This window comes from Streptomyces roseolus, from assembly GCF_014649855.1.
Classification (GTDB): domain Bacteria; phylum Actinomycetota; class Actinomycetes; order Streptomycetales; family Streptomycetaceae; genus Streptomyces; species Streptomyces roseolus.
This window is the reverse complement of sequence record NZ_BMTV01000006.1, coordinates 80,624-138,294: the sequence shown is the minus strand read 5'-3', so window position 1 is coordinate 138,294 and position 57,671 is coordinate 80,624. Positions and strand designations below refer to the sequence as shown.

The 57,671-nt window shown below is 72.6% G+C and carries 40 protein-coding genes, 1 pseudogene and 1 riboswitch (1 of these 42 cut by a window edge); of the genes and pseudogenes, 22 read left to right on the top strand and 19 right to left on the bottom strand.

The window, feature by feature from the left end; genetic code table 11:
• The 3 genes from IE245_RS09085 to IE245_RS09075 form a co-directional block, all read right to left on the bottom strand.
• On the bottom strand, positions 1-1,501 hold the 5' portion of the coding sequence (locus IE245_RS09085; protein ID WP_373305296.1) for a DUF4357 domain-containing protein. The gene continues 356 nt to the left of window position 1, outside the view; 1,501 of the gene's 1,857 nt are visible here — the first part of the coding sequence; it begins with the start codon at positions 1,499-1,501; its stop codon lies off the left edge, out of view.
• 148 nt (positions 1,502-1,649) lie between these two features.
• Positions 1,650-2,243: a DUF4352 domain-containing protein gene (locus tag IE245_RS09080; protein ID WP_229851160.1), complete on the bottom strand. Its 594-nt coding sequence runs from the start codon at positions 2,241-2,243 to the stop codon at positions 1,650-1,652.
• A gap of 68 nt (positions 2,244-2,311) precedes the next feature.
• Complete coding sequence (locus IE245_RS09075; RefSeq protein WP_189946257.1) at positions 2,312-2,749, bottom strand: ATP-binding protein; 438 nt, start codon at positions 2,747-2,749, stop codon at positions 2,312-2,314.
• A 160-nt stretch (positions 2,750-2,909) separates the two neighbouring features.
• Between IE245_RS09075 and IE245_RS09070 the strand changes: the two genes are divergently transcribed.
• Together IE245_RS09070 and IE245_RS09065 are read left to right on the top strand one after the other, a co-directional pair.
• A complete protein-coding gene (locus IE245_RS09070) occupies positions 2,910-3,782 on the top strand; it encodes a helix-turn-helix domain-containing protein (protein WP_189946256.1) in 873 nt (290 codons plus the stop codon).
• Positions 3,779-3,967 carry a DUF397 domain-containing protein gene (locus IE245_RS09065; protein WP_189946255.1) on the top strand — a complete coding sequence of 63 codons (189 nt, stop codon included), beginning with the start codon at positions 3,779-3,781 and terminating at the stop codon, positions 3,965-3,967. Before IE245_RS09070 ends, IE245_RS09065 begins: the two co-directional genes overlap by 4 nt.
• A 79-nt stretch (positions 3,968-4,046) precedes the next feature.
• Here the strand turns inward: IE245_RS09065 and IE245_RS09060 are convergent, their stop codons facing one another.
• The 6 genes from IE245_RS09060 to IE245_RS09035 all read right to left on the bottom strand — a co-directional run bounded on the left by IE245_RS09060 (position 4,047) and on the right by IE245_RS09035 (position 22,476).
• The gene (locus IE245_RS09060) at positions 4,047-6,833 is read right to left on the bottom strand and encodes a competence protein CoiA family protein (RefSeq protein ID WP_189946254.1); all 2,787 of its coding nucleotides are present in this window, start codon (positions 6,831-6,833) and stop codon (positions 4,047-4,049) included.
• Between the two features lie 28 nt (positions 6,834-6,861).
• Positions 6,862-7,605, bottom strand: a complete 744-nt coding sequence (locus tag IE245_RS09055) for a DUF4352 domain-containing protein (protein WP_189946253.1) — start codon at positions 7,603-7,605, stop codon at positions 6,862-6,864.
• Between the two features lie 172 nt (positions 7,606-7,777).
• The gene (locus IE245_RS09050) at positions 7,778-9,037 is read right to left on the bottom strand and encodes a hypothetical protein (protein WP_189946252.1); all 1,260 of its coding nucleotides are present in this window, start codon (positions 9,035-9,037) and stop codon (positions 7,778-7,780) included.
• Between the two features lie 73 nt (positions 9,038-9,110).
• A complete protein-coding gene (locus IE245_RS09045) occupies positions 9,111-13,136 on the bottom strand; it encodes an Eco57I restriction-modification methylase domain-containing protein (RefSeq protein ID WP_189946251.1) in 4,026 nt (1,341 codons plus the stop codon).
• A complete protein-coding gene (locus tag IE245_RS09040; RefSeq protein WP_189946250.1) occupies positions 13,136-16,090 on the bottom strand; it encodes a DUF8741 domain-containing protein in 2,955 nt (984 codons plus the stop codon). Before IE245_RS09040 ends, IE245_RS09045 begins: the two co-directional genes overlap by 1 nt.
• A 32-nt stretch (positions 16,091-16,122) precedes the next feature.
• Positions 16,123-22,476 carry a protein kinase domain-containing protein gene (locus IE245_RS09035; RefSeq protein WP_189946249.1) on the bottom strand — a complete coding sequence of 2,118 codons (6,354 nt, stop codon included), beginning with the start codon at positions 22,474-22,476 and terminating at the stop codon, positions 16,123-16,125.
• Positions 22,477-22,703: 227 nt separating this feature from the next.
• Here IE245_RS09035 and IE245_RS09030 point away from each other — a divergent pair, with 227 nt between their 5' ends.
• The 6 genes from IE245_RS09030 (at position 22,704) to IE245_RS09005 (ending at position 34,793) form a co-directional block, all read left to right on the top strand.
• A complete protein-coding gene (locus IE245_RS09030; protein ID WP_189946248.1) occupies positions 22,704-25,781 on the top strand; it encodes a sigma-70 family RNA polymerase sigma factor in 3,078 nt (1,025 codons plus the stop codon).
• 53 nt (positions 25,782-25,834) lie between these two features.
• Positions 25,835-28,960, top strand: coding sequence for a helicase-related protein (locus tag IE245_RS09025; protein ID WP_189946247.1), 3,126 nt, complete (start codon positions 25,835-25,837; stop codon positions 28,958-28,960).
• The gene (gene drmB, locus IE245_RS09020) at positions 28,957-30,813 is read left to right on the top strand and encodes an MrfA Zn-binding domain-containing protein (protein ID WP_189946246.1); all 1,857 of its coding nucleotides are present in this window, start codon (positions 28,957-28,959) and stop codon (positions 30,811-30,813) included. The genes IE245_RS09025 and drmB overlap by 4 nt, the downstream gene beginning before the upstream one ends.
• 7 nt (positions 30,814-30,820) lie before the next feature.
• Positions 30,821-31,921: a DEAD/DEAH box helicase gene (locus tag IE245_RS09015; RefSeq protein WP_189946245.1), complete on the top strand. Its 1,101-nt coding sequence runs from the start codon at positions 30,821-30,823 to the stop codon at positions 31,919-31,921.
• 59 nt (positions 31,922-31,980) lie between these two features.
• A complete protein-coding gene (locus IE245_RS09010) occupies positions 31,981-32,574 on the top strand; it encodes a TetR/AcrR family transcriptional regulator (protein WP_189946244.1) in 594 nt (197 codons plus the stop codon).
• Positions 32,575-32,717: 143 nt separating this feature from the next.
• A complete protein-coding gene (locus IE245_RS09005) occupies positions 32,718-34,793 on the top strand; it encodes a discoidin domain-containing protein (RefSeq protein WP_189946243.1) in 2,076 nt (691 codons plus the stop codon).
• A 79-nt stretch (positions 34,794-34,872) separates the two neighbouring features.
• Here IE245_RS09005 and IE245_RS09000 read toward each other — a convergent pair whose 3' ends face one another.
• The gene (locus IE245_RS09000; protein ID WP_189946242.1) at positions 34,873-36,186 is read right to left on the bottom strand and encodes a YncE family protein; all 1,314 of its coding nucleotides are present in this window, start codon (positions 36,184-36,186) and stop codon (positions 34,873-34,875) included.
• Positions 36,187-36,477: 291 nt separating this feature from the next.
• On the opposite strand from IE245_RS09000, the gene IE245_RS08995 reads away from it, so the two are divergent.
• Complete coding sequence (locus IE245_RS08995) at positions 36,478-37,074, top strand: CBS domain-containing protein (protein ID WP_189946241.1); 597 nt, start codon at positions 36,478-36,480, stop codon at positions 37,072-37,074.
• A 191-nt stretch (positions 37,075-37,265) separates the two neighbouring features.
• Here IE245_RS08995 and IE245_RS08990 read toward each other — a convergent pair whose 3' ends face one another.
• On the bottom strand, positions 37,266-37,565 hold the full coding sequence (locus IE245_RS08990; RefSeq protein WP_189946240.1) for a DUF1876 domain-containing protein: 300 nt from the start codon (positions 37,563-37,565) through the stop codon (positions 37,266-37,268).
• Positions 37,566-37,772: 207 nt separating this feature from the next.
• On the opposite strand from IE245_RS08990, the gene IE245_RS08985 reads away from it, so the two are divergent.
• Entirely contained in the window at positions 37,773-38,039 is a 267-nt protein-coding gene (locus tag IE245_RS08985) for a hypothetical protein (RefSeq protein ID WP_189946239.1), read from the top strand.
• A 92-nt stretch (positions 38,040-38,131) separates the two neighbouring features.
• Here IE245_RS08985 and IE245_RS08980 read toward each other — a convergent pair whose 3' ends face one another.
• Complete coding sequence (locus IE245_RS08980; protein ID WP_189946238.1) at positions 38,132-38,773, bottom strand: hypothetical protein; 642 nt, start codon at positions 38,771-38,773, stop codon at positions 38,132-38,134.
• 151 nt (positions 38,774-38,924) lie between these two features.
• Between IE245_RS08980 and IE245_RS08975 the strand changes: the two genes are divergently transcribed.
• From IE245_RS08975 to IE245_RS08965, 3 genes are all read left to right on the top strand, one after another.
• The gene (locus tag IE245_RS08975; RefSeq protein WP_189946237.1) at positions 38,925-39,314 is read left to right on the top strand and encodes a TOBE domain-containing protein; all 390 of its coding nucleotides are present in this window, start codon (positions 38,925-38,927) and stop codon (positions 39,312-39,314) included.
• A gap of 99 nt (positions 39,315-39,413) precedes the next feature.
• Positions 39,414-40,196 (top strand): molybdate ABC transporter substrate-binding protein, encoded by a 783-nt coding sequence (modA, locus tag IE245_RS08970; protein WP_189946236.1) that lies wholly within the window; start codon positions 39,414-39,416, stop codon positions 40,194-40,196.
• A gap of 62 nt (positions 40,197-40,258) precedes the next feature.
• Positions 40,259-42,202, top strand: a complete 1,944-nt coding sequence (locus tag IE245_RS08965) for an ABC transporter permease (RefSeq protein WP_189946235.1) — start codon at positions 40,259-40,261, stop codon at positions 42,200-42,202.
• 15 nt (positions 42,203-42,217) lie between these two features.
• On the opposite strand, the gene IE245_RS08960 is transcribed toward IE245_RS08965, so the two are convergent.
• Both IE245_RS08960 and IE245_RS08955 read right to left on the bottom strand, forming a co-directional pair.
• On the bottom strand, positions 42,218-42,631 hold the full coding sequence (locus IE245_RS08960) for a (2Fe-2S) ferredoxin domain-containing protein (protein ID WP_189946234.1): 414 nt from the start codon (positions 42,629-42,631) through the stop codon (positions 42,218-42,220).
• Positions 42,631-44,625: a heavy metal translocating P-type ATPase gene (locus IE245_RS08955; protein ID WP_189946233.1), complete on the bottom strand. Its 1,995-nt coding sequence runs from the start codon at positions 44,623-44,625 to the stop codon at positions 42,631-42,633. The genes IE245_RS08960 and IE245_RS08955 overlap by 1 nt, the downstream gene beginning before the upstream one ends.
• Positions 44,626-44,719: 94 nt before the next feature.
• Here IE245_RS08955 and IE245_RS08950 point away from each other — a divergent pair, with 94 nt between their 5' ends.
• From IE245_RS08950 to kilB, 5 genes and pseudogenes are all read left to right on the top strand, one after another.
• Positions 44,720-45,130, top strand: a complete 411-nt coding sequence (locus IE245_RS08950; RefSeq protein WP_189946232.1) for an ArsR/SmtB family transcription factor — start codon at positions 44,720-44,722, stop codon at positions 45,128-45,130.
• An 87-nt stretch (positions 45,131-45,217) separates the two neighbouring features.
• Positions 45,218-45,340: riboswitch (cobalamin riboswitch) on the top strand.
• 141 nt (positions 45,341-45,481) lie between these two features.
• The gene (locus tag IE245_RS08945) at positions 45,482-46,501 is read left to right on the top strand and encodes an ABC transporter substrate-binding protein (RefSeq protein ID WP_373305295.1); all 1,020 of its coding nucleotides are present in this window, start codon (positions 45,482-45,484) and stop codon (positions 46,499-46,501) included.
• A 23-nt stretch (positions 46,502-46,524) separates the two neighbouring features.
• Positions 46,525-47,559, top strand: a complete 1,035-nt coding sequence (locus IE245_RS08940; RefSeq protein ID WP_229851159.1) for a FecCD family ABC transporter permease — start codon at positions 46,525-46,527, stop codon at positions 47,557-47,559.
• Entirely contained in the window at positions 47,556-48,368 is an 813-nt protein-coding gene (locus tag IE245_RS08935) for an ABC transporter ATP-binding protein (protein WP_189946229.1), read from the top strand. Before IE245_RS08940 ends, IE245_RS08935 begins: the two co-directional genes overlap by 4 nt.
• Before the next feature lie 59 nt (positions 48,369-48,427).
• A pseudogene (gene kilB / locus IE245_RS38270) lies at positions 48,428-48,826 on the top strand (plasmid transfer protein KilB); the annotation flags it as partial.
• A 45-nt stretch (positions 48,827-48,871) separates the two neighbouring features.
• On the opposite strand, the gene IE245_RS08930 reads toward kilB, so the two are convergent.
• The 4 genes from IE245_RS08930 to IE245_RS08915 form a co-directional block, all read right to left on the bottom strand.
• Entirely contained in the window at positions 48,872-50,071 is a 1,200-nt protein-coding gene (locus tag IE245_RS08930) for a PP2C family protein-serine/threonine phosphatase (RefSeq protein ID WP_189946228.1), read from the bottom strand.
• Positions 50,072-50,660: 589 nt separating this feature from the next.
• Positions 50,661-51,062, bottom strand: coding sequence for a gas vesicle protein K (locus IE245_RS08925; RefSeq protein ID WP_189946227.1), 402 nt, complete (start codon positions 51,060-51,062; stop codon positions 50,661-50,663).
• Positions 51,059-51,355 carry a gas vesicle protein gene (locus IE245_RS36810; RefSeq protein WP_229851158.1) on the bottom strand — a complete coding sequence of 99 codons (297 nt, stop codon included), beginning with the start codon at positions 51,353-51,355 and terminating at the stop codon, positions 51,059-51,061. The genes IE245_RS08925 and IE245_RS36810 overlap by 4 nt, the downstream gene beginning before the upstream one ends.
• Positions 51,352-51,648, bottom strand: coding sequence for a GvpL/GvpF family gas vesicle protein (locus tag IE245_RS08915; RefSeq protein ID WP_229851157.1), 297 nt, complete (start codon positions 51,646-51,648; stop codon positions 51,352-51,354). Before IE245_RS08915 ends, IE245_RS36810 begins: the two co-directional genes overlap by 4 nt.
• A 69-nt stretch (positions 51,649-51,717) precedes the next feature.
• Here IE245_RS08915 and IE245_RS08910 point away from each other — a divergent pair, with 69 nt between their 5' ends.
• Together IE245_RS08910 and IE245_RS08905 are read left to right on the top strand one after the other, a co-directional pair.
• The gene (locus IE245_RS08910) at positions 51,718-52,734 is read left to right on the top strand and encodes an SRPBCC family protein (RefSeq protein ID WP_189946226.1); all 1,017 of its coding nucleotides are present in this window, start codon (positions 51,718-51,720) and stop codon (positions 52,732-52,734) included.
• Positions 52,735-52,920: 186 nt separating this feature from the next.
• On the top strand, positions 52,921-53,493 hold the full coding sequence (locus IE245_RS08905; RefSeq protein WP_189946225.1) for an antibiotic biosynthesis monooxygenase: 573 nt from the start codon (positions 52,921-52,923) through the stop codon (positions 53,491-53,493).
• A gap of 67 nt (positions 53,494-53,560) precedes the next feature.
• On the opposite strand, the gene IE245_RS08900 is transcribed toward IE245_RS08905, so the two are convergent.
• Positions 53,561-54,571, bottom strand: a complete 1,011-nt coding sequence (locus tag IE245_RS08900; protein WP_189946224.1) for an aldo/keto reductase — start codon at positions 54,569-54,571, stop codon at positions 53,561-53,563.
• A 283-nt stretch (positions 54,572-54,854) separates the two neighbouring features.
• Here IE245_RS08900 and IE245_RS08895 point away from each other — a divergent pair, with 283 nt between their 5' ends.
• Together IE245_RS08895 and IE245_RS08890 are read left to right on the top strand one after the other, a co-directional pair.
• Positions 54,855-55,946, top strand: coding sequence for an AfsR/SARP family transcriptional regulator (locus tag IE245_RS08895; protein ID WP_189946384.1), 1,092 nt, complete (start codon positions 54,855-54,857; stop codon positions 55,944-55,946).
• Between the two features lie 197 nt (positions 55,947-56,143).
• The coding region (locus IE245_RS08890; protein WP_229851156.1) for a PLL family lectin at positions 56,144-57,671 on the top strand (1,528 nt) is incomplete at its 3' end.

The following is a 57,671-nucleotide window of genomic DNA, read 5'->3' as shown; positions in this document are numbered from 1 at the left end:
GGTCGGCGGTGTTCATGGTGCCGATGACGAAGAGGTTCGGGGGCAGGGCGAAGTCGTCGCCGGAGTAGGTCAGGCGGACCGACTTGTTGCGGTACTCCAGGAGGAAGTACAGCTCGCCGAAGACCTTGGCCAGGTTGGCGCGGTTGATCTCGTCGATGATCAGGAAGTGGGGGACGTGCCGGTTCCCCTCGCGGGAGGCGAGGTCGGCGAGTTCACGCAGGGGGCCGGCCGTGAGCCGGAAGGCGACCTCCCGGGTGTCGGGGTCCTCCCGCGGGCGGAAGCCCTCGAAGAAGTCCTCGTAGGCGTAGGAGGGGTGGAACTGGACGAGTTTGACCTGCTCGGGGCCGCCGCCGAGGAACTCGGCGAGACGCAGGGCGAGGAAGGTCTTGCCGGTTCCGGGAGGGCCGTAGAGGACGAGCTGCCGTTCGTCCCAGAGGAGGTCACGCAGCTCCCTCAGCCATGCCACGTCGTGGACGAGGAGTTCCTCCGCCAGGTCCTTGTCCGGCTCCGGGAGTTCGAGTTCACGCCGGTGCTGGGTGATGGCCTCGATCTCGGCGCTCGTGTCGCCGTCCGCCACCTCGGCCTCCGTGGCCAGTTCCGCGTCTGAGCGTCCGAGGCCGTCCAGCAAGGGCTTGACCAGGGTGAGGTCGACGACGTCGTGTTGGGCCGACAGTTTCTGCTGGAGCTCCTCGGGGAGTTCGTCGTACGGGTAGCCGTGAGCCTGCCACTCGACGGGGCGCCGAAGGTTGGAGCGACCGCCGTCCGAGGCGGTCTGTTCCACGGTTCCGGCGATCTCTCCGACGTACAGCCGCCCACGGGAGATCGTGCACACGGTGTCCCCGGGCTTCATCCGCGACAGGAACGCGTGGAGTTCCTCGACCAGCTGCAGCTTCTGGTTGTACGTGGCGGCCGACTCGTAGTCCTCCTCGACGTGGGAGCGCAGCCGGTCCTTGTTCACTCCCGGCATGACGTTCTGCCGCAGGCGGGCGGCGGGCAGCGAGACGCGCTGCTCGGGCAGCCACATGCGCTGCACCAGGTCGATGCCGGTGACGTTGGAGCCGCGGACGAGCCAGGCCCGGTTGGGGCCCCAGCTGGCATGGTCGACGAAGTCGCCCAGCGGGTGCCCGTCGGCGGTCTTCCACTCCGTCCAGCCGTTGGCACTGCGGCCCACGAGGATCTCGGCGCCGGCCGACGGCGAGTTGCACTCGATGTCGCGTACGGTCTCGAACCACCCCGGCCACGTGGTGGACTCCCGGATCGCCCCTTCCGCGAGGAGCTGTTCCCGGAACCGGTACGAGGAAGGCATCCGCTCGGGGAAGGAGGGTACGACCTCCGGCCGGGCGGGCGAGCCGGCGAGGACGGTGAACTTCTGGCTGCCGTTGGTGCCCTTCTCCGTCAGGAGCCGCCCTCGCGCCCGGGGCCCGCCCCCGGGAAGGCGCAGCAGGAATTCCGGGTACTCCACGGGCTCGGGGCTCTGCCCGTACTGCTCGCTCACGCTCACTCCTCGGCCTCCGTGGTCGGGACGATACCGGCGGAGTCCGACAACGGTCCCACGGGGATGCCGCATATGTCAGGTGAACGAGGCAGGGCCGACTCCCGGGAGGCGGAAGGACCCGACCGAGGCGTGGGCGTCGGCCTCCCCGTGCGGGTCAGCGGGAGGCGGACGTCTCCACCTTGAACAGGGGGTGCTCCAGGGTGTCGTAGAACTCCAGGACGCCCGCCTGGTCGTCGGGCACCTCGAGTACGGTCACGCCGCGGACGAACTCTCCGGGCCGTGGGTCCGGTTCTGTCAGCAGGTCCTCCTCGACGAGACCGAGCGCGGCGCAGTTCCCGCCGGTCTCCGGGTCGACCTTCGTCGTCTCGCCGTCCTCGCCGGTCCAGCGCGCCCTCGTCAGGGGCGCGGTGTCGAATTCCTCCGTGCTCGCGTTCTTGACCTTGAACTCCAGACAGACGAAGGTCTTGCCCCGCTCGGCGACCTCGGGGCTCAGGTGTTCGCCCTGGGGGAGCCGGTCCGCTTGCTTCAGATCCGTGAGGGTCACTTCGGCCGAGCTCGCCGGGATGTCGAAGAGGTCATTGGGCGAGATCGCGACGGTCAGCGTCTGCCCCTTCTTGAGGGTGCGCACGTCGTCCTCCGAGGGACTGGGCGCGGTCCATCCGGACAGCAGGGCGGCGGCGGTGGCCGCCGCCACGCCGATGGTCGCGAGACGTGCGGCCGCATGAGGGCGACGCGGATTTCCTCCCATGGCTGCGGCTCCTTCCGGCCACTCCCCCGCTTCCAGCTTCCTCCCGGGCCGCGCGGACCGCACTCCGGTCAGGTGCCGACGGGGCCGAGAACCGCCCACACGGTCTTGCCGCCGGGCGGGTACGGGACGACTCCCCAGCAGTCGGCGAGCGCGGCGACCAGCCGCAGTCCCCTGCCCCCGCCACCGTCGGCCTCGCCCGTGGGTGCCACGGTGGGCAGCCGGTCCCCGCGCGCGTCGGTGACCTCGACACGGAGGACGCCGGCCGTCGCGTCCAGCGCCAGGCCCAGCCGGAAGTCGCGACCCCGCAGCCCTCCGTGGAGCACGGCGTTCGCGGCGAGCTCGGCCACGATCTGTTCGGCACGCTGCGTGATGTCCGGTGGGACGCCCCAGAAGTGCAGTTCCGTCAGCGTGAGGAGCCGGGCCAGGCGTGCGCCGCTCCGGGTCGACGAGATCAGCTGCCTGAACGTACGCACGGCGGGGATCAGTTGGGGTGAGGTCTGGTTCATGGGGCCACAGTGACGGCCCCGCCCCTCGGCCCGCGAGAGCGGCACCCCGTACGCTTCGTCAGCGTACGGGCACTCAGGGTGGACAGTACGAGCCGCGCGCCGTCACGCTGTGTAGGCCGACCGCGGGAGCTGCCGCGGATGTACGTGGAGGTGGCGGCGTATGAGCATCGTCGAGGCCGAGCCCGAACCCGAGGACGAGGTGGGGGGCGAGGACGGAGAGAGGGAACCCGATCCTTCGGACAGCCTGCGGACGTTCGACGCCGTCGTCCAGGCCCTGCGCGAACACGCCGGGCTCAGCCGGGCCGAGTTCGCGGAGCTGGTCCGGTTCTCCAAACACACGGTGGAGTCCGTGGAGTTGGGGCGGCGGATGCCGGACGAGGCGTTCGTCGACCGGGGCGACGAGGCCCTGGGGAACACCGGGGCGCTGCGGAGGGCCGCCCCGTTCCTGTCCCGGGCCGAGGCGGGACTCGCGGTGTGGTTCCGGCGCTGGGCCCGGCTGGAGAAGACGGCGGTGGGCCTGAACACGTACGAGTGCCGGCTGGTGCCGGGGCTGTTGCAGTCGGAGGCGTACGCGAGGGCGGTGTTCGAGGGCACGATCCCGCTGCTGACCGACCGGAAGCTGGAGATCCAGCTCACCGCCCGGCAGAAGCGTCAGAGGATGTTGTGGGAGCGGCCGACGGTGCCGTTCAGCTTCATCGTGGAGGAACACGTCTTCCGGCGCCGGTTCGGCAGTGCGGAGGAGATGCGGGAGCTGCTGGACCATGTCCTGGAGGCCAGTGCCCCTCGTAACGTGACCCTGCAAGTCGTGCCGCTGGAGGCGGGGTTGCACGCTTGTCTGGACGGGCCGTTGCAACTTCTCGAAACCCCGAACGGGCGGCGCCTCGGCTACTCCGAAGGGCAGCAAAACGGGCGGCTGATCAACGACTCCAAAGAGGTGAGCCTCCTCCACCAGCGCTATGACACACTGCGCTCGCAGGCCCTCAACCCCAAGGATTCCCGGGGCCTGCTGGAGCGACTGCGAGGAGAGCTATGACCGTCACGAAGGAACTCGCCTGGTTCAAGTCCAGCTACAGCGGCAGCCAGGGCGACAGCTGCGTCGAGGTCGCCGTCGCCGGGCAGGCCGTCCACGTCCGGGACTCCAAGGACGTGAGCCGCCCCTCCCTCGCGGTCGGCCGCGAGGGCTGGGGACGGTTCGTGTCGTTCGCCTCGGAGAAGTAGCGGAAACCGCCCGCCGCGCGGTCGGCCGACAGCCTGGCTTTCGTCTGCCCGCGCGGCGGCCGGCACCGTCCATCAGACTTCAGCGATGCTTCCAGAGGCTGTAGAGCCGCAAGACGTCGAGCTGCCACTGCGCGTGGATCTCGTCCTGGGCCTGCGGCTGCCGCCGGTCGAGCGAGAAAGCCACGTGCCGGTACAGGGGGTGCAGCTCTCCGCCGTTGGTCGTGATCAGGGCGGAGAGCAGCGGCTCGTCGGCCGGTGTATCCGCGTCGGCCAGGACCAGCACCTCCCCTTGATCATCCGGGTGCAGATGGGGAAGTCCCGCGCCGAGGCGGTACCGGATGGCCGACCAGGTCGTGGTCGTCCGGTTGCGGGCGGATTCCTGGAGCGCGGAACGCACGACCGCGGCCAGTTCGGTCAGCTGCTCCCGGCTCGGCCGGGACGTGTCTTCCGCGATGGGGGCGGGAGCGGTCGTCCCGGCCCGGGCCAGCCCCTCGGAAAGAGCGTCGGCCTCGGCAACCACACCGTTCTGGACGAGGTCGTCGAGTGGCGACCGGAGTTCGGCCAGAGCGCTCTCGTCCTCACGTTCGCGGACCCAGTCGCTCATCTCCTGAAGGGAGGCGCGGTGCTCTTCCCGCGCCTCGGGCGACAGCTTTGTGCTGTACAACTCGGCCGCCTGCTGCCGGATCTTCTTGGCCTCGGCGAGGTCTCCTGACTTTCGGGCCGCGTCGAATCGCCAGCGCAGTCCGATGAGCTTGCCGATGGCCGCGGTCGCTGAGCCTCCGAGAGGGCGCTCTGTCGAGGTGGGGTCCGGGTGAGGGCCGGGCTTCGAGACGGCGGCGGGCCTGGAGACGGGAACGGGCTTCGAAGCCGACGCGGGCCGTGAGGTCCCGGCCGGCGCGGGCGAAGCGACCTTCCGCTGGTCCGTGTTGCCCGCGTACGCGTCACGAATGCGGTCCGTCTCCAGCCGTCTGGCCCGATGCGCTTCGCTCTGGAGGCCGGGCACCGGACGTCCGTGTCGCCGGAGAAGCGCCGGGAAGTACGGCAGCGGCGTACCCCTGCCGGTCACCACGAGAGCCGCGTACATGAGGTCGTGCTCTTTGAGCGGGTCGTCCACACGGAACAGGAGATGAGCACGGCGTTCACTCGTCAGGGCCCCGAAGTCGAAGCCGGTGGCCTCCGAGAGCTCGCCCCAGGTGGTGTCGGCGGCGCCGTTCTTCGCCCGTGCCCTGAGGTGCTCGCGCAGGGCGAGAACGAGCTGAAGCTCCGGAAGACCGACGGGCGACAGCAACCTGCCCGTGGCGGAAGACGTCCTGGCGGTCTGCTTCGGCGGTGCCGCCGCGGAGGAAGAGTCTCCCTCGGCCTTCTCCTCCGTCCTCACCTCCGCCCTCTTCCGGACCTTCGTCTCGTCCCAGAGCGCGTAGGCGCGTCGCGTCTCCTGCTGATGGATACGGTGGACCTGCTCGGCGAGGAGACCCGGGGCCCACCCCAGGCCGGTGAGAACAGCGGCGAACACTCCTACGGGCCCCACACCGTCGCTCTTGACGAGCGAGGACAGAACCGCCTTGTCCTCAGCGCGGGGGAAGTCGAGTGCGATGAGCAGCTCGGTCTGCCGCTCAGGCGTGAGCTGCCCTGTCATCCCGGCCTCACGGACGAGCGCGGACCATTCGACCCGGGCACAGACGCGCGCGGCGCGTTCGAGTGACTTCCGGAAGGAAGCGACGATCTCGGGATCGCTGAGGCCGGAACCCCGGCTCTTCCCGGTGGGGGCAGGGGCCACCGGCTCCGAGCGGGCCGGCTTGAGCTCGCTCCAGGCGGCGGCTTCCCGAGCTTCGAGACGGCGGATCCCGGCAGCGGTGAGCAGCCACACGGGTGTCTCCGCCCCGGTGGGACCGAGGGGGGACAAGGTCACCCGGTCGCGGAGGAGGTACACCCGCGACGGCTGGGGAGTCGCCGCGCCGGGAGGAAGGACGAGACGAGCCCGGACCACGGCCGACCCCAGGGGTTGCGCATCCACGTCGTACACCCGCCCCGGCGGATCACTCTGCGACCGCAGGCCTGTACCAGGGACCGCCGCGGTGAAGGCCACCGTGTCGTCGGCGAGTGGGAAGGAGACCCGGGTGGGAGAAGTGGTCTCCGTCACCGATCCGCGCGGCACGATGCCCTGGGGCGTGCGCACCAAGCTGGGCGTGACGATGCCGAGAGGAGTCATCGAGCATTCCGACAGCGTGGTCCACTCGATGGTGTTGCCTGGAAGCTGGGTTCCGACGCGGACTTCACGCGTGCCCCCGCTGGTCCGGCAGTCGACCCGGATCGCGTACCCGTGGGAGTCCACCCGGTCGAAGGCCACCATGCTCTCCGGCCCGAAGAGCCACTCGACGCAGTCCGCGTGCCGGGCCAACTCGTCCGCCTCCATCCGCCACGGGTTCAGGCCCATCCGGGCCATCTGAACTCGCAGATGCTGCCGGCCGCCGGAGAGGCGGAAGTCCACCGTGCCTCCCGGCCGGTCACCGACCGTCCGGTAGGAGGCTTTGGCTCGCGGATGATTCTGCCGGGCGAGCCACCGGGTCAGGGCCTGGCCGATGTAGAGGTGGTCCGCGCTGGACTCGCCGTTCGCGGTACGGCGGCAACGGACAGGCGGGCGGTGTGCGAAGTGGCACTTCTTGTCGGTGTAACGCTTGGCCGTGAGCTTCTTCCCGCAGCCTCCGAGAAGCGTCCCGCAGTAGAAGTCGTCACGGGAGCGACCCCGGATGAACAGGTCGTAATCGTCGTGGTCGTAGGGGAGGAAAACGGGGTCTTCGGACTCGGCCCCGCCGATGACGGCGGTCTGGACCTTGCGGGTGTCTCCCTCGTCGGGGATCGGGGTCATGGCGCGGCTCCGGGTGGGTGGCGGGTCGTCAGCTCGACGTGGAGCCGGGGGCGAGCCGTACGGTGGTCAGGTCGCCTTCGGTCATGCCTTGGGAGCCGGAGAACGCCCACTCGGCCGGGCTCGAGTCGGCGGGGATCTTGTAGACGAAGACGGCGTCACGCTTGAACCCGGGCTGTACCTCCTCGCCGCAGGCGTCGGCCTTGTGGTTGGCCTTGACCAGGAACGCCTCTTCGATGAGGTCGAACTTCCGTCCCTCGGCGTCGATGAGGCCCTGCGAGATGCCGCCGCCGCACACGGGGTCGAAGGAGTCGGTGCCGTCGTTCTGGACGGTCGTCTCCACGATCGCGAACTTCGCACCCGTACCGGCCTTGAGGATCTTGTCCGAGTCGAAGTCGTCCAACGTCACCGTCGCGGCCACACCGACCTTCTTGACGACGACCGTCGCACCGCCGCTCTTCGCCTTCTCCCCCACGGCGAAGCTCTTGGGGGTCGGCGTCGGGCTCGGGACCGTCTCCGGCTCCTGAGGAGGATCGGCGGGGTACGTACGGGTGTCCTGCCATATCGACGGGCCGGCCGCCGGCGCGGCGGCGTCCTCGACGTCGCCGCCGCCGTCTCCGACCACGGCGGCGGTGATGCCGGAGGACACGCCGGCGACGAGGACCGTCCAGACGGCCACCAGGACGGCGGCGCGGCGGGACGGACGGGGTCTGGCGGGTGCGGGGGCCGGCGGGGCGGGGAGGGCCGGGTCGCCGGTGGGCCTGGGCGGGATCATGGCAGGAGGCTCCTGGGGTGCGGGCCCGGCCGGAAGGAGTGGGCCGGGCGGGTTCGGGGGTTCATCATCGCGATCGGGTGTGCGGCGGGGGCTGTTTTTCGCCGGACTCCGGCAGCCACCGGCTCGCATGAGGCTGACGGGATGCGCCCGTGGGCCTGCGGTCGCCGCTCGGTCAGGCTTTCTCTTCCTCCCCCTCTTCCCCGTCTCCGTCGCGCCGTCGGCGCGCTCGCTCCGCGATGCCGCTGGAGAGCTTGCCCGTCGCCGACTTCGCCCGGCCGAGGGTCTCGGTGCCGAGGCGGCGGGCGGCGTCGATGTTCTCCGCGCCCTTCTCCAGTGCCTTGTCCCTCACCTCCACGGCCGCTTCCTTCCAGCGCCGCGCCTCCAGCGACTCCTGGTCGCGCTCGATCCCGAGCCGGCCGTGGAAGTCGACGACGGCGACCTCGACGTGGTTGCGCGCGTGGACCACCTCGCGGGACGTGGTCGGGTGCAGCAGCACCTTCGCGTTGGCCGTGCCGGCGGCCGTGTGCATCCTGGCCACCAGGCGCTCGGTGCTCTCCGAGATGAGGTCCATCCGGTTCTTCCGGGCGGCCCGGAGCCCGAGGCGGTGCGCGTCCAGCTCGTGCGGGGTCGTTTCCCGTACCCGGTCGAGTTCGAGTACGGCGAAGGCGTCCTGGAGCTGGAAGCAGTGCGCGAGTACGGCGAGCCACTCGCGCGCCTTGGCCTCGATCTCCTTGGACGCCTTGGCCAGTTCACCGATCTTGCTCTTCTGCTCCGTCTTCTCGGCGAGGGCGTCGAGCCGGCGCAGTGCGTACGCCTGGGTGTCGGCGATCGTCGTGGAGGTGTTCTGCACCTTCGACCACGTGACCTCGGAGACGCGGCCCACCTGCTCCCGGACGGTGAGGGCGTCCTTGAGCACGAAGTCCACCCCGATCATCCGCGCCAGCGCCTGGTCCTCCTGGGCGCGGAGCACGTCGTCGACCTTCTCGTCGATCGTGGCGAGGTAGTCGGCGATCTCGTCCATGGCCTGCTGCATGGCCAGTTGCGCCATGACCGTGGCGACGTTGGCGAGTTGAGCCGGGTTGCCCTTGAGGGACCTCGCCCCCTTCGCGAACTCGACGAAGCCGTCGATCTGGCCCTTCGGCCCCTTCAGCACACCCGTTTCGAGCCCCGTCGTGGCGCTCTTCCGCAGCCCGATCTTGTCGATGCGCTGCGCGGACTCCTTGGTCAGCTTCACCCAGCGACCCGAGTCGGCGGCGAAGCCGGAACCCGTCTGCGCGAGCCCGGCGGCGTCACCGAGGGTCTTCCCGAACCGGCGCGTCCCGGGGCCCTTCGCCGGCAGTCCCTCCGAGACGAGGAAGCGCTCGACCGCCGCCGGGTCTCCGATGACCGCCAGACCGTCACCGTCTCTGAACAACTGGATCTCGTCATCCATGGTCGACCCCTTTCGGGTCACGGCCCGGACCGTGGCTCCCCTCCGGTCCGGGCCGCGTAGGCGTGGTGGGTTTTCAGGCCGCCGGGTGGCGGGGGCCGTGTCCCGGGGGCGGGGTGAGCGTGGAGGTGTAGTTCTCGCCGTCCACGAGGGGGTTGGTCAGGCTGACGCCGGCGGCCGCCATGCGGTCGTACTCGGCGAGGATGAGGTCCTTGGTGCGGTAGGTGCCGTACTTGGCCTCGTCCTTGCGCTTGACGATGGGGAAGGTGTCGAGGATGTAGGCGACGTCGTCCCTGTCGATGCCGTAGAGGTGGAAGAAGAGGGCGTCGAGTTCGGCGCGGATGATGGTGCGGCGGTCTTCGTCCCAGACGAAGGGGGCGCCGGTGTCGCCGAGGTCGCGGGCGAACGGTTCGAGCTCCCGCGTCACGAACGCCAGCTCCAGACCGCGCTTCCTCATGAACTCCTGATGCACAAGAACGGTGGCGAGAAGCGGAACAGGGATTTGCTCGAAATAGTTGAACGACAGGTTCACGCCACCCAGTTTCTGGCGCAAGACATAGTCGCAGACGTAGGAGCTGAGAACCTGCTGCAGAAGGTTCCCTTCGCGGGCCAAAACGAGCGGCGCACTGTGCCCCACCGCAGATTCGGGAATCACCGAACTGATGACCGTGCGCTCATCTGTGTTGCGGCACACGTTGCGGAATGCCAGCAACCAGTGATTTTCCCAGCCTCGCGCGACAAGGCGCTCGCGCACGTTCGTCGCCGGCACCCAGTAACGGGGGGCGATCACCCCGTCTCGTTCCTTCTTCTCCTCCAGCTTCACGTCCCGCGTAGAACCGTCCTCGTCATAGGTCGCCCAGCGGTGGTCGTAGTGGTGAAGCATCTTCGCCTCGTACAACGGAAGCATCCGGGCCCCACCGAGAACGAAGACGTTGCCGTCCAGCCTCCACCCCTCGGCCATCAGATCCTCACGAGCGTGGAAGAGATGCGAGTCGTGCGACATGTCGAACATCCTCAGGAACGACACACTCCACGGGTCGCCTGCCGGGTCGCCCTCCCTCAGCAGAACGGGCACTCGGCGGTACACACCCAAGGTGATCTCCGCGTCGCGACGGGTTCGGAAGACCGGACAGGTGCCCGTGTTGGGATTGAGGAGGGTGATCTCCTCGGGCGTGAGCACGAACGCCTTCTCCGCGTCGTCCAGCTCCGCCGGGTCCTGGAGGAAGAAGGCGAACCGGCCCTCCGCCTCACGCAGGGCTCGGCCCGCCAAGGACAGGATGCTGAACTTCATGCGAGAGTCCACATCCGGGAACAGGCCGGCCCGGTTCTCGAAGTCGTACAGCGCCGCGATCGAGCCGTTCTCCACGAGGTCCTTGAAGAAGTACTGCGTCCGCGCGTCCGTCGCGATGCCCGTCGGGACGATGACGCCGGCCCGGCCCCGCTCGCCCGTCAGGATGCGGTCCGTCTCGGCGAACACCGCGTACAGGTTCAGGTTGCCCTGGCCCGTCAGCGGTACCCGCTCGGACCTGCGCAGGAAGTGGCTCTCCGCGTAGACGGCTCGTTTGGCCGCCGCGTACTCACCGTACAGTTCCAGCGTCTCCGGGGTCTCCTGGAGCTTGGCGATCTGCTTCTTGCGGGCGCTGGCGTTCGAGATGGCGGCGATCTCGGGGGCGCGCTGCGCGAAGAACTCCTGCTCCTTCAGCTCCACGCTGTCCCACGGCGGGTTGCCCAGCACACAGTCGAAGCCGCCCGCCCAGCCCGTCGCCTCGCTGATGCCCGCTCCCGACTCCGGGACGGAGAACACCTCCGGGAACTCCAGGTGCCAGTGGAAGAAGCGGTACTGCTCGCGCAGGCGCACGATCTCGTCGTGGGTGGCCTTGGAGGCGCTGGATGCGTTCGGGTCCTCCAGGGAGCGGAAGACGCCGTGCGTGACGGCCCTCGGGGCCTCGGGGGTCTTGAGCCACATGAAGGCGGCGCACCAGGCGTCGGCCAGGTGGAGGGCGTTGACGTAGTCGGCGGACTTCTCCCACTGCTCGTAGGCCGCCGCCTGGCCGCGTACCTCGCTCAGGTTGCCGGAAGGCGCGTGGGTGATGCGGCGCATGCCGGACGCGAAGGCCGTGTTGGCGACCCTCACTCCCTCGTCCTCCAGGTCGAAGAGGGTGAACTGGCCCTTGCGCTCCTCGGCGTTGAGCTTCTCCAGAGTCTTGGCGTGCTTCTTGTCGTCTCCCTCGGTCGCGATGAACGCGTCGTCCGGGATCCCGTCCCGCAGCAGTTTCGGCGTCGCGCCGATCAGGGCGTTGCCGTGCTTGACGTGGGCGTTCAGGAAGCCGAGGGGGCGGCCGGGTTCCAGGGCTTCCAGCCACAGGGACACCTTGGCCAGTTCGACCGCCATCGGGTTGAGGTCGACGCCGTAGATGCAGCGGGCCACGACCTCGTGGAGCGCGTGGCGGACGGCTTCCAGGGTCGGCTCGGGGTTGCGTTCGCGGACCGCCGCCACGCGCTTGGCGATCCTGCGCGCCGCCGCCACCAGGAAGTGGCCGGAGCCGCAGGCCGGGTCGCAGACCGTGAGGGAGAGGAGTTCGCTGACGATCGCGTCCGACGGGTCCGGCTCGCCCGCCGCCGTCGCCGCCTGCTCGCCGCGCTTCACCGCGTCGTCCAGGACCGGGTCCAGGGAGGAGTCCAGCAGGCATTCGATGAGGGAGGACGGGGTGTAGTACGAGCCCGTCGTCTTCCGCGTGTTGCCGGCCAGTTCGACCAGTTCGAAGGTGCGGTCGACCGCGCTGTGCTGCGGGACCAGTTCGAGCAGGGACTCGTAGATCGAGCCCAGTTCCTCGGCGTCCAAGTGGCGGTAGTCGACCGTGCGCCAGCGGCGGGAGCCCGTGTCGCGGACCTGGGAGAGGTGGCGCACGGCGGTGAGGAGGTGCTCGTTCGCCAGGGACAGGCCCTTCAGCGGGGTGTCCGCGTCCGTCTCGTCGAAGATGCCGCCGAGGCCCGGCAGGCCCAGCTCCGGGCGGCCGTTCTCGTCGCCGAGGGCGTCCAGGACGATGCGGAGGGCCTGGTAGAGGTCGCCGTGGGCGGTGCCGCGGCGCTTCCGGGCGTGGGTGCGGAGGCGGCTCGACGAGAAGTACGTCTCGTACCGCTGACGGGCCTGCTCGTCGGCGTCCGGGGAGAGGAGGGCGTCACGGTCCTCCGCCACGAAGACGAACAGGAGGCGGTAGACCAGCCGCAGGAGTGCCCCGTGCAGGGCCTTGACGTCGGTGTCGTCGCGCAGGGCCGTGTTGGCGGGGTGGCGGAGGAAGCCGGTGCCGAGGGCGGTGATGGCCTCCTGGACGCCCTTGCGGAGCTGTTCCAGGGCGCGGGTGCCGGAGGCGATCGCCTCGGTGCGCCACTTCTCCAGGCGGCAGCCCGACGGCGCCGCCCCGTCCGCCACCTCGAAGCGGGAGACGTGCAGGAGGCGGTAGAGGAGGACGAACTCGCTGAAGAGTTCGCCGTCGAAGACCGCTTCGAGGTCGAACTCGACGTAGGACGCCGTGGCGAGGGCGTTGGAGTCGCGCAGCAGGCGCACCCGGCGGCCGTTGGTGAGGACTCCCCACAGGTGGGTCTCGGTGCGGTTGAGGCATTCCTGGAGCATGGACTGGGGCGGGACCTGGCCGGCGGCGGCGCGCTTGTCGAGGTCCGTGTTCCACGCGGTCTGGTGGATGAGGGCGTGGTGCCAGCGGTGGGAGACCGGGAAGGACTTCTCCGCGTCGGAGTCGGCGGTGATGCCGGCCGGGCCCACGGCCGTCAGGGGGCCGAAGCCGAGTTCGCGCCAGAGGGGGGCCAGCCAGTCGCTGGTGGCGAGGCCCGTGGGGTCGGCGGCGGGGGCGCCCGTGACGGGGTCCTCGGGGAGACGCTTGCGCAGGTCGCGCCAGAGGGGCTTCAGGTACTCCCAGCTCCGCTCGGCCTCGTCGCGTACGGAGCGGGAGGTCGGGAGGCCGTAGTCGGCGGGCTTGGAGCCGGGGACGTCCTTGCCCTCGGAGATCCGGACCAGCATGTCGGCGGGCAGCAGCGCGCCGACCGTCTGGACGGCGGAGAAGACCTGGCTGCGGGTGGTGGCGGACATCAGGCGGCGGCCTCTCCGGAAGCGGCGGGCAGGTAGACGTAGGCGCCGAGGACGTCGGCGGGCCGCTGGGCGGTGACGCGGAGGCCGCGGACGATCTCGTCGGACGCCCTGCGGACGCGGCGGTGGGAGTCGGCGAGGTCGGCCGCGAGGTCGTCGCCGTAGGACTCCAGGTGGCCGGTCACCGTGTCCAGCTGCCCGAGGATGCGGGTCATGGTGCGTTCGCCGAAGTCGGCGGGCGTGTTCTCGGTGGCGGTGGCGTCGAGGAGCGCGACGGCCTCCGCCGGGGACAGCCACTCGGCGTTCTTCGGGGCGCCGCGGAAGGCCAGCAGCCGGGCGTCCTCGGCCACGAGCTGCTTCTCGCCGGTCCGCGAGGGCAGGGTGAGGTGGAAGCGGTAGCGGACGAGGAGCAGGGTCGTACGGGTGGTGACGGCGTCCGTGGTGATGACGCCGCAGCGGCGGGCCGGCCGGACGCCTTCGGCCTCCTTGTCGAGGGCCGCGTTCAGGACGTGTCCGGCGAGGGCGCCGATCACCGGGTCCGTACGGACGAGGGCGGCCTCTCCACGGGCCACCGCGGGGTCGTGGCGGAAGGGGATCGGGCGGTCCTTCTCGATGACCTCCGGGCCGACGGCGGGGGCGAGCGCGTCGCGCAGGCCGGCGGGCGTGCCGCCGACCTGGGCGGTGAAGTCGCCCGGCGTCGAGCCGTCCGTCTCGCGCAGGACGCCTCCGAGCGCGCCCAGGGCCTCCCGTACGAAGGTCTCGACCTCGCCGACGCCGCCCAGGGCCTCACGCACCGAGGCGACCTCGCGGGCGACCTCCTCCGGGTGGATGGAGCGCTGGGCGAAGCGGGAGCGGGACTTCTTCTCGCGCTCGGCGGCGGAGTTCCAGTCCTGCTCCAGGTCGCCGAAGCTCTGCTGGAAGGCGTCGGAGCCGAAGAGGGCCTGCTGTTCGCCCTCGCGGCCGCGCAGGAGCAGCCACTCCACGATCGCGTCCGTGACGCCGGTGGACATCTCGTCCGGCACGGAGACGGAGATGCCGAGGTCCTTCTTGATCTGGCGGTGCTTCTTGATGAGGACTTCGAGGACCTTGCCGTCGATGCCGTTGTCGTCGCCGTACAGGGTGATGACCCGGACCTGGTCCCGCTTCTGGCCGTAGCGGTCGACGCGGCCCTCGCGCTGGTCGTGCCGGGTCGGGTTCCAGGCCAGGTCGTAGTGGACGACGGCGTCGAAGTGGTGCTGGAGGTTGACGCCCTCGGACAGGCAGTCGGTGGCGACGAGGACCCGGCGGGCTGCGGCGTCCTCGCCGGCCTCCGCGGCCAGCTCCTCGATGCGCTCGATGCGCTGCTGCGGGGAGAGGGTGCCGGTGACGGCCTTGACGACGGTCTTCGCGCCGAGGGGGCCGCGCTTCTTCGTCTCCGGGTCGCCGCTCAGCTGCTCGGCGAGGTATTCGGCGGTGGGGATGTAGCGGCAGAAGACGATCGGGTTGTGGCCGTCGGCGAGCAGGGCCTTGAGGTGCTTGACGAGCGCCTTCAGCTTGAGGTCCTGCTCGGGTCCCTCCAGTGCCTCGGCGCGGGCGGCGAGTTCGGCGAGGCGGCTGCCCGCGTTCTCCCCGTTCCCTTCCTCCGTTCCGGCGCCGGGTGCGACGTCCATCCCCTCCAGGGTGTCGCTCTCCGCGGAGTCGCTGGTCAGCGGGGCGCCCAGGCGGTCGGCCTCCTCGGCGGAGGCGGCGACCGCGGCGGCGGAGCGGGTACGGAGGGTCTGGGCGGCGGCCCGGGGCGAGGAGACGAGGGAGCGCAGCAGGGCGATCGCGGACCACCAGGCGATGCGGGCCTCCCGCTTGCCCTGGCCGCCGGCCGCCTCGACGCGGTCGCTCGCGTAGGCGATGGCGTCGTCGAGCAGGGCCCGGTAGGCGGGCGCGAGCTTGTAGGTCTCGTCCTTGAAGTAGCGGTCGGAAGGGAAGGCCGTCCGCTCGGCGAGGCTGTCGTCGCTCAGTCCGTCCCCCTTCGTGAGGTACTGGCGGACGTCGGCGCGCTTGCGGGCGACGAAGTGCCGGGCGAGGAGGGCGCGGCCGGATTCGCTGTCCAGGTCCACCCGGGCCAGTTCCGGCGTGACCAGGCCGAGGAGGTTGCGGAAGGCGGACTCCTTGCCGGAGTGCGGGGTGGCGGTGACGAGGAGCAGGTGACGCTCGGGGTCGGCCGCGACCCGCTTGAGGAGTTCGTACCGCAGCTGGTTCTGCGAGCCGGCCGAGGTGTCGTCGGCGGCGACGCAGGTGTGGGCCTCGTCGACGATCACCAGGTCGGGGCAGTGGCGGACGAAGTCGTCGCGGTGGCGGGTGGACTTGATGAAGTCCGTCGAGACGATGACGTGGGGGTACTTGTCGAAGAGGGACTGTCCGAGGTCCAGGCCTCGCTCCAGCCTGGACACCGTCGAGGAGAGGACGAGTTCGGCGTCGATGCCGAACTTTCCGCGCAGCTCGGCCTGCCACTGCTCGGCCAGGGCCGGCGCGCACAGCACGGCGAGGCCGGTGGCCTCGCCCTGGGCGAGGAGCTCGGAGGCGATGAGGCCGGCCTCGACCGTCTTGCCGATGCCGACGTCGTCGGAGATCAGCATGCGCACGGTCTGCTGGCGCAGGGCCATCAGGAGCGGCACCAGCTGGTAGGCGCGGGGCTCGACGGCGATGCCCGCGAGGGAGCGGAAGGGGCCGGCGCCGGAGCGGAAGCCGATGCGCAGGGCCGTACGCAGCAGGCCGGCGGCGCGCTGGTCACCGAGGTCGGTGGGCGCGGGGGCGGCGAACTCGGCGCCCTTGACGTCCTCGAAGGCGGGGAAGACGGCGGCGACGTCGTCGTCGGATCCGCCGAGGGGGCGCAGGACGAGCATGTCCGGGGCGCTCTCGGGGAGCACCACCCATTCGCGGCCGCGCGCGGTCACCAGGGATCCGGCGGAGTATGTGAGTGCCATGTCGGTGGTCGAGTCCTCGTGGTGGGCGGGCGTCAGCGGGTGGTGCCGAAGATGCGGGGGTGCGCGGCGACGATGGCGTTCCAGTCGGCGTCGTGCGGGAAGCGGACGACGTCCCAGCGGGCGTCGAGGAGCCGCTCCTCGGCGTCCTCGTCCCGCAGGGCCGTCGGTTCCGTGCCGGGCAGGTCGACGAAGACGGCGACGTCGAGGTTGCCGAGGCGGTAGACGTAGTCGGCCTGGGCGTTGGCCTCGGTGATCAGCGTCTCGCCCTCGTCGGGGAGGTGGAGGCCCTTGGCCTTGAGCCAGGTCAGCAGGTTGTCCTGGGCGAGGTCCTCGGCCAGCACCGTCTCGACGGGGGTGAGCGCCGGGCCGACCGGGGCGACTGGCGTGCCGGTCTGCTCCAGGAGGCGGTGGAACTGCTCCGTACGAGACTCGCCGCGCTGCTCGCGTACCGCGGTCGACGAGGCCAGCCGGAGCAGGAGCTCCCTGACGGAGTGGCGGTTGATGTGGGCGTGGTCGCCCTGATTGCCGTAGGTCAGGAGGCAGTCGTAGCAGCCGAGGGCGCAGGGGCGGTCGGAGTCCGGGTGGGCGAGGTCGGTGCCTTCCTTGTCGAAGTGGCAGATCTCCAGGGCTCGTTCGGCGGCGCGGGCGATCCCGCCCGGTTCGGCCTGGAGGCGGCGCAGCACGCCGGCGCCGCCCTCTGCCGCCTCGGTGAAGAGGATGCGGCCGCGCGGGCCGTCGTCGGGCGGGAGGAGTTCGGCGCCGAGTTCGGAGTCCTCCAGCTCGTAGGCGGCCTCGATGCCGCGTTCGAGCGCGTACATCAGGGAGAGCGCGACGGGCTCGTACAGGGGCTCCTCGAGGGTGACGACGAGGATGTTGCGGCGGTCCTCGACGAAGGGCAGGACGCGCTTCTTGCGGCGGCGCTCGTTGCCGTCCGCGTCGACGACGGGCAGCTCGCCGGAATCGCCGGACGCCTCGGCGGCGTCGCGGTCGTTCATCCAGCGGCCGTCGCCCAGGTCGAGCCAGTAACCCGCGGGTTCGTCCTTCTTGGCGCGGACGCGGCCGGTGTTGGTGATCCGGACGGTCGCCGAGTCCCCGTAGGAGACGACGGCGATCGGTCCGCCGGACGAGTCGGAGACGGTGGCGTCCTGGCGGCCCTTGCGGGTGCCGTGGTCCTGGAAGCGGTACGAGGTCTCCAGGCGGAAGCCGGCCCGGCGGCGCTCCTCCTCGTCGGACGAGATGCGCTCGCGGCGGGTGGTGTAGACCGTGTGCAGGTGCAGCAGGCCGTACGTGGCGGCGCCCAGGGGCTCGTGGCACATCTCGCAGCGGTCGGCGCGCTCCTCCGGGTCGTGGTGGTAGCCGCACCCGGCACAGCGGCGCGAGGCGGTCGTGGCGAGGTCGCCGGAGGAGTCCGGCGGGAGCTGGATGCGGGTGACCTGGTAGCGGGCGCCCTCGTGGTAGATGAGCGCGCCGGGGCCGAATTCGCGGATGGCGAGGAAGCGGGGCCGCTGGAGGTAGTCGCCGTCGCCGCGGCGCCGGCCGACGGTGGGGATGTAGGCGGCGAGTGGAAGCCGCGGGAAGGAGTAGCCGGGCAGGAAGCCCTCGGAGGCGAGGTAGCGGTAGGGGTTGAAGTCGGAGAGCACGGACTTGCTGTCGGCGCTCTCGTTCATCAGCAGGTTGAGCTGGGTCTCCGCCTCGCGGCGGCGGCCGTTGGCGCGGTTGCGGTCGCCTTCGGTGAGGGTGTAGTCGAGCCGGCGCTTGTTCTGGATGTACTGGTCGTCGAGGGCGGCCCGGAAGAGGTCGCGCCAGCGGTCGAAGGCGTCGTCGAACCGCTGCGGGACGGTGCGGACCCGGTCCTGGATCCAGTCGTCGTACCACCAGGTCGTCTCCGCGAACTGCGGGATGAGCGGTGCCAGGACGCGCAGGGCCGCGTCGACGGTGCGGCGCTGGGCGTCGGGGTCGAGGGAGGCGTCCCGGATGTCCGGCTGGAGCCGGAGCTCGGGCCGCGGCCGGTCGCCGGTCTCGGAGTAGGAGACGTCGAGCACCTCGGGGATGGACCGGCCCAGTTTGAGGCCGGCCTCGGCGATCCAGACGCCCTGGAGGTGGGAGAGGACCAGGTCCTCGTTGGCGAGATCCAGACGGGGCGGGGCGACGGCTCCGGCGACCATGCGGTCGGAGCGGCGGAAGTAGTACTGGTCGTGGCTGTTGCCGGTGGCGCAGTACGTGGTGACGAGAGCGGGCTGGCCGCTGCGGCCGGCGCGTCCGCTGCGCTGGGCGTAGTTGGCGGGTGTCGGCGGGACGTTGCGCATCATCACCGCGTTGAGCGAGGAGATGTCGACGCCGAGCTCCATCGTCGGCGAGCAGTAGAGCAGCTTCAGTTCCGCCTTGCGGAACGCCTCTTCGCGCTTCTCCCGCTCCTCGGGGGCGACCTGGGCGGTGTGTTCGCGGGCGAACAGGCCGGCCAGCTCGCTCGCCGCGTCCTTGTAGAGGTTCTGGAAGAAGGAGTTGACGCGGGGTCCGTCACCGCTCTGGTAGGTGCGCGTGAGCGGGTCGTGGGCGCCGGTCACGCCCTTTCCGGCCCGCCAGACGAGGGACTGGGCGGCCACCCGGTAGCCGGTGGGGAGGGGGCCGGTGGGGCGGTGGAATCGCCCGGCCCGCTGCGGGACCTCGGCGACCTCCTTCACCAGGCCGGCCTTGGCGAGGACCTTGAACAGGTCACCGATGACGAGCTGGAGGTCGTCCTGGTCGAGCTTCCTGAACCCGGCGTCGGTGCGCTTCAGGTACTTGCCGAACTTGCCGCGGGCGGAGAGGAAGAGGTTCGAGCGGTCCAGGCCGGGACGCGAAGGGTGCGGGTAGGCGGTGGCGACCTTGGGCTTGTCCGCGGCGCTCAGGGTCCACGGGTCGATGAGCCGCTCCTCGCTGGCGCGCTGGAGCGTGTCGAAGTCGTCGCGGAAGTAGGCGACGTCGATGGCGAGGGACCGGCGCATCTCGTCGAGGAGCGCCTTCATGATCTCGGCGCGCAGGGCGGGATCCGCGGTGAGCAGGGCCTTGTGGGTGCCCGTCCAGCGGTCGTCCTTGCGCGCGACCCAGACCAGGTCCTCGTAGTCGATCTCGAGCAGGCCGGTCTGCTCCAGGTTGGGCATGGTGATGCGCCAGCCGCGTTCGAGGTCGAGGTAGAGACGGAAGGCGATCACGTCGCGCAGGGTACGGGCGGCGTTGCGGGCGAGGGCGGGGGGCAGTTCGGCGTCGCCGGTGTAGTCGACGGGGTCGAGGCCGATGACGTTGGCGACGGCGGAGGCGAGGTCCTCGTGGTGCAGGCCGTCCTCGCCCGCGTCGAGAGCCGCCCGGTACAGGGCGCCGCGCAGCTGGGTGATCTGGACGAAGTCGTTGAAGTGGCCTGCCTGGAGCGACGCGTCCTGGCGGTTGTCGACGAAGGTGAGGAGCTTGCGCGCTTCCTTGTCCAGGGCTTCGGCGGGCACCGACTTCAGGGAGCGGACGACGGAGGCGGAGATGAGGGAGGTCGCCGAGGATCGGCCCTCCTGGGAGAGGGTGGCGAGCTTGGCGAAGTCCTTGGCTCGGGTCTGCTCGTAGGAGACTCCGCAGTGCAGGCAGAAGAGGAACGGGGAGGGGATGAACGCGGCGTGCAGCTCTCCCCGGCCCTCGTAGCCGAGCGGGTCGACGGTGATCGCGGTGGGGACCCGGTCGCGGTAGGACTTCTTGACGACCTCCTGGTCCTTGTCGTCGATCTCCAGCCAGGATTCGGGCAGCCGGCGGTCGACGACGGCCTGCTGGGTGCCGGCCGGCCAGCGTCGCTCCTGGTCGATGTAGAGGTAGCCGTCGCCCTGGCGTCCGCCGGTGGCGGCGGTGTCGCGGCGCGCTTCGTAGCGGATGTCGCCGTCCTTCTCGGTGCGCCAGACGGTCACGTACTCCTGGCCGCACTCCCGGCAGAAGGCGAGCGGCATCAAGGGCTTGCCGCCGCTGCCGGGCTGCTCCAGCTGGTACGCCCGGGTCATGTGACGGGTGCTCTTGTCCTCCAGGGTGACGTGGACGGTGTCGCCCTTGGAGAGGAACTGGTGGAGCCGGAAGGCGAAGAGGGGCCGTTCGGTGACCGGGTTCTTGGCCTGGGAGCCGGCCTCCAGGGTGGCACGGATCGCGGCGACGCAGGCGTGTTCGTCGACGCCGGAGAGCTCGGCGAGTTCCTTGGCGGCTTCCTCGATCTTCGCCGGCCGCTGACGGACGAGGCGGCCGCTGTCCTCGTCGGTGGCGAGACCGAAGCGGGTCTCGATCCAGCGGGCGAGCGGGTCGCGGACCAGGTCCGCGTACGCGCGGGGGGCGGCGGGGGTGCGCAGGCGTTCGGCGGGAACCGTCTCGGGTGCCGGGTCGGTCGCGCGGACCAGGGTCTCGCCGATGACGTGCTCGGGCCGGACCCGGGTGCCGAAGAGGGTGGAGGCGACGTCGGCCACGACGGCCTTCTGGTCGTCGAGGGTGCCCTCGGTGGACATGGTGGCGGAGGTGCCGACGCACTGCAGATCGGCGGCCTGGCACGCCTCGCGGACTCGCCGGACGAGCAGGGCGACGTCGGCGCCCTGGCGGCCCCGGTAGGTGTGGAGTTCGTCGAAGACGAGGAACTCCAGGCCGCGGGCCATCTTGATGAGGCTGGCCCGGTCCGCCGGGCGGGTCAGCATCAGTTCGAGCATGACGTAGTTGGTGAGCAGGATGTCGGGCGGGTTGTCGCGGATCTCCCTGCGGCGCTCGTCGTCCTCCTGGCCGGTGTAGCGGGCGAAGGTGACGGGTTCGCGCCCCTCGCCGTAGCCGTCGCGGAGGTACTTCTCCAGCTCCTTGAGCTGGCTGTTGGCGAGGGCGTTCATGGGGTAGACGATGATGGCCCGGACACGCCTGGCACGTTCGTGGCCCTCGGCTTCCCGTTCCCGCAGGACCCTGTCGACGATCGGGACGATGTAGGAGAGGGACTTGCCGGATCCCGTTCCGGTGGTGAGTACGTACGAGGCGCGGGCCGCCGCGGCGTCGATCGCCTCCCTCTGGTGCTGGTGGAGGGTGAGGGGGCGGCCGTCGCAGACCCTGCCGCCCTCGGTCTTCCTCGCCTGGAAGATGCGGGCGCACTCGTCGTGGAGGACCTTCTGCCCCGCGAGTTCGAGGACCGTGCCCCCGCTCGCGAAGAACGGGTTGAGGGAGAGCCAGGGGTCGGGCCACTGGGACTTGCCTTCGAGGTCCTTCTCGACGAACTGGCGGATGAGCTCGTCCCGGATGACGGTGCCGCCCTCGGTGAAGGCACGGTAGTCCTTGATGAGTTCGCGGTGGACGTCGAAGACGTCCATGCCGGCCGCGGGCGGGGAGGAGCGGTCCCCTCCTTCCCGCGGGTCGGCGTCCTCGGCCCGAGCCGTGTCCTCGGGACGGCCCTCGGCCGTCTTGCGCTCCTCCTCCAGGGTCCGCAGCCCCCTGACGGGGTCGAAGGCGTCCCAGGCGGGAAGGGCAGGCGTGTCGCCGTCGGAGAGGGCGAGCGGCAGGAGTGCGTCCCGTACGGCGAGGGCGCCGGCCGGCCTGGCGGCCGGGTCCTTGGCCAGCAGCCGGTCGACGAGACGCAGGAGCTCCCGCGGGAGGTCCTGCCGGATGAGTCCCAGCGGCGTCGGGGGGACGTTGACGTGCTTCTCGGCGAGTTCGTAGGCCGAGCCGTCCGTGAACGGCGGCACGCCGCTGAGCATCTCGTACAGCACGCAGCCGAAGGCGTAGAGGTCCGCCGCCTCGGTGACGAGGCCGGCCCTGAACTGCTCGGGGGCCATGTAGCGCGCGGTGCCGACCGCGACGCCGCTGCTGGTCAGGCGGGTCTCGTCCGCGTCGTCCGCGATGCGGCCCATGCCGAAGTCCAGGACCTTGACCACGCCCCCCTGGGTGAGCATGACGTTCCGCGGCTTGAGGTCCCGGTGGATCACGCGGGCGGCGTGCGCGTGGGCGAGGCCGTCGGCGATCTGTACGCCGATGGCCGCGGCCCAGGCGACGGGGAGCTGGGACTCCTCGTCGACGAGGTCGCCGAGGGTGTCGCCGTCCAGGAGTTCCATCGCGAGGTAGGGCAGCCCGCCGCGCTCGGAGTCCCTGGCGGGATCCACTCCTCCGTCGACGATGCGCGTGATGTTGGGGTGCTGGAGGCGGCGCATGATGCGGACCTCCCGCGCGAAGCGTTCCACCGCCTTGGCGTCGGCACGCGTGTCGACGATCGCGCCGGACCGGTGTCGCAGGATGACCTTCACCGCGACGAGACGCCCGGCCGCCCCCTCGGGTTTCTGGAGGTCCTCCGCCCTGTGCACCTCGCCCATGTTCCCGGCGCCGATCGGTCCGCGCAGTCGAAATCGTCCCGCGACCGTCTCCAGGTCCATGGCCACTCCCTCTTGCGCCCGACTCGCGGCCCCTGGTCCAGGGCGCACGCCTCCCCTTGCCTGCCGTCGGGTTCCCTCCTCGCCGAAGAGACGACCCGACGCGGGCAGTGTACACGGGTTTCGCGATCATTCGGCCTGATTCAATCTGTTTACATCGCCAACACGTCACCTCTATACTGACGCCGCATCAACGGCAAGCCGCCGCCTTCACGCCAGGTGAAAGTTGGGTGACCTTGGACCTCAGGGCCGCACTCGCAGCGCTCCACCGCAACCTCCAGCAGGCCGCGGCCGAAGGCGTCGCCCCGGCCGACGCCTTCGCGGCCGAGGTGGCGCGACTGGGACTGGACGCGGCAGCCCGGTCGAGACTGGCGGCCGAACTGAACCGCATGGGATTGCGCACGGATGTTCGCATTGTTGAGGTGTCAACTACTTCTGACGCGCGAGACGCGGAAAAGGTTGCACCGCGCCCCGTACCGCCGCTGCCGGACGAAACCGTCAGCCCCGCCGTCGGGCTCCTGCTCGACGTCGTGGCCCGGTACGCCGAGGCGGGTTCCGTACCCGGCCCGGTGGTCGCGGGAGTGGCCCGCCTGGCGGGGCTCGGCGCGGCCGATTCCGCTGCGCTTCTGACGGCCGCGGCAGCCCGCTTCACCGTGCGCGCGGAGGCGGTCGGGCCCGAGAGCGTGCCCGACGCCGAACCCGCCCTGCCGGAGCCGTCGCCCGACGCCCCCGCGGTCACCCCTGACGGCCTGGACGCCGCCGTCACCGCCGCCCTGCGCGTCCTCGACGAGGACCGCTTCGCCCGGCGGCCCGAGAAGCGCGTCCTCACCGCCGACGAGGAGGTGGGACTGAGCGTGCTGCTCCGCGGGGGCGTCGACGGAGTCGGCGTCGAACCGACCGCCGAGGAACTGGCGGCTCTCCCCTCGGGGCATCCGCGCCGCAGGGCACGCGACTGCCTGGTCTCGCACAACCAGGGGCTCGTCCATTCCCTCGCGCGCAAGCACACGGAGCAGGGGCTGGAGTACGAGGACCTGTTCCAGCACGGCGTCCTCGGGCTGATGACCGCCATCCGCAAGTACGACGCGACACAGGGCAACAAGTTGTCCACCTATGCCACCTGGTGGATCCGGCAGGCGCTGACCCGCGCCGTGGCCGACGAGGGCAGCGCCATCCGGGTTCCGGTCCACATGCACGAGACGATGCAGAAGGTCGCCCGCGAGGAGCGTCGGCTGATCTCCGCGGGGCGCCACCCGACCGTCGCCGACGTGGCCGTCGCGTGCGATCTGCCGATCGACAAGGTCGAGAAGATCCGGCGCATCAGCAAGGTGACCGACTCCCTCGACCGTGTGATCGGCGACGGCACCAGCCTCGGCGAGCTCGTCGAGGGCCGCACCGCGCTCCCTTCCGTGGAGGGGACGGTGCTGCAGCTCCTGTCCGACGAGGACGTCCACCGTCTCGTGGCGCTTCTCCCCACGCGTTACGCGTACGTGGTCAACCGGCGCGTCGGGCTGGGCGGTCACGACCCCGCCACCCTCGACGTCATCGGAACGGAACTCAAGGTGACGCGCGAACGGGTGCGGCAGTTGGAGGCGCAGGTTCTCCCGGTGCTGCGTCTCGCCTTCGAGGCCCCGGGCGAGGACCCCTGCAGGACCTTGGAGTCCATGCTCACGGACCCCCGGGTCGGCTCGAACCCCGTAGGTGCGATCAGCAGGGACCTCAAGAGCGTCAAGTGGGGTGCCGGCGTCGTCGCCATGCGTGCCTTCCACACCCGGACGGGACATGCGCACCCCTCCGAGGACCACCTCGAAGGCGGCTTCCCCCTGGGCGTGTGGGCGGCGGAACAGCGCACGACGGGCGGGGCGTCCGGAAGCGGGCTGCCCACCCACCGCAGAATCATCCTGTCCCTGGTCGGCTTCCGCTGGCGCCGCGCCGCCGACACGCCCCCTCAGCCGCCTCGGGGCCCGCGCCGGACACGCACGACGGTCCGCCCCGGCGTGGCCGTTCCGCCGCCCGGTGCCGGGCCCGGGCCCGGCCCCGCGGCCAAGGAGGAACGCGGCGCGGACGACGCCGTGCCGGCCACCGCGCCCCCACCGGAGCCCTTGCCGGCGGAGGACCGGACGTCCCCTGCGGACCTGCCCGCCGCCCCGGTCGACGAGGGCCCGATCAGCGACGCGACGGGCGACGAAGGCGCGGCGCCCGACGACGCGCCCGCCGTCGGGCAGGCAGGCGGGCCCGGCACCCCGGTGCTCACTGACGCCTCCGCCGCGGCCGGAGGCCCTCGGCGGGCGAGCCGGTGGGAGGAGGCCCTGGAACTGCCCGCGCCCCTGGACCGGAACGTGCGCTGGATGGCCCGGTACACGCTCCTCGCCCTCGGCGACCTCTCACTGACGGGGCTCCTCGGCCCCGCACCCGCGCAGGCGGTCATCGCGACGGCCGAGGGCAGCCGACTGCCCGACCGTTCGGTCGCGGAGTCCCTGCGGGTGCTCGTCAAGGTGCTGGACACGCTGAAGGAACGGGCGCGACGACCGGAGGACTTCTTCGACCGGCCGTCCTCCGCCCTTCTCGGCCAGTGCCCCACGAGGTACCTGACCGCGCGCCCCTTGGTGAAGCCCGAGGGACGCCTCGCGCTCGTCCAGGCGCTGGAGGAGTTCGCCCTGTCCGACACGGACACGGGCCCGACGCCACCCGATGACGCCGCTCAGCCGGACCTCCCCTCGGCAGAGGAGCGGCTGCGGGAGGCCGAACGTCTGCTGCGGGAACGGGAGACCGACATCGCCCGCCGTGTCGCCGCCGCGCGGGCGGACGAACGGGACAAGGCACGAGCCGGGATGGAGGCGGAGGTCGCCCGTCGTGTGGAGGAGAGCCGTCACGAGACGGACCGTCTCCTGCGAGAGGCCCGGGAAGCGGCGGAGGAACGCCTCCGGGAGGCGCTGGAAGCAGCCGAGGCGCGTGCCCGCGAAGCCCGGGAGGAGATCCTCCACCTGCACGAGGCGGTGAGCCGTACCGCGAAACGGTACGAACTCCGCCTCCGGGAGAACGACCGGGCAGCGGCACGGCGCACCGCCGAGCTCGAGGAGCGGCTCGGCGAGGCCCAGGCCGAGATCCGGCGGCTCGTCACGGACGTCCGGGCACGGGAGCACGAGGCGGCCGAGCGCGTACGGGCGGTGGAACGGTGGGCCGAGAGGCGTGTCGCCGAGGCCCAGGAGAACTCCCGGCCCCTCGTGGCCGAACGGGAGGCCCGGCTTCCGGCGCCTCGTCCCACGCCCCCGCAGCAGCCCGACCCCCGCAAGTGGTGGCGCCGCGGCTGAGTCCGCGTCAGACCCCAGCGCCCCGAACGATGACGTCCAAGGAGAACCCGCACGTGAACCCGCGCGACGAGCTCGTCGAGTATCTGCACCGGCAGTTGGTCGGCCCGGCCCACGGCGAGGAAGAAGTGCTCGACGCCCCGCCGGACCGGCAGTACCTGATGGGCACGCTCTACCCTCAGGAAGCGGATCTGCAGCGGCGTCTGACCGAGACCGCCGAGGAGCTGGAGGGGCCCGGTACCGAGGGGGCGGCGGACGACACGGCCCCGGCCACCGACCCCATCCCCGAGTCCAACTCCTGGCTCCCGTCGTCCCTGGGCTTCAGCTTCTACACGGACGCGCCCACCCTGGAGATCGTGTGCGGGGCCGCACGGTACGAGACCCGCCAAGGAGACCGGGCGCGGCACTGGCGGCGCATCCCGCTCCCGGTGGAGACCGTGACCGTCGACGTGGCCGACCACAAGAGCGAGGTGCTCGACGGCAGGGCCGAGATCAGGCTCCGACGCAGGTCGTTCGGTGGCGGCCGGCTCGTCACCGTCGCCCTGGTGAACTCCGCCCGCGCGAGCACACTCCCGACGGCGGGCCGCGGCCGCTCGGCGCAGTGGGACCGGATGCTGTTCCAGGTGCGGCTGGAGGTCCGGCCCCGGGGCGGGAGGATCCGCCCGTATCCGAGTGTGCGCCTCGCCAGCCGCGATCCGGAGGAACAGGAACTGCGGCTCCAGTACCGGCACGTCGTCACCCATGCCGTCGGTCACGGCTGCGCGGTCGACGAACTCCGTGACGGGCACGGTGTCGTCACCGGCGTCGCCGCCACCGTGATGCCGCGGTCCGAAGTCCCGGCCACCCGGGCGGCGGGGCCGGTGGGGCTGCCCGTGCTGCGGGTGCTCCACCTCGCCGATCCCGCCGTGCCGCCGGACGTCCTCCGCTCCGAGCTCCAGGAGTTCGCGGCCGGGTACCACCGGTGGTACGAGGAGCAGCGGAAGGTCGACGTACCGCCCTGGGGCCAGGAGGCCGCGGACCGCATCCTCGGCCGCGTCGAGGGCGCCGTCCGCCGCATCGAGTCGGGCATCCGCACCCTGTGCGACCCCGCGCGGCCCGAACTGCTGGAGGCGTTCCGTACGGCGAACCGTGCCATGGCTCTGCAGATGCGCCATTCCGCCCGTGACCAGGCCGGCGAGCGCAGGGCCCGCGGCGAGGCGGTGGCCGTCGACCCCGCCCCCTTCTCCGACGCCGCTTGGCGCCCGTTCCAGCTGGCGTTCTTCCTCATGGCCCTCGACGGTGTGGCTGACCCGCGTCATCCGGACCGTGAGATCACCGATCTCATCTGGTTCCCGACAGGTGGTGGCAAGACCGAGGCGTACCTGTTGCTCGCCGCCTTCGTCATGGTGCTGCGGCGGCGTCACCCGGACGGGGGCGGGACCGCGGTCCTGAGCCGGTACACGTTGAGCCTGCTCACGACGCAGCAGTTCCAGCGGGCGGCGACCACGGTCTGCGCCCTGGAGAGCCTGCGCCGCGAGAACCCCGCCGTGCTGGGAGAGGAACCCTTCTCCATCGGGCTGTGGGTGGGCGAGGCGACGTCGCCGAACAGCTACGAGTCCGCGCGGAAGGCGTTCGAGGACGTCCGGGCCGCCGCCCGCCCCGAGGACATGTTCATCCTGGACAGGTGTCCGTGGTGCGGCACCCGCATCCTGCCGAGTCACAAGTCCCCGGACATCGGTGACTACGGAGTCCGGGCGGGAGCCGACTCGTTCGCCTTCTTCTGTCCCCGGGACGCGTGCGCCTTCCACGACGAGCTCCCGGTGGCGGTCGTCGACGAGCAGCTCTACGACCGACCGCCCACCTTCGTCCTGGGTACGGTGGACAAGTTCGCGCGCCTCGCCTGGGAGCCGCGCTCAGGGCGGCTGTTCGGCGACGGAAGCGACGTCGCTCCTCCGTCACTGGTCATCCAGGACGAGCTGCATCTGCTCACCGGCCCGCTGGGCACGACCGTCGGGCTGTACGAGGCGGCCGTGCTGGGACTCTGTGCACGCGACGGCGTCGGTCCGAAGGTCGTCGCCTCCACGGCGACCATCCGACGTTCGGGAGAGCAGGTGCGCGGCCTGTACGGACGTGCCGTGCAGCTGTTCCCGCCGGCCGGCGTCGACGCCCGGCACTCGTACTTCGCCGAGCCCGACACGTCACGGCCGGGCCGGCAGTACGTCGGCGTCATGGCTCAGGGACACACCGCCGGTCGTGCCGCGGTCGCCACGGCGGCAGCCATGCTGCAGGGCGCCTGGGAACTCCCTGAGGAGCACCGCGACGCGTACTGGACCCTGGTGGCCTACCACCACAGCCTCCGTGAGCTCGGCCGCACGGTGACCGCGGCCGCCGACGACATCCCCGCCCAGCTGACCGGCCTCGACGGCGGCCTCGGCACGCGGGAACTGCCCGACAACTCCGTCCAGGAGCTGACGAGCAACCTGCCGAGAGCCGAGCAGCCCGTTCTGCTCGACCGGCTGGAGAAGCCGTACACGGCGGCGGACGCCGTGTCGTTCCTGCCCTGTACGAACATGCTGTCGGTCGGCGTGGACGTGAAGCGGCTCGCCCTGATGCTGATGCAAGGACAGCCGAAGACCACCGCCGAATACATCCAGGCGACGAGCCGGGTGGGCCGTCACGCCGTCCCGGGCCTGGTGGTGACGTTCTTCAACGCCACCCGGCCGAGGGACCGCTCGCACTACGAGACCTTCGACGTCTACCACCGGTCCCTGTACCGGCACGTCGAACCGACGAGCGTGACGCCTTGGTCCGCGCCTTCGCGCCGTCGTGCCCTGCACGCCGCGCTGGTCATCCTCGTGCGGCACGGCCTCGGCCTGTCCGGCGAGAACCAGGCCGGCGAGTTGATCGACCGGCTGCCGGAGGTCGTCGTGATCGCGGAGCAACTGGCCGCCCGGGCCTCGGCCGGCGATTCCCGGGCCGCCTCCGCGGTCCATCAGGAACTCGACGAGCTGCTGTCCGCGTGGCAGCAGCACGCGCTCGACGCCCGCAAGGAAGGCAAGGAACTTTATTACCGAAGCCAGGGCAAGGGTCAGATGCATCTGCTGAAGAATTTCGAACAGCACGGCGGACTGTGGGAGACGCCCCACTCGATGCGCAACGTCGACCGGGAATGCCAGGTGACGGTGAAGGGAGCGGAGCTGTGAGCAGGCGACTGCGGGTGCGCCAGGCACAGACGGTCCTCCCGTTCGGAGTCGGGGCCGTCTTCGACATCCAGGGCGAGTCGTTCGTGGCCACCGGCATCGGGGACTGGCCGAAGCAGCGTCAGGAGGTCGTCTCGTCCCGGCTGGCCCACCAGCTCGGGGTGAGCGGCTTCTACGCCGCGCCCCCGGCGGCCGACGAGCGCTTCGACCGACAGGGCGCGGCGGGCGCCCCGTACGTCCGTTTCCCGGCTTGGCTGTTCTGCGGTGCCTGTCGACGCATGATCCGCTGGCGCATCGCCGACGAGAAGCCTGGCACGGCGCCTCGTTGCCCCGGCTGCTCTCCGACGCGGCAGCTGGCTCCGATGCGTTTCGTACAGATCTGCGCGGACGGTCATCTCGGGGACGTGGACTGGTGGTTCTGGGCCCACTCCCGGCTCGATCCGGCGGTACGCCAGTCCTGTACGACGCGCGACCGGCTCCGCTTCGACGTGTCCGAGCGGGCGACGGGCCTCGAAGCGCTCTCCGTCACCTGTCTGGCACGTGGCTGCGGGGCCTCCCGGGACCTGCTCGACGTCCTCGGCACGCACGGCATGCGCTGCTCGGGACGGAACCCCTGGCAGCGTCTCAGCGAGGCGGCCGACTGCGTCAAGCCCGTCCAGATCGTGCAGCGTACGGCGGGGAACGTGTACTACCCGGTGGTGAGTTCCGCCCTCGACATCCCCGAGGCCGAGCTGCCGGCCGACGCCGGGAGCGAGCTCCTGGCCGAGCGGGTACGAGCCTCGGACCTGTGGATCCCGCTGTGCAGGGCGGCCGGCGGGGCCCGGGCCGAGACCTATCGCGACCTCATCAAGGAGGACACCGGTGCGGACGACGCGCTCCTGGACGCACTCCTCGCCGAGGAGACCGGCATCGCCTCCGCGCCGGCTCCGGCGGCTTCCGGGGACGGCCCGCCGGCCGGGCCCGCGGTACCGGACCTGAGCCGTGAGGAGTGGTCGGCGTTCATCGCTCCGGCCCAGCCCGCCACGAGGGATTTCGCGGTTCGTACGACCGACCTCGGTCTCGCGGGTGAGACGGCGGAGCCGTGGGCGGGGCTGGGCGGGCGCATGGGGCGGATCGTGCTGGCCGACCGGCTCCGGGAGGTGCGCGCGCTGCAGGGGTTCCGCAGGGTCTCCCCCGGTTCGGCCTTCGTTCCCGCCGACACCTCGCGACGGCTGCGCTGGCTGCCCGCCGTGGAGGTGTTCGGCGAGGGGATCTTCCTCACTCTCGACAAGGACGAACTGACGTCATGGGAGCGGGACGCCCGGGTACGGGAACGGGTGGCGGGGATGCGGGAGGACCTCGCCCGCTCGTTCCAGGCCGACCGGCTGGCGGCGGTGGCGGGACATGAGCTGTCCCCCCGCTTCGTGCTCCTGCACACCTTCGCCCACCTTCTCATCCGGCAGTTGTCGTTCGAGTCGGGCTACTCCACCGCGAGCCTGCGCGAGCGGGTGTACGCACGTCCCGAACACGATCAGTACGGCGTGCTGGTGTACACGGCGGCAGGTGACGCGGAAGGCACCCTCGGGGGGCTCGTGCAACAGGGCGAACCCCCTCGCCTCGCCGAGACCCTTCTGCGGATGACGGAGGCGGCGGCCTGGTGCTCGGCCGATCCGCTGTGCGCCGAGCACACGGGGCAGGGATTCGACAGCCTCAACCGGGCGGCGTGCCACGCCTGCGCCCTTCTGCCGGAGACCAGCTGCGAGACGGGCAACACGCTCCTCGACCGGTGCCTGGTGGTGGGTGGCGGCCACGTGCCCGGATACTTCGAACCGATCATCGCGGCGGCCCGCGCGGCCGCCGCGACAGCGATGGAGTGAGCCGACGATGACCCTCACCTACCTGGACCTCACCGCGCGGCAACGCGCGGTGCTCGACAGCCTTCCCTTCGACGGCAACCACCTCGTCAACGGCGCTCCCGGAAGCGGCAAGAGCCTGCTGGCCGTACAGCGTGCGGTGATGCTCTCGCTCACGGGAGGGCCGACCGTACTGCTGACTCGCTCCCACCTGCTGCGGCAGTCGCTGGCACCCGCCGTCGCGGCCCTCGGGACGTCGGGGAACAGGGTGACCGTGTCCACGGCTCACGCCTGGCTGGCCGCCTGGTACCGGGACCGGACCGGCTCCGAGGCGCCTCGTGCGGACGACGGCTGGTACGACTGGAGCGTTCTGGTGCGCACGGCCACGTCCACCGACCCCGTCCCCGGTCTCTCCGTGGTCGTCGACGAGGGTCAGGACCTGCCTCCCGGCTTCTACCGCTTCTGCCGGGTGCTGGGCGCACGGATCACCGTGTACGCGGATGAATGCCAGCAGCTCACGGAGACCCATTCGACCCTCGCGGAGATCTCGAAGGCACTCGGGGGCTGCCCTGTGCGCGAGGTGGAGGGCAACCACCGGAACTCCCGTCAGATCGCGGAGCTGGCACGCCACTTCCACGTCGGCTCGTCGGCGCCGGAACCCCCCGAACGCGAAGGGGCGCTTCCGCAGCTCCATTCTTTCGCGCGCCCCGAGGTCCTCACCGCGTTCCTGACCGGCATCGCACAGTCGCGCCCCCGGTCTTCCGTGGGGGTCGTCCTGAAGTCGACGCGAGCCCAGCTCGACCTGTTGGCCCGTCTGAGCAAGGCGGCCCCACGCCTCAGGCCCCAGCTCTACACGGCGGAGGCGGGCCACGGCCGGTACCGCCACCTGGACCTCTCCCGTCCGGGCCTCACCCTCGTCAATCGGGCCAGTGTCAAAGGGCTCGGCTTCGACGTCGTGGTGGTGCCCGACGCTCACGTGGATGCCGATACGGACCCCTCGTCGGCAGCGCTGCGGATGACGTACTACGTCCTGGCCACCCGCGCCCGGCACGAGCTGCACTTCGGCTACGAAGGCGGGAGCGAGCCCCCGCTGCTGGCACGGATCCCCCGGGACGACCTTTTCAGGGCATGACCGGCTGCTCGGTTCGCGGATGAGGTGGTTACCCTGACGCCCGGACCCGAGGAGGAAGCATGGGGCGGATGCCGTCGGCGGAGCGACGTCGGCAGCTGGTCGAGGCGGCGATCAGGGCGATGAGCAGGGACGGGGTGGCCAGGACCACCACGCGGTCCATCTCCGCCGAGGCCGGGGTCTCGCTGAGCGTCTTCCATTACTGCTTCGACTCCAAGCAGGCGCTCCTGGAGGCGGCCATCGAGACGATCATCGGCGACTACGTGGCGCGGGTGATGCGGGCGGTCGAGCCCCGGGCGACGCTGCGCGAGACGGTGCGGGCGGCGCTGCGGACGTACTGGGAGGACGTCACGGCGCATCCGGAGCACCACCTGCTGACGTACGACCTCACGCAGTACGCGCTGCGCGAGCCGGGGTTCGAGCACCTGGCGCGGGCGCAGTACGAGCAGTACGTGCGGTCGGCGACGGCGCTGGTGGAGCAGGTGGGGGCGGTGCGCGGGGCGGAGCCGAAGGTCCCGGTGCCGACGCTGGCCCGGCACCTCGCGGCGGCGGTGGACGGGATGACGCTCCAGTACCTCGTCCTGCGGGACGAGCAAGCAGCGGAGGAGCAGCTGGAGTTGACGGTTGATCAGCTGGTGCTGCTGATCGAGGGGTGAGCTCGGGGAGACCGGGGAGCGACGCGTCCGGGGTAACCCGAACCCGTCAGTAGGTCGTTTGACCCGGACTCTTGACTCGGTCCTTCATCACCGCGATCCTCGGGGCGCCCGGTACACCCCCACCGACCGGAGGCTTCCCGACCATGTCCCCACGCACGCACCGGACGTCCCCACGCACCGCCCGGACGCGCCGCCTCGGCCTCGTGTCCCTCTTCCTCGCGCTCGCGGCCGTGCTCTTCGGGGCCGCGCCGGTCCCCGCCGCCGGTTCGTCGTGGTGGGAGCCGGCGGCGCGGCCCGCGCCCGACTCGCAGATCAACGCCACCGGCGCGCCGTTCACCGGCACCGACGCCCAGGGGCGGGTGCGCGGCTTCGTCGACGCGCACAACCACGTGATGTCCAACGAGGGCTTCGGCGGCCGGCTGATCTGCGGCAAGCCCTTCTCCACCGCCGGGGCGGCCGACGCCCTGAAGGACTGCCCCGAGCACTACCCGGACGGTTCGGGCGCCCTCTTCGAGAACCTGACGGGCGGGGCGGACGGCACGCACGACCCGGACGGCTGGCCGACCTTCGCCGACTGGCCCGCGCACGACTCGCTGACGCACCAGCAGAACTACTACGCCTGGCTGGAGCGGGCGTGGCGGGGCGGTCAGCGCGTGCTCGTCAACGACCTGGTCTCCAACGGGCTGCTGTGCTCGCTCATGCCCCGGGACCGCGGCTGCGACGAGATGGAGGCCATCCGCCTGGAGGCCCGCAAGACCTACGAGATGCAGGACTACGTCGACTCGATGTTCGGCGGCCCCGGCAAGGGCTGGTTCCGCATCGTCACCAGCGCCGACCAGGCTCGTTCGGTGATCGAGCAGGGCAAGCTCGCCGTCGTCCTCGGCGTGGAGACCTCGGAGCCGTTCGGCTGCAAGCAGATCCTCGACGTCGCCCAGTGCGACAAGGCCGACATCGACCGCGGCCTGGACGAGCTGTACCGGCTCGGCGTGCGCAGCATGTTCCTCTGCCACAAGTTCGACAACGCGCTGTGCGGCGTCCGCTTCGACAGCGGGACGACCGGTGTGGCGGTCAACATCGGCCAGTTCCTGTCCACCGGCACGTTCTGGTCGACCGAGCGGTGCGCCGGTCCGCAGCAGGACAATCCGATCGGACTCGTCGCGCCCGCCGCGATGGCGGAGAAGCTGCCCGCCGGGGTGAGCGTGCCCTCCTACGCCTCCGACGCCCGCTGCAACACCCGGGGCCTGACCCGGCTGGGCGAGTACGCGCTCCGGGGCATGATGGACCGGGGCATGATGCTGGAGCTCGACCACATGAGCGTGAAGGCGGCCGGCCGGGCCCTCGACATGCTGGAGGCCGAGGAGTACCCGGGCGTGCTGTCGACGCACAGCTGGATGGACCTCGACTGGACCGAACGGCTGTACAGGCTGGGCGGGTTCACGGCCCCGTACATGCACGCCGCCCAGGGCTTCATCGACGAGGCGGACGGCAAGGCCGCGCTGCGCGAGAAGTACGGCGTCGGCCTCGGCTACGGCACCGACATGAACGGCGTCGGCGGCTGGCCCGGCCCGGTCGGCACGGACGCGCCGAACGCGGTCACGTACCCGTACCGCAGCTTCGACGGCGGCACGGTCCTCGACCGGCAGGTGACCGGCGAGCGGACCTGGGACCTCAACACGGACGGTGCCGCGCACGCCGGTCTCGTCCCGGACTGGATCGAGCAGATCCGGCTCACCCCGGGCGGCCCGGACGTCATCGACGACCTGGCGCTCGGCGCCGAGTCCTACCTGCGGACCTGGCGGGCGACCGAGCGGCACGAGCCGGGCGTCAACCTCGCGGCCGGCGTGCCCACGTCGGCGAGCAGCACCGAGTGGCACCCCTTCACCAGCTACGCGCCCGGCCGGGCCTTCGACGGCGACACCGGCACCCGCTGGGCCAGCGACTGGTCGGACGACCAGTGGCTCCGGGTGGACCTGGGCGAGGTCCGGCGGGTGGGCCGGGTGACCCTGGACTGGGAGCGGGCCTATGCCCGCCAATACCGGATCGAGGTCTCCGAGGACGGTGAGAACTGGCGGACGGTCTGGTCGACGGAGGTCGGGGACGGCGGCTTCGACACGGCCGCGTTCGCGTCCACGCCGGCCCGCTACGTACGGATCCACGGGGACCGGCGGGCCACGCAGTGGGGCTACTCGCTGTACGAGGTGACGGTCACGCGCTCCTGAGCGGGCGCGGCTGACGAGGAGGGGCCGGCCGGATCGACGGCGATCCGGCCGGCCCCTCCGGTTCGTTCCGGACGGCGCGTCAGTCCGCTGCCGTGCCCGTCCAGTCGGCGGGCACGCGGGCGAGGCGGACGCGCTGGGGGTGGTCGCCGACGGGGACGCTCGCGACGCGCTCGCCGGTGGCGAAGTCGATGGCGCTCACGCGGTCGGCGCCGCTCTCGGAGACCACGCAGGCCTTGCCGTCGCCGCTCACGGTGGCCCAGTAGGGCTTGTCGGCGGGGACGAGCGGGCCCTGGGCGAGGGTGGCGCGGTCGACGACGGTCGCGTAGTCGTCCATGGTGCCGGCGACGCAGAGCTTGCTGCCGTCCGGGCTGATCGACAGGCCGTGGTGGCGCGAGTCGTTGACCCAGGTGGTGCGGTCGGGGTCGGTGGCGGGGTTGCCCGGCAGGGCCTTGAGTCGGGTGACGCGGTCGCTGTCGACGTCGTACTCCAGGAAGCCGTTGAGGAAGGAGACCTGGAAGTAGAGCTTCTTCTCGTCCGGGGTGAAGACGAGGGGGCGGACGGCGTCGGAGAGGTCGTCGCGGCCGAAGGCGTCGAGGCGGGAGCGCATGTCGATCACGCGGACCGTCTCGAAGGTCGTCGCGTCCACCACGGTGATCTTCCGGTCGCCCTTGGTCCAGTCGAGCCAGGGCGCGTCGAGGGCGGTGGTCACCTCGCCGATCGACATGTTCCAGAGCCGGCCGTCGGCGGTGAAGACGTTCTCGTGGGGCTTGTCGCCGGTCTTGAAGCTGCCGAGCTCACGGCCGGTGGAGATGTCGAGGACGTGCACGGTGTTCGCCGTGGAGGCGGAGACGGCGACGCGGGTGCCGTCCGGCGAGACCGCCATGTGGTCGGATCGGTAACCGGCCACGGGGAAGCGCCAGTTGATCCGGCCGGTGCGGAGGCCGATGGAGACGACGTCCGCGAAGCTGGGACGGGAGACGACCATCGCGCCGCCGTCGGGGGTGGCGTACATGTCGTCGACGAACTGGTCGTGTCCCTCGCCCGGGCCGCTGCGGACGCCGAGGAAGAAGGCGAGCTTGACGGGGTTGAGGTAGATCTCCCGGAGGCGCTCCTCCTTGTCGGGGACGACGTTCACCCGGCCGATCCGGTGGAAGTCGCCGCGGGAGGCGATGACATCGGCGGTGCCGTCCCAGTTGTTGCCGACGAACATGACCTCGCGCAGGGGCGCGCCGGAGGCGTGCGCGGGGGCGTCGGGCGTGGCGGCGGGGGCCGCGACGGCGGGGGCGAGGAGGGTGAGGGAGGCGGCGAGGGAAGCCGCCGCGGCGAGCACGAGCCGACGGGGCCGGGGAGTCCTGGTGGGCCCGGGGGTCCGGGCCGTACGCATCGAGGGCATGGAGGGCCTTCTTCCGTGGGGACTTCGGTGGGGAGTTCCGTGCGGGAGTTCCGGGCGTGTACCTCCGCGCGAGGGCTGCCGCACGAGGGCCGACGTACGGGTTCCGTACGGAACTCCCTTGTGGATACTGCTACTTACCGGAGGTAACTGGCAGGTAACCACGGACCCGCGCCCCCCACAAGACGTCTTCCGCACCCCTGTTCCCCCGCCCTTCCGCCACCCCGCCCTCACGCCGCCCGCCGCCCGTGCGGGATCATGGAACCATCACCCGCAGAAGGGACGGAACGGACGATGAGGAACCGCAGTGTCGCGGACCTGATGACCCCTACGGCGGTCGCGGTCCAGCGCGGGACGCCGTTCAAGGAGATCGCGCGGCTCCTCGACGAGTACGGCATCACGGCCGTCCCCGTCGTCGACGACGAGAACCGGCCCGTGGGCGTGGTCTCCGAGGCGGACCTGCTGCGTCGGCACACCGCCAAGGGCGGCCCCAGCACCGCGGAGGCGATGATGTCGAGCCCCGTGCACACCGCCCGTCCCTCCTGGACGGCCGTCGAGGCGGCCCGGCTCATGGAGCGGCACCGCGTCAAGCGGCTGCCGGTCGTGGACGCGGACGGGCGGCTCATCGGCGTGCTCAGCCGCAGCGACCTGCTCCAGCTCTTCCTGCGTCGCGACCGGTCGATCCAGGAGGAGATCCGCGAGGACGTCGTGATGCGCATCCTCGGCCTCTCCCCCGCCGCCGTCCACATCGACGTCGACGAGGGCCGGGTCACGCTCAGCGGCACCCTGGGGCGGAAGGACCTCGGGCCGATGCTCGTGCGGCTGTGCGAGTCCGTCGACGGGGTCGTCGAGGTCGTCGACCACCTCGTGGTCGAGACGCCCGACGCCTAGACGGGCCGGTCCGACGCCCTGGGTCCGTGCCTCGGCGTCCGTCCACCGGGCCGGTGGACGGACATCGAGGCACGGATACGGATACGGATACGGAAGGCGTACGGGACGGGCCACGGCCCGGCGCACGAGCCGCACCGCTCCCGCCGGGCCGTGGCCCGCCCGGCGGCGGGCTCCTCAGGGCGCCAAGCTCCTCAGGAGACCGCCTCCGGCCAGCCGTATCCGGGACCCGTGCGCGACGGTACGGTCCCGGCCCCGATCGCCTCCATCTCACGGTTCGCCTCCCGCATCAGCTTGCCCGCCAGGTCCTTCATGGCCCGGCTCGCGGCGAGCTCGTCGCCGATCGCGGGCACGTCGGTGTCCGTCGGGTTGCAGCGGGCCGATCCGTGCCCCGTGAAGGTCGCCGTCCCCGTGTCGAGCCGCGCCTCGGCCTCGGTGCGGCCGGCCTCCTCGTTCAGCTCCAGGCCGACCCTCCATTCCAGGTTCCGCGCCATGGTCCGCCTCCTCGCGCGCCGTTCGGCACCGCCGGGCCCGCCCTGCGGCGCCCGGGGCGCTGTTTCCCCCGCTCCTTCCAGGATCCGCCCGCCGGAGCCGGGACGCACGGGGAGCGACGGGGGGGTGGAGGCACGTGTTCCGCACCGGCGGGGCGGGAACCACCCCCCGCACGGAGCACGGACACTTCACGGCGAAGGGGTACCGCTATGGCCGGCCGGCTAGGCGCCCGGAAACGGCTGGAGGTGCTCCGGGTCGTGGTGGCCGGCCTCGGGGTCCCCGCGAGCCTGGGCATCGGCGTGATCCTGAACGCGAGCGGGCTGCACGTCGGCGTCGGGCTCGCCGCCACCGCCGTCGTCCTGATGGGCACGGCCACCGCCCTCGCGAGGATCGACACCGCGCTGTCCCGCTATCCCGCGCCGCCGTCCCAGAGGGGCCGCCGCGCGGACCGGGAGCCGGACGACGGCTACCTCTGACCGCCGCACCCGCCGCGTGACGCGACGCCGGCACCGGCACCAGCACCAGCACCAGCACCAGCACCAGCACCGATACGGTCCCCGTTCGCGGCTCAGGCCGACGGGTCCTGCCGCTCCCCGTCGGCGAGGACGTGCGCGAGCAGGAACTCGGTCGCCCCGGCGATCGCCTCCGCGTAGGTGCCGTGGACCGGCCGGGACTCCTCCTCCGCCTGGTCCGCGGCGGTGGCGGCGTACCACCAGGCGTCGGCGTCGGGGTCGTGGTGGACGACGGCGGTGCCGCCCGCGTAGTGGAGCGGGATGGACTCGGCGGAGGACTTCCTGACCACGGCGTGGGGCCACTTGACGCGGGCGGACTGGCGCTTGATCCCGCCCCAGGCGGCTCCGAGCTGGGCGTAGGTGGCCCCGCTGCGGCCCGCCACGGTGGCGGCGGACTCCGCGAGCCGGTCGACGGACCGCTTGGCCTCGTACAGGGACCGCAGGACGGCCAGTTGCACGTCGGGGGAGGCCATGAGGACCGGGTCGTGCTTCTTGCCCGCGGCCCGGTAGGCCAGCAGGCGGGTCGAGATCCGCCCGGCCAGGGCCCGGACCGCCTCGTGGACCCGCTCGTCCATGGTGAAGGCGTCGTCCTGGGTGGGCTCGTTCCACGGGGGCTCGACCAGGTCCGCGAAGGCGGCCCAGAAGTCGTCGTCGGTCTTGTCGGGGGTCGGGACGCCCGACCCTGTCGCATCGCTCATGCGACAACATTAACTGTCACTCGAACGTTTCGACAGATATTTCTGTCGGATCGGCGGGTCTCGTTCTTTCCTCCTACAGGGGTCGCATACGCCATGGACAGTCCAACGAATTTGTTGCAGATGAGAGAGATCGAGCCCTACGGTGTCGCACATGCAGTCCTACACCATCGGGCAGGCCGCGCGGCTCCTCGGCGTCAGCCCCGACACCGCCCGGCGCTGGGCCGACGCGGGCCGGGTCGCCACCCACCGGGACGAGAGCGGCCGACGCGTCATCGACGGCAGGTCGCTGGCCGCGTTCTCCGTGGAGCTCGCGCAGTCGGAGGACGACGACGCGCCGTACACCTCCGCCCGCAACGCGTTCCCCGGGATCGTCACGGCGATCAAGCTCGGCGACGTCGCGGCCCAGGTCACCATCCAGGCCGGTCCGCACCGCCTGGTCTCCCTCCTCACCCGGGAGGCCGTGGAGGAGCTGGGACTGGAAGTCGGCATGCAGGCCACCGCCCGCGTGAAGTCGACCAGCGTGCACATCGACCGCACCTGACACCCCTCACGCAACACCGAGCCGCCGCGCCCGTCCCGGGCCGACGGCACGGGCGGCCGCATCCGCGCCTTCCGTTCCCCGTCAAGGAGTTCCCACCCCATGACCCTCGCTCTCCCCCTCGGCGGACGCCGCGCCACCGCCGCCGCGCTCACCGCCGCCCTGCTCGTCCCGCTCGCCGCCTGCTCCGGCGGCGACGACGGCAACGCGCCCGCCGGGGACGCGAAGCTGACCGTGCTCGCCGCCGCCTCGCTGACGGACGTGTTCAAGACGGCGGGAGCGGCGTACGAGAAGGCGCACCCGGGGACGAGGCTGTCCTTCTCCTTCGCCGGCTCGCAGGAGCTCGTCGCCCAGGTCTCGCAGGGTTCGCCCGCGGACGTCCTGGTCACCGCCGACACCAAGAGCATGGACAAGGTGAGGGCCGACACCGGCACGCCCGTGGTCATCGCGACGAACCGGCTCGTCATCGCCACCGGCGAGGGCAACCCGCACGAGGTCGACGACCTGAAGGACCTCGCCGACGCGAAGCTGAAGGTCGTCCTCGCCGCGCCCGAGGTCCCGGCGGGCAAGTACAGCAGGCAGATCCTGGAGAAGCAGGGCATCGCGGTGAAGCCGGTCTCCCAGGAGCCCAACGTCCGCGCCGTGCTCAGCAAGGTCGAGCTCGGCGAGGCCGACGCCGGGCTCGTCTACCGGACGGACGCCGCGGGCGCCGCGGACAAGGTCGACGCCGTCGAGATCCCCGACGACCGCAACGCCGTCGCGACGTACCCGGCCGCCACGCTGAAGGACTCGGAGAACGCCGAGGCCGCCGCGGCCTTCGTCGCCTGGCTGACCTCGGCCGAGGGCCAGAAGATCCTCCGGGACGCCGGCTTCCAGAAGCCCTAGGGAAGCCGAGGGGGAGCCACAGGGAAGCCGGAGAGAAGTCACAGGGAATCGCGGGGACAGCCATGAGACGCGCAGGCACACGCACGACCCCCGGGGCCCGTCCGCCCCTCGCCCTGGCGCTGCCCGCGCTCCTCGGCGTCGCCTTCCTGGCGCTCCCCCTGCTCGGCATCCTCGTCAGGACCGAATGGGGGGAGCTCGCCGACCACCTGGGCTCCCCCGGCACCGTCGAGGCGCTGAAGCTGTCGCTCGTCGTGTCCTTCTGGGCGCTCGGGCTCTCACTGCTCCTCGGCGTGCCGCTGGCCTGGCTGCTCGCCCGGGTACCGTTCCCCGGCAAGGCGTTCGTCCGCTCCCTCGTCCTGCTGCCCATGGTGCTGCCGCCGACCGTCGGCGGCGTGGCGCTGCTGCTCGCCTTCGGGCGGCGCGGGCTCCTCGGGCCCCGGCTGGAGGACGCCTTCGGGGTCACGTTCCCCTTCCACACCTCGGGCGCGGTCCTCGCCGCCACCTTCGTCGCCATGCCGTTCCTCGTCATCAGCCTGGAGGGCGCGCTCGGCGGACTGCGGCCGCGGTACGAGGAGACGGCGGCCTCCCTGGGGGCCTCGCCGGTCCGGGTCTTCCTCACCGTCACGCTGCCGATGGTGGCGCCGGGCGTCCTCGCCGGGGCGGCGCTCACCTGGGCGCGGGCGCTGGGCGAGTTCGGGGCGACGATCACCTTCGCGGGGAACCTGCCGGGGACCACGCAGACCCTGCCGCTCCAGGTCTACCTGCTCCTCCAGGAGGAGCCCGAGGCGGCCACCTCGGTCTCGCTGCTGCTCCTCGCCATCGCGATGGGCGTGCTCATCGCCCTGCGCGGACGCTGGACGGGGACTCCGCGTGAGCGCGCCGGTGCCGCCGCGGCGCCCGTCCCGGACGGTACGGACCCGGCCGCCGCCGAGCCGCCGGCGCGGTCCGCCGTGCCGGCCCCCACCGGCGGACGCTGGTCCCTGCACGCCGAGGTCACCGGCTTCAACCGGCTCACCCTCGACGCGGAGCCCGGCACCACCATCGCCGTCGTCGGTCCCAACGGCGCCGGGAAGACCACGCTGCTGCGCGCCCTGCTCGGCCTCACGCCCCGCGCCCACGCCGACCTCACGCTCGGCGGCGAGGACGTCACCGCCCTGCCGCCGCACCGGCGCCGGGTCGCCTGGGTCCCCCAGGACGGAGCGCTCTTCCCGCACCTGTCGGCCCTCGCCAACACCGCGTACGGGCTCCGCGCCCAGGGCGTCCCGCGCGCCGAGGCGCGCCGCGAGGCGCAGGCGTGGCTCGACCGGCTCGGCGTCGGGCACCTCGCCCACCGGCGCCCCGGGCAGCTCTCCGGCGGGCAGGCGCAGCGCGTGGCGCTGGCCCGGGCGCTCGCCGCCCGGCCCCGGCTGCTCGTCCTCGACGAGCCGCTCGCCGCGCTCGACCAGACGACCCGCGCGCACGTCCGGCACACGCTGCGGACCCATCTCTCCGGGTTCGGCGGCGTCTGCCTCATCGTCACCCACGACCCGGTGGAGGCGGTGTCGCTCGCCGACCGGGTCCTCGTCCTGGACGGGGGCCGGGCCCTGCAGGACGCCGACCCCGCCGAGGTCACCCGCCATCCCCGCTCCCCGTGGGTGGCGCGGATGCTCGGCCGCAACGCCTGGCCGGGCACGGCCGGCGCGGAGGGGATCGTCCTCGACGGCGGCGGCGTCCTGGTCGCGGCCGAACCGCCGCCGCCCGGCACGCCGGCGCTCGCGGTCGTCGCCCCCGAGGCGGTGTCCGTGCACCGCGAGAAGCCCGTGGGCAGCCCCCGCAACGTCTGGCCCGGCACCGTACGCGAGATCACCGGCAGCGGCAGCCGCCTCCGGGTCCTCGTGACCTCGGCCGAGGCGCCGGACCTCGTCGCCGAGATCACCCCGGGGGCCGCGGCCGAACTCGGCCTCGCCGAGGGGATGTCCGTGTGGACGAGCGTGAAGGCCACGGAGACGACCGTCGTGCCGCTCTGAGGGGCGGGGCGCGTCCTACGCGTCGGGGAGTTCGGCGCGGACGCGGCGGGAGGGGCTGAAGGCGTAGAGGTCGAGGACGCCCGGGGGGTCGGCGAGGCCGGGGCCGCCGGCCTCTATCCAGTCGGCGATGTCCCGGGCGGCGTCCGGGTCGTTGACGAGGCCGAGCCAGACCGGGCGGCCGCCCGCCGCCCGGCCGGCGGCGGAGGGCTGGACGACGACCACGTTGGCCTGCTCGCAGGAGTCCAGGCAGCCGGTGACCCGGACCCTGGCGCCGTCCGGCACGGCGCGGCGCAGGGCGGCGAGCTGGGCGGCGTGGTCGACGCCGGGGATCTTGGGCGTGCCGCAGCAGCAGCCGCGGCACACGGTGACCGTGCAGGTGGCGGACGCGCCCGCGGCGGCTGTCTTCCGCTTGTCGGTGCGGCGGCTCATCACGTCTCCTGGTGGGTGGTGGGGCGGGAACGGCGCCAGGCGCCGTCGGCGAGCAGGCGCAGGCCGTTGAGGCCGACGAGGACGGTGGAGCCTTCGTGGCCGGCGACGCCGAGGGGCAGGGGCAGCGTACCGACGAGGTCCCAGACCGCCAGCACGGCGATGAACGTTCCCGCGATGACGAGGTTCTGGATCACGAGCGCGCGGGCCCTGCGGGACAGGTTCACCACGGTGGGGACGGTCGCGAGTTCGTCACGTACGACGACGGCGTCGGCGGTCTCCAGGGCGAGGTCCGAGCCCGCCCGGCCCATGGCGATGCCGATGTGGGCGGCGGCGAGGGCGGGGGCGTCGTTGACGCCGTCCCCGACGACCAGGACCTTGGCGCCGGCGTCGCGGAGCTCGTGGACGGCGGCGACCTTGTCCTGGGGCAGCAGCCCGGCCCGCACGTCGGTGATGCCGACCTCGGCGGCGAGGCGGGCGGCGGCGCGCGGGTTGTCGCCGGTGACCAGGATCGGCGCGCCGCCGGTCAGTGCGGCGAGGGCGCGGGTCGCGTCGGCGGCCCCGGGGCGGAGCCGGTCGGCGATCCCGAGGACGCCGACCGGGCGCCCGTCGACGGTGACCACGACGGCGGTGCGTCCCTCCGCCTCCAGTCCGTCGGCGAGGACGGCGGCCGGGTGCGCGGGGTCGTCGAGGAGGCGGGCGGGGCTGCCGACGGCGACGGCGCGGCCGTCCACGGTGGCGCTGACGCCCGTGCCGGGCGTGGAGGCGAAGTCCTCGGCCGGCGCCGGCTCCAGTCCCCGCGCGCGGGCCGCTTCGACGACGGCGCGGGCGAGGGGGTGCTCGCTGGGGTGCTCGGCCGCCGCGGCGGCCCCGAGGACCCCGTCGGCGTCGAGGCCGGCGTCGGCCAGGGGGTGGACGTCGGTGACGCGGGGGGTGCCCTCGGTGAGGGTGCCGGTCTTGTCCAGGGCCACCGCGTCGATCTGGCCGAGGCGTTCCATGACCACGGCGGACTTCACCAGGACGCCGTGGCGGCCCGCGTTGGCCATGGCGGAGAGGAGCGGGGGCATGGTGGCGAGGACGACGGCGCACGGGGAGGCGACGATCATGAAGGTCATCGCCCGGAGCAGGGTGGACCGGAGGTCGGAGCCGAGGAGCAGCGGGATCGTGAAGACCAGCAGGGTGACGGCGACCATGGCGAGGCTGTAGCGCTGTTCGACCTTCTCGATGAAGAGCTGGGTCGGCGCCTTGGTCTCGGCGGCCTCCTCGACCATCGCCACGATCCGGGCGATCACCGACTCCGAGGGGTCGCGCTCGACCCGCACGCGCAGGGCGCCGGAGCCGTTCAGGGTGCCGGCGAAGACCTCGTCGCCGGGCTGCTTGGCCGCGGGCAGCGGTTCCCCGGTGATGGTGGCCTGGTCGACGTCGCTCGCGCCGTCGAGCACGCGGCCGTCGGCGCCGATCCGCTCGCCGGGCCGGACGAGGACGACGTCGCCGACGGCGAGGGAGCCGGCCGGGACGACCTCCTCCGTGCCGTCGGCCGCGAGCCGCGTCGCCGTCTCCGGCGCCAGGTCGAGCAGGCCGCGTACGGAGTCGGCGGTCCGGGCGGTGGCGACGGCCTCCAGCGCGCCGGAGGTCGCGAAGATGACGATGAGCAGCGCGCCGTCGAGGACCTGGCCGATGGCGGCGGCGCCGAGCGCGGCCACCACCATCAGGAGGTCCACGTCCAGGATCCGTTGCCTGAGCGCCTTCAGGCCCTCCCAGCCCGGCTCCCAGCCGCCGGTGACGTAGGTCGCCGCGAACAGCGGGCCCCACAGCCAGGCCGGCGCGTCCAGCAGGTACGGCGGGAGCGCGGCCAGGAAGAGCAGCAGAGCCGCGAGCGCCCAGCGGGCCTCGGGGAGCGCCAGGACGCGGGTGCGTCCGCGGGGCGGTACGCGGTCCGGGCGCGGCGACGGGGCGACGGGGGTCTGCGGCCCCGGGCTCTGCACGACAGAGGACATGACGAAGCAACCCTTCACGGGGCCGGCGGGACGGTGCGCCCACCATACAGGAACACATGAATAGGTCTTCAGATGTCGCCCGTATCATGGTCACATGGGCCACGGACCGATTGCCACCAGCACCACCCGCGAACGCCTCGACGCGGTCGGCGCCACCGACGTCGCCGCGACGCTCCAGGCCCTCGCCACGCCCTCGCGGCTGTACATCCTGGCGCGCCTGCACGAAGGGCCCTCCTCGGTCGGCGAGTTGGCGACGGCCGTCGGCATGGAGCCCTCCGCCTGCTCCCACCAGCTCCGCCTGCTGCGCAACCTCGGCCTGGTGACCGGCGAGCGCCACGGCCGCTCGATCGTCTACGCCCTCCACGACAACCACGTCGCCGAACTCCTCGACCAGGCGCTGCACCACGTCGAGCACCTGCGCCTCGGCGTCCGCGACCTGCCCGCCGAGCTCGACGCGCCCGCCGCCGGGGCCACGGCCGCCGCGGGCACCGCCGGGGGCGCGTAGCCCCGCGGGGGAGCAAGATCCGGTTGTGGTAGTTTGCCGGGGCCAGTCGCACCTCTGCACGTATCCACGCGGTACGCGCACGGGTCGGGGAATCCGGTGGGAATCCGGAACTGACGCGCAGCGGTGAGGGTGACGGGCGGGACATCGGCCACTGGGCCCCGAGGGGGCCTGGGAAGGCGTTCCGTCCGGACGACCCCGAGTCCGAAGACCTGCTGGCGGCCCGGGCGGCGGCCGTACGGCGTCCGGGGAGCACCGTACATCAGGCTCCGCGCATGAGCCGTGACGCAGAGGACCCTTCCCGTGCCCTTCCCCGCGCCTTTCGCACGCTCCGCCCGTGCTTTCCGTTCCACCGTGCTGCTCGTGGCCGGCGCCGTGCTCGTGGCCGGCTGCGGCGCGGGCGGGACGGCGGCGCCCGGCCCGTCCGGAGCGAAGGGGGCGGACACCGCCGGACACCCCGTCCGCCTCGACAACTGCGGACAGCGCGTCGAGGTCGCCGCCGCGCCCCGCCGGGCCGTCGCCCTCGACCAGGGCTCGGCCGAGATCCTGCTCTCCCTCGGCCTCGCCGACCGGATGGCGGGCACCGCCACCTGGACGGATCCGGTCCTCAAGGGCCTGGAGGAGGCGAACGCGTCCGTGCCCCGGCTCGCCGAGCGCTACCCGTCGTTCGAGAAGGTGCTCGACGCCGAACCCGACTTCGTCAGCGCCTCCTTCCTCCACACCCTGGGCAAGGGCGGCGTGGCGCCCCGCGAGCGGTTCACGGAGCTCGGCGTCCCCACGTACCTCTCCCCCGCCGACTGCGTCGGCAAGGACAACGGCGGCGACGGCGACGGCGTGCGGACCGAGCCCCTCACGATGGACGCCGTGTACGGCGAGGTCCGCGACCTGGCGCGGATCTTCGGCGTTCCGGAGCGCGGCGAGAAGCTCGTCGGGGAGCTCCGCGCCCGGGTCGAGAAGGCCAAGGCCGGCGCCGACTTCGGCGGGGCGTCCGTCCTGTACTGGTTCTCCGACTCCCAGGGTCCGTACATGGCCGGCTGCTGCGGCGCGCCCGGGATCATGAGCGGGACGCTCGGCGTCAAGAACGTCTTCGACGACACGAAGGAGGAGTGGCCGCAGATCAACTGGGAGACGGTCGTGGACCGCGACCCCGACGTGCTGGTGATCGCCGACCTGACCCGCAAGGCCCAGTCGGCCGAGAGTGCCGCGAAGAAGATCGAGTTCCTGGAGTCGCACCCGGTCACCCGGAACATGACGGCCGTCCGGAAGAAGCGGTACGTGATCCTCAGCGGCCAGGCCATGAACCCCACCATCCGCACCGTGGAAGGCATCGAGCAGCTGGCCGCCGCCCTGCGCACGCACGGGCTCGCCACGTGACCCCCGCCTCCACGTCCGCGTCCGTGTCCGCCTCCGTGCGGTCCTCCCGCGCGCTCACGCCGCTCGCCGGGGCCGCCGGGGTCGCCCTCCTCTGCGTCTCCGTCGCGCTCGCCGTCACCCTCGGCCCGGCCGACGTCCGGGTCGCCGACGCCTGGTCCGTCGTCGCCGCGCGCCTCGGCGGGGAGCCGTCCGGCCTGAGCGCGATCCGCGAGGGCATCGTCTGGGACCTGCGGCTGCCGCGCACCCTCCTCGCCGCCGTGTGCGGGGCCGGGCTCGCCGTCTGCGGCGCGGTGATGCAGTCCCTGCTGCGCAATCCGCTCGCCGACCCCTTCGTCCTCGGCGTCTCCTCCGGCGCATCGACCGGCGCGGTCGCGGTCGTCGTCCTCGGCGCCGGCGGCGGCCTGGTGTCCGTCACCGGCGGCGCCTTCCTGGGCGCGGTCTGCTCCTTCGCCCTGGTCCTGCTGCTGAGCCACACCCTGGGCGGGTCGACGGACCGCGTCGTCCTCGCGGGGGTCGCGGCCATGCAGCTCTTCTCCGCCCTGACCTCCTTCGTCGTGATGACCGCCGCCGACGCCGAGACCACCCGGGGCGTCCTCTTCTGGCTGCTGGGCTCGCTCAGCGGGGCGGACTGGACCGATGCGGGGGTGTGCGCGGCGGTGCTGGCCGGCGCGCTCCTCGTGTGCGGCGGACACGCCCGTACGCTCGACGCCTTCGCGTTCGGCGAGGACGCGGCGGCGACGCTCGGCGTCCCCGTGGCGCGGACCCGGCTCGTCCTCCTCTCCGTGACCGCCCTGCTGACCGCCGTCCTGGTGTCCTCGGCGGGCGCGATCGGCTTCGTCGGCCTGGTCCTGCCGCACGCGGTCCGCGCCCTCACCGGCCCGGGGCACGCCCGGCTGCTGCCGCTGACCGCGCTCGCCGGGGCGGTCTTCCTCGTCTGGGCCGACACCCTCGCCCGTACGGTCCTCGACCCGCAGGAGGTGCCGGTCGGCGTGGTGACGTCGCTGATCGGCGTCCCCGCGTTCGTCCTCGTCCTGTACCGCACCAGGAGCGCCCGATGACCGACACGCCGTCCCCGTCCGACGCCGGTACGGGGCTCCGCGCCGAGGGGATCTCCCGGACCGCCGGGGGCGCGCTCGTCCTGGACGGCGTGACGCTGGCGCCCCGCCCGGGCACGCTCACCGGGCTGCTGGGGCCGAACGGCTCGGGGAAGTCCACCCTGCTGCGCGTCCTGGCGGGCGTCCTCGCGCCGGACGCCGGGGTGGTGACCCTGGACGGCGCGCCGCTCCCCACCGTGCCGCGCCGCGCGCTCGCCCGGCGCGTCGCGGTCGTCGAGCAGCACGCCGACACCCAGGTGGACCTCACCGTGGCCGACGCCGTACGCCTCGGCCGCGTCCCGCACCGACGGGCCTGGTCGCCCGCGACCGCCGCCGACGAGGAGGCCGTACGGTCCGCCCTGGCCCGCACCGGCCTCGCCGACCGGGCCCACCGCACCTGGCGGACCCTCTCCGGCGGCGAGCGGCAGCGCGTCCAGATCGCCCGCGCCCTCGCGCAGGAACCGCGCGAACTGCTGCTCGACGAGCCGACGAACCACCTCGACATCCAGCACCAGCTGGACCTCCTCGCCCTGGTCTCGGCCCTGCCGCTGACCTGCGTGGTGGCCCTGCACGACCTCAACCTCGCCGCGATGCACTGCGACCACCTGGTGGTGCTGCGCGAGGGACGCGTGGCGGCGGCCGGGCCGGTGCGCGAGGTCCTCACCGAGCGGCTCGTCGCGGACGTCTACGGCGTCCGCGCCGCCGTCACCCACCCCGGCCCGGACGGCCGCCCCCACATCCGGTTCCTCGGCACGGCACCCCGGGACGGCTGACGGGCGGTGGCCTGTTCGCGCCCTGTCGGGACGGGCCGCCGGATGGTCGACCGGTCGCCGTGTCGGGCATCATCGCGGCGGCCGTCGCCGTCATCGGAACCTTGCCGGGCGCCGTCGTCGCCCACCGCTACCAGGAGAGGACCGCACTCAGGTCGGCGGCCCGCGCCGGCCGGGAGCGCGGCCACCAGCGCCTCCTCGACGCCTGCGCCGGGTTCGTCGCCGCGGCGGAGGACTACCGGCGCGCCCAGTACGACCGGTGGACGAGCCACCACACGGCGCCGGACACGGAGGCGGCCCTCGCCGCGCGCGCCGCGTCGCACCGCCTCTCCGTCGAGGTCCGCGGCGGTGTCCTCCGGCTGCGGCTCGTCGCCCCCGCACCGGCCGCGCGCCGGCTCGCCGAGCGGGCCGCCGAGATCCTGACGCGGACCCTGGAGAACTTCTTCGCCGTCGACCGGGCCGACCTGCTCGCCGGGGCGAGGCCGTGGAACGCGCCTGCGAGACCTTCACGGCGGAGGCGGCGGAGGCACTGGCCGCGGAGGAGTGACGGCCGGCCGCGGGGCGGGGGGAGGACCCGGATCCGGGTCCCGCGCGGTCCTCTGTACGGCGACGAGCGCCGCGTCGTCGCCGAGGTGGCCGCCCGCGTACGCCTGGAGGTCGGCCCGCAGCCGGTCGAGGAGCGCCGACGGCTCGTCCCCGTCGCCGGCCCAGGCCGCGAGCCGTTCCCCGAGGGGGTAGAAGGCGCGGCCGCGGTCACGGGCCTCCGTCACCCCGTCCGTGTGGAGGAGCAGCACGTCACCGACCGCGAAGGGGAAGGTCTCGACGGTCACGTCCGCCGCGAGGACGTCCGAGAGCCCGAGCGGGGGGCTCGTCCCGGCCGACGCGAGGGGGATCACCCGGCCCCCGCTGAGGAGCAGCGGCGGCGGGTGGCCGCAGTTCACGAGGCGTACGAGCGGCTCGCGGTCGGGGACGTCGAGGACGAGGGCGGTGACGAAGGCCTCGTCGGTGCCGTCGGCGTCGCCCGTCCGGTGGCTCCGCTCGGCCGAGCCGACGCCCGCCTCCAGCCGCCCGACCAGTTCGGGCAGCCCCGGCTCCCGGCGGGCCGTGACCCGGAAGGCGCCGAGGACGAGCGAGGCCTCGCTGACGGCGTCGAGTCCCTTGCCCCGGGCGTCACCGATGAGCAGTCGCGTCCCGGAGGCCGTACGGGCGGCCGCGTACAGGTCGCCGCCCATCTGCGCCTCCTCCTCCGCGGCGAGGTAGACCGAGGCGATCCGCAGGGGTCCCGCCCGCTCGGGGAGGGGCGGCAGGACGACGCTCTGGGCGGCGTGGGCGATCGAGCGGAGGCGCGCCATCCGGCCCTCGTCGCGTTCACGGAGGTGGGCGAAGAAGGTGGCGATGACGGAGATCAGGACGAGGGCGACGATCTGGTAGGTGTGGTTGAGGTCCGTGACGCTGGTGCGGGCGACCGCCACCACCGCCTGCGCGAGGACCGCGACGGCGCCGACGAAGGCCGTCATCCGGGCCCCGGCGAAGGAGGCCGTCACGGCGGGCGCGGCGATCAGGAACGGCCCCAGGTGCACCTCGGGCGGGACCAGGAGGTCCACGATCGTGACCGCGGCGATCAGCGCGAACGGGACGGCGAGCAGGAACCGCCGCCGGGCGCGCCGTGGCGGCCGGGAAACGGGGTCTCGCCGGAGGGGGCACACGTAAAAGGCATACCTCAGGCTCCGGGGCCTGTCCTGTCCTGCCGCGTTCCGTCGTGCCCTGCGCGGTGCCACGGCGATGTTCGACGTCGCGGCGATGGTGAAGGGGCCCGTGGGAACGGGAAACCCCCAGGGCTTCTTCATGGGGTCCCTGGGCCCCGGTCCCCGCGGAAAGGCGGTGGGAGATGTCCGCGAAATTCGGCGTGGGGCGGCGCGGGCACCGCTGGGGTGTCGGCCGGGCGCTCGTCCGGTGGACGCCCAAGGCCCTCGTGTGGCGGGGTTCCGTCCGCGTGACGAAGCGGGGGCTCCGCCTGCTGGGCTGGTGCACGTGGCCGGCGCTGCGGCGGGCCGTGCGCGCGAGGGTGCCGAAGGCCGTCCGGCGCGGGAGGCAGGACGGTGGTCGTCGGGCCGTTCCCGGGAGGGAGCCGGCCCGAGCACGTGGGAGCGAGGCGAAGGCCCGCAGGGAGGACGGGCTCTCCCGGGCGGTGGCCGGCGGGGGGTGTCCGCGTCCGTCGGCGCGTTCTTCGCGCTCACCCCACGGAGCGGAGCGGCTCGGCGCGCCGGCGGAAGGCTCAGTGCGCCGGAGGAAGGCTCAGTGCGCCGGAGGAAGCAGGTGGCCGAGCGGGCCGAGGTCGAGATTGAGGTCCTCGAGCCGGTAGCCGTGCTCGGCGCACAGTTCGGTCATGCGGTCGTGGAGGGCGAGGAGCGTGGCACCGAGTTCCTCCTCCTGCGCGTCCGTGAGGTCGCCCGCGTCGACGCGACGCAGGGCCTGGCGTTCGATGAGCTGGCGAAGAAGCTCGACGACGGTGAGGACGAGCTTGAGGAGGTCCTCGCCGACGGTCTCCGGGTCGGTGCGCAGGCGGTGGGCGGGGGGCGCTTCGGCTCCGGCGCCTTCCGGAGGTGCCTGGACCAGCCGGAAGGCGTGGGCGAGGGGGTCCCCGAGGCCGTCGAGGCCGGGACGAGGCGCTCGCGGGGATCGATCGTCGTCGTTCATGGCCGGTCCCCGGGGTCGAAGAGGTCGTCGCCGGGATCGAAGGGGCCGTCGCCGGGGACGAAGGGGCCGTCGCCGGGATCGAAGGGGGCGGCGGCGGGGACGAGGGGGGCGGCGCCGGATGGGGTGACGGAGGTGATCAGGGCGCGCAGGGAGATGCGGACGAGGTCGATGTCGGCGATGGACAGGACGATGTCCCCGGTGATGACGACGCCCCCCGCGAGGAGCCGGTCGAGGAGGTCGACGAGGGCGACCTGCCGGCCCGGGAGGGGTTCGTTCCGTTCGGCGGGGGTCATGAGGGCGTACCGCGGTCGTCCGGCGGTGGCGCGGCGAAGGAGTAGGGCGCCCAGGGGCCGGTGACGTCGACGCGGATGCCGGGCAGGTCCTGGCCGGCCTCCTCCAGGGCGGCGAGGAAGGCGTCGGTCATGTCGTCGGGGACGAGATAGGCGTCGTTGAGGACGTTCTCGCCCGTCCCGCCGTCCTCGCCGCCGTCGCCGTGGGCGAGCGGTCCGGTCTGGACGGGATGGCGGACGGCCTGGGCGGCGTGCCGGGCGGCCGCGGCGGGTACGGGCCGCGCCCCGGCGTCCAAGCGAGCGGCGAAGAAGACCACGACCGCACGCGCGGCCGGCCGCAAGACGACCGGGCGGAGGTGAGGACCATGGCGACCGACCGTTCGACCGACGAAACCCGCTCCGGCTTCGACCGGTTGATGGACGAGGCCTCCGCCTACCTGGCGGCTCAGGCCGACCGGCTCGCGGACAAGGCCGTCGACAAGCTGGACGATCTGACCGACGGCCTCCAGGACGTCGCCGAGAACGGCGGCAGGCTCGGGGACCTCGGGGGCCGCCTGCTCCAGGGCGACTCCCCCCTCAAGGCCGTGGCCGGCCAGGCGTTCGGCGGGCTCAAGGACAAGGTCAAGGACGTGGGCTCCGGGCTGCTCGGCGGAAAGAAGAAGAACCGCAAGGGCAGCGCCAAGGCCGTCAACATCATCGAGTCCATCGACGTCGGAGTGCCCCTGCGCACGGCCTACGACCACTGGACGCAGTACGAGGAGTTCAGCAGCTTCGCCAAGGGGGTGCGGAGCGTCTCCCGAGGTGACGACACGACCACCGACTGGAAGGTCAAGGTCGGCCCGTCCACCCGCGGCTGGAAGGCCACCGTCCAGGAGCAGGTACCCGACGAGCGGATCGTGTGGACGTCGGAGGGGGCCAAGGGGTCCACGCGCGGATGCGTGAGCTTCCACGAGCTCGCGCCCTCGCTGACGCGCATCCTCCTGGTCGTCGAGTACTACCCTTCCGGGCTCTTCGAGAAGACCGGCAACATGTGGCGGGCCCAGGGCCGCCGCATGCGCCTGGACCTGAAGAACTTCGGCCGCTACGTCACCCTGGCCGGCGAGGAGCCGGAGGGCTGGCGCGGGGAGATCGAGGACGGCGAGGTCGTCCTGACCCACGAGGAAGCCCTCGAAGAGGAGCGCTCCGACGAGGAGGAGCCCGAGGACGAGGAAGAGCCCGAGGAGGGCGAAGAGCAGGAGGAGTACCCCGACGAGGAAGCCGAACCCGACGAGGAGGAAGCCGAGTACGAGGACGGCGAGGACGAGGACGAGGACGGCGAGGACGAGTACGAGTACGAGGACGCCTACGACGACGAGGAGACCGGTCCGCCCCGACGCCGATAGGGGCGGACATCGCGCGCCCCGGCGGCCGGGCGCCGCCCCCGCCGGCGGTGGGACGGGGCCGGGCGGTGCCGCGGCGGACCTCCGCGCTCGTCGAGCTCCGGGAGGCCGCCCTTCCCGGCGCGTGCCGCCCGGTTCCGCCGTGTCGGTAGAGTGGGCGCGGGCGCGGTGAGATCACGAGGAGTCGACGTGACCGCGGTCAGTCTCGAACACGCCACCGTCCCCGCCGACACCGGCGAGGTGACCCTGCTGATAGCCCGCCGGGTGGAGCCCGGCCACGAGGCCTCGTTCCAGCGGTGGGCGCAGGGCATCCTCGACACCGCCGCGACCTTCCCCGGGCACCTCGGGTACGGGCTCTTCCGCTCCTCCGGCGGCGACGCCCCCTGGTTCCTGGTGCACCGGTTCCGGGACGCGGAGGCCTGCCGGACGTGGCAGGAGTCGCCGGAGCGGGCGGCCTGGTTCGCCGACTGCGAGGGGCACCACCACACCGAGATCGCGCGGCGGAAGCTGACCGGCATGGAGACGTGGTTCGCCGAGCCGGGTTCCACCCGGCCCGCGCCGCCCCGCTGGAAGATGGCGGTGAGCGCGACCCTGGCGATCTACCCGATCTCCGTCCTCGGCGGCCTCTTCCTGACGCCCCGCCTCGCCGGCCTCCCCCTCCTCCTGGGCAGCCTGGTCACCGCCTGCGTCTTCAACGTGTTCATGACGTACGTGTCGATGCCGGCGGTCAGCAGACTGCTGCGCCGCTGGCTCACCCCGTAGCGGGCGCCCGGGCGGGGAGCCGGACGGGCGGTCCGGACGGCGGGGGGTGCGTCTCCGGAGGGAGCGGTCAGGCGCCGTCGGGGAGCGGGGCGGCGGGGCTGACGAGGCCGGCGGTGCGCAGCTCGGTCCAGAACGCGGCCGGGACCGTCTCGGCGAGCGCCGCGGTGTCCTCGGCGATGCGGCCGGGGCGGGAGGCGCCGGGGACGACCGCGGCGGCTGCCGGGTGGGCGAGGGAGAACTGCAGGGCGGCGGCCTTGACGCTGACGCCGTGCCGCTCGGCCAGCGCCGTCAGCTTCCCGACCCGCTCGATGATCCCGGCGGGCGCCTGCTGGTACTCGAAGTGGGTGCCGCCGGCGAGGACGCCGGAGCTGTAGGGGCCGCCGACGACCATGTCGACGCCCTGCTCCTGCGCCATGGGGAGCAGCCGGGTCAGGGCGTGCTCGTGGTCGAGGAGGGTGTAGCGGCCGGCGAGGAGGAAGCCGTCGGGCCGGGGCTCGTCGAGGGCGAGGGTGAGCTCGATGGGTTCGGTCTTGTTGACGCCGAGGCCCCAGGCCTTGATGACGCCCTCGTCGCGCAGGCGGGACAGGACGCGGAAGGCGCCGGTGCGGGCCTCCTCGAAGGTGGCGAGCCAGGCGTCGCCGTGGAAGTCCTGGGCGATGTCGTGGACCCAGACGATGTCGAGGCGGTCGGTGCCCAGGCGCTTGAGGCTGCCCTCGATGGAGCGCTCGGTGGCGTCGGCGGTCCACTCGTGGAGGATCTTGTTCGGGTTGCCGTGTGCGAACAGGCCGCCCTTCTCGCCGAAGTCGGGGACGTCGGTCTCGTGCTCGTCGAGGATCACCCGGCCGACCTTCGTCGAGAGGACGTACTCGTCGCGCGGCTTGCCGGCGAGGACTTCGCCGAGCCGTTCCTCGGCGAGGCCCGCGCCGTAGAAGGGCGCGGTGTCGAAGAAGCGGATGCCGTGGTCCCAGGCGGCTTCGACGGTGGCGCGGGCCTCCTCGTCGGGGATCGCGCGGAACATGTTGCCGAGCGGGGCGGTGCCGAAGCCGAGGCGGCCGGGGAGGAGGTGCTGGAGCGACATGGAGGGGGTGCCTTCGCGGGAGGGGGCGGGTCGGGGTCGGGAGGGCCGTGCGGCCTTCCGCGTGCGCGCCGCGCCGTGGGGTGCGGGCGCCTCACGAAGAAGAGTATTACTTGCAGGCGCGGCTTAATGCAATCGCCGTATCGGCGCGTCCGCATGCAAATGTCTCCAGGGTGGCACACCGGCGTGTCACTCCGGAGCGTTCCGGATGCCGTGTCGTCCGTTCCTCCTCCTACCGTGTCGGCGGAGCCCGCCCGACCGAGCAGTACGGAGCCCGAGGAGCATGTTGCCGACGACCGCCACCGGCCGGCCGACCGCCGTCGCGCTCGGGCCGCTGGAGCGCCGGGTGCTCACCGGGGTCGGCTGCGGTCTGCGGGACGACGAGATCGCCGCTTCCCTCGCCCTCCCCGAGGAGAGGGTGGCCGAGCACTTCGCGCGGATCCTCGTGAAGCTCGGTCTGCGCGACCGGGCCGCGGCGATCGTCCACGCCTTCGACTCGGGCCTGGTCTCCCCGGGGCACGGCCCCCGCGCCCGGCCCTCGGACCGCCCGGCGCCGCGGGCCCGCAGCCGCCCGGACGACCCGCCGGAGATACGGATCTCCGTGCTGGGGCCTCTGCGGGCGTGGCGGGACGGCCGGCCGCTGGAGCTCGGGCATCCGCGCCAGCAGGCCGTGCTGGCCGCCCTCGCGACGGCGGCGGGGAGGACGCTGAGCCGGCGGGAACTCCTCGACGGCATCTGGGGCATGGAGCCGCCGGCCGCCAACGTGGTGCCGGTGTACGTCTACCGCCTGCGCGGGACCCTGCGCGCCGACGACCGGACGGACACCGTCATCGAGCACGACGGGCGACGCGGCTACCGCCTCGTTCCGGGGAGGGTCGACGTGGACCTCGGCCGTATGGAGAAGCTGGTGGCCGCCATCGGGGCGGCTGACCGGGCGGACGATCCGGCCGAGGCGGTCCGCCTCTGCTCCCGTGCGCTCGGGCTGTTCCGGGGCGAGCCCCTGGACGGGCTGCCCGGGCCGCTCGCCGAGCTGGAGCGGGTGCGGCTCGGCGAGCGCAGGATCGCCCTCGCGCGGTGGAGGGCGGAGTGCCGGCTGCGGCTCGGGCAGTGCGAGGACGCCGTGGGCGAGTTGTTCGCCCTGTCCACGGAGCAGCCGTGGAACGAGCCGGTCGCGGCGCTGCTGATGCGCGCCCTGTACCGCACCGGCCGGCAGGCCGAGGCACTCGCCGTGTTCGACCGCACCTGCCGGCGCCTCGCCGACGACCTCGGGGTCACGCCGAGCATGCAGCTGCGGCGGACCCGCCGGATGATCCTGTGCGGGGACGAGGCCGGTCTCGGCCGGCCGGCGGGGGCGGACGTGTCGATGCCGTTCGCCTGACGTCGCGCGCTCCGGCGCACCTCTCCGTCCTCGGCGGCGCCCGTGGGGAAGCCGGTGGCGGCGTCGAGCCGACGGGGCCCGTGGCGGCGTCCGCCGGGGACCATGGCGGCGGTCTCCGAAGCCCATGACCCCGGCGATTCCATCCTTATTTCATCGCCCCCTCCTAGGGTCGGCCGCCGACGACCTGGGAGGTCCGAGTGAAGACGTTACGTTCATGGTGGGGCGGGTTCCTCCTTCCCCTGCTGGCCGGCGCGCTGCTGCTGGGCGCCGTCGCGCCGCCCGCCGCGGCGCGCGTCACCGCCGCGGTGTCCTCCGACCGCGGCGGTCCGATCACCCGCGACGAGGTGATCCAGCGTGCGCAGATCTGGGTCGACCAGCGGCCCCCGTACAGCCAGCGGGCCCACTGGCCGGGCCCGGGCGGCGACTTCGACTACCGCACCGACTGCTCGGGGTTCGTGGCCATGGCCTGGCACCTGGACGCCAACCCCAACACGCAGGGCCTGCCGAACTTCTCGTACGAGATCGCACGGAACGAGCTGCGGGCCGGGGACATCCTCAACTCGTTCTACAACCACGTGATCATCTTCCACGCGTGGACGGACGACCAGGGCGGCTTCTCCTACTACAGCTTCGGCGGCGGCTCCAGCGGCGTCGAGCCGCCGGGGCGCTTCCACGGCAACATCCACGCCGCCACGATCGACGGCCACCCGAACGGCGACTACCGGGCGCTGCGCTACCGCAACATCGTCGACGAGGCCGCGACGCGCACGGCGCATCCCCACGGCTCGGGCCGGGTGGTGTCCGCGCGGTCCGCCGACGGACGGCTCGAAGCCTTCGCCGCCGGTGCCGACGGCGTGTACCACTCCTGGCAGACCGAGGTGAACGGCGGCTGGTCGCCCTGGCAGTTCAAGGGAGGCCCGCGCGACGCGCAGCTGGCCCTCGCGGCCAACGCGGACGGCCGGCTCGAACTGTTCGCGCTCTCGGACGCCACCTTCGACCACATGTGGCAGACCGCGCCCAGCGCGGGCTGGTCCGGCTGGGCCAACTTCGGCACCGGCGGACACCGGCTGGCGGCGGGCGCCAACGCCGACGGACGCGTCGAGGTGTTCGCGTCCAACACCAGCGGCGTGTTCCACCGCTGGCAGACGGCGCCCGGCGGCAGCTGGTCGTCCTGGGAGGGCGTCGGGGGCGGCCCGGCGCTCTCCCGGCTCGCCATGGAGACCGCGCCCGACGGACGCCTGGAGGTCTTCGCCCTGTCGGACTCGGCCTTCGGCCACCTCTACCAGACGGCCGTCAACGGCGGCTGGTCCGGGTGGGAGGACTTCGGCGGCGGCGGACACGACCTCGCCGTCAGCCACAACCAGGACGGGCGGCTCGAAGTGTTCGCCTCCAACTCCGACGGCGTCTTCCACAAGTGGCAGACCGGCCCCTCCTCCTGGTCGGAGTGGACGGGCACCGGCGGGATCCCCGACGCCGAGCTGACCACCGCGCGGACGGCCGACGGGCGCGTCGAGGTGTTCGCGATCAACGCGACCACGGCGAGCCACTCCTGGCAGACGGGGCGGAACGCACCGTACTCGGCCTGGGAGCCCTTCGGCGGCGGCGGCACCGAGATCGCCGCGTCCACCAACGCCGACGGACGCGTCGAGGTCTTCGGCACCAGCCACGCCGGTGTCTACCACCGCTGGCAGACGGGCTTCGCCGCGTGGTCGGACTGGGCCTGGC

Coding starts and splice junctions, on each gene's coding strand:
- IE245_RS09080 (WP_229851160.1), bottom strand. CDS start 2,243: ATGGGAGGAAATCCGCGTCGCCCTCATGCGGCCGCACGTCTCGCGACC.
- IE245_RS09075 (WP_189946257.1), bottom strand. CDS start 2,749: ATGAACCAGACCTCACCCCAACTGATCCCCGCCGTGCGTACGTTCAGG.
- IE245_RS09070 (WP_189946256.1), top strand. CDS start 2,910: ATGAGCATCGTCGAGGCCGAGCCCGAACCCGAGGACGAGGTGGGGGGC.
- IE245_RS09065 (WP_189946255.1), top strand. CDS start 3,779: ATGACCGTCACGAAGGAACTCGCCTGGTTCAAGTCCAGCTACAGCGGC.
- IE245_RS09060 (WP_189946254.1), bottom strand. CDS start 6,833: ATGACCCCGATCCCCGACGAGGGAGACACCCGCAAGGTCCAGACCGCC.
- IE245_RS09055 (WP_189946253.1), bottom strand. CDS start 7,605: ATGATCCCGCCCAGGCCCACCGGCGACCCGGCCCTCCCCGCCCCGCCG.
- IE245_RS09050 (WP_189946252.1), bottom strand. CDS start 9,037: ATGGATGACGAGATCCAGTTGTTCAGAGACGGTGACGGTCTGGCGGTC.
- IE245_RS09045 (WP_189946251.1), bottom strand. CDS start 13,136: ATGTCCGCCACCACCCGCAGCCAGGTCTTCTCCGCCGTCCAGACGGTC.
- IE245_RS09040 (WP_189946250.1), bottom strand. CDS start 16,090: ATGGCACTCACATACTCCGCCGGATCCCTGGTGACCGCGCGCGGCCGC.
- IE245_RS09035 (WP_189946249.1), bottom strand. CDS start 22,476: ATGGACCTGGAGACGGTCGCGGGACGATTTCGACTGCGCGGACCGATC.
- IE245_RS09015 (WP_189946245.1), top strand. CDS start 30,821: ATGACCCTCACCTACCTGGACCTCACCGCGCGGCAACGCGCGGTGCTC.
- IE245_RS09010 (WP_189946244.1), top strand. CDS start 31,981: ATGGGGCGGATGCCGTCGGCGGAGCGACGTCGGCAGCTGGTCGAGGCG.
- IE245_RS09005 (WP_189946243.1), top strand. CDS start 32,718: ATGTCCCCACGCACGCACCGGACGTCCCCACGCACCGCCCGGACGCGC.
- IE245_RS09000 (WP_189946242.1), bottom strand. CDS start 36,186: ATGCCCTCGATGCGTACGGCCCGGACCCCCGGGCCCACCAGGACTCCC.
- IE245_RS08995 (WP_189946241.1), top strand. CDS start 36,478: ATGAGGAACCGCAGTGTCGCGGACCTGATGACCCCTACGGCGGTCGCG.
- IE245_RS08990 (WP_189946240.1), bottom strand. CDS start 37,565: ATGGCGCGGAACCTGGAATGGAGGGTCGGCCTGGAGCTGAACGAGGAG.
- IE245_RS08985 (WP_189946239.1), top strand. CDS start 37,773: ATGGCCGGCCGGCTAGGCGCCCGGAAACGGCTGGAGGTGCTCCGGGTC.
- IE245_RS08980 (WP_189946238.1), bottom strand. CDS start 38,773: ATGAGCGATGCGACAGGGTCGGGCGTCCCGACCCCCGACAAGACCGAC.
- IE245_RS08975 (WP_189946237.1), top strand. CDS start 38,925: ATGCAGTCCTACACCATCGGGCAGGCCGCGCGGCTCCTCGGCGTCAGC.
- modA (WP_189946236.1), top strand. CDS start 39,414: ATGACCCTCGCTCTCCCCCTCGGCGGACGCCGCGCCACCGCCGCCGCG.
- IE245_RS08965 (WP_189946235.1), top strand. CDS start 40,259: ATGAGACGCGCAGGCACACGCACGACCCCCGGGGCCCGTCCGCCCCTC.
- IE245_RS08960 (WP_189946234.1), bottom strand. CDS start 42,631: ATGAGCCGCCGCACCGACAAGCGGAAGACAGCCGCCGCGGGCGCGTCC.
- IE245_RS08955 (WP_189946233.1), bottom strand. CDS start 44,625: ATGTCCTCTGTCGTGCAGAGCCCGGGGCCGCAGACCCCCGTCGCCCCG.
- IE245_RS08950 (WP_189946232.1), top strand. CDS start 44,720: ATGGGCCACGGACCGATTGCCACCAGCACCACCCGCGAACGCCTCGAC.
- IE245_RS08935 (WP_189946229.1), top strand. CDS start 47,556: ATGACCGACACGCCGTCCCCGTCCGACGCCGGTACGGGGCTCCGCGCC.
- IE245_RS08925 (WP_189946227.1), bottom strand. CDS start 51,062: ATGAACGACGACGATCGATCCCCGCGAGCGCCTCGTCCCGGCCTCGAC.
- IE245_RS36810 (WP_229851158.1), bottom strand. CDS start 51,355: ATGACCCCCGCCGAACGGAACGAACCCCTCCCGGGCCGGCAGGTCGCC.
- IE245_RS08910 (WP_189946226.1), top strand. CDS start 51,718: ATGGCGACCGACCGTTCGACCGACGAAACCCGCTCCGGCTTCGACCGG.
- IE245_RS08900 (WP_189946224.1), bottom strand. CDS start 54,571: ATGTCGCTCCAGCACCTCCTCCCCGGCCGCCTCGGCTTCGGCACCGCC.